51 protein-coding genes and 2 pseudogenes (1 of these 53 cut by a window edge) are annotated in these 56,935 nt (G+C 61.4%); 25 read left to right on the top strand and 28 right to left on the bottom strand.

The window, feature by feature from the left end; genetic code table 11:
• The 7 genes and pseudogenes from guaD to LY631_RS13375 all read right to left on the bottom strand — a co-directional run.
• Window positions 1–1,004 carry the 5' portion of a guanine deaminase gene (guaD, locus tag LY631_RS13405; protein ID WP_274425972.1) on the bottom strand. The gene continues 301 nt to the left of window position 1, outside the view, so the window shows 1,004 of its 1,305 coding nt (coding positions 1–1,004); it begins with the start codon at window positions 1,002–1,004; the stop codon falls past the left edge of the window.
• Between the two features lie 13 nt (window positions 1,005–1,017).
• Window positions 1,018–2,235: a urate hydroxylase PuuD gene (locus LY631_RS13400; RefSeq protein WP_274425970.1), complete on the bottom strand. Its 1,218-nt coding sequence runs from the start codon at window positions 2,233–2,235 to the stop codon at window positions 1,018–1,020.
• Between the two features lie 165 nt (window positions 2,236–2,400).
• Window positions 2,401–2,983: pseudogene (locus tag LY631_RS13395) on the bottom strand (hypothetical protein); the annotation flags it as partial.
• An 83-nt stretch (window positions 2,984–3,066) separates the two neighbouring features.
• Complete coding sequence (locus LY631_RS13390; RefSeq protein ID WP_274425967.1) at window positions 3,067–3,921, bottom strand: alpha/beta fold hydrolase; 855 nt, start codon at window positions 3,919–3,921, stop codon at window positions 3,067–3,069.
• Between the two features lie 128 nt (window positions 3,922–4,049).
• The gene (gene xdhC, locus LY631_RS13385) at window positions 4,050–4,853 is read right to left on the bottom strand and encodes a xanthine dehydrogenase accessory protein XdhC (protein ID WP_274425966.1); all 804 of its coding nucleotides are present in this window, start codon (window positions 4,851–4,853) and stop codon (window positions 4,050–4,052) included.
• Entirely contained in the window at window positions 4,854–5,906 is a 1,053-nt protein-coding gene (locus LY631_RS13380; RefSeq protein WP_274425964.1) for a CobW family GTP-binding protein, read from the bottom strand.
• 72 nt (window positions 5,907–5,978) lie between these two features.
• Window positions 5,979–6,722 (bottom strand): creatininase family protein, encoded by a 744-nt coding sequence (locus LY631_RS13375; protein WP_274425963.1) that lies wholly within the window; start codon window positions 6,720–6,722, stop codon window positions 5,979–5,981.
• A 197-nt stretch (window positions 6,723–6,919) separates the two neighbouring features.
• On the opposite strand from LY631_RS13375, the gene LY631_RS13370 reads away from it, so the two are divergent.
• Complete coding sequence (locus tag LY631_RS13370; protein ID WP_274425962.1) at window positions 6,920–7,387, top strand: MarR family winged helix-turn-helix transcriptional regulator; 468 nt, start codon at window positions 6,920–6,922, stop codon at window positions 7,385–7,387.
• Window positions 7,388–7,480: 93 nt separating this feature from the next.
• Here the strand turns inward: LY631_RS13370 and xdhB are convergent, their stop codons facing one another.
• From xdhB to uraH, 3 genes are read right to left on the bottom strand one after another with little or no spacing between them, the layout of a single operon-like run.
• Window positions 7,481–9,829, bottom strand: a complete 2,349-nt coding sequence (gene xdhB, locus LY631_RS13365) for a xanthine dehydrogenase molybdopterin binding subunit (RefSeq protein WP_274425961.1) — start codon at window positions 9,827–9,829, stop codon at window positions 7,481–7,483.
• Window positions 9,826–11,313, bottom strand: a complete 1,488-nt coding sequence (xdhA, locus tag LY631_RS13360; RefSeq protein ID WP_274425960.1) for a xanthine dehydrogenase small subunit — start codon at window positions 11,311–11,313, stop codon at window positions 9,826–9,828. The genes xdhB and xdhA overlap by 4 nt, the downstream gene beginning before the upstream one ends.
• Window positions 11,314–11,319: 6 nt before the next feature.
• Complete coding sequence (uraH, locus tag LY631_RS13355) at window positions 11,320–11,685, bottom strand: hydroxyisourate hydrolase (protein WP_274425959.1); 366 nt, start codon at window positions 11,683–11,685, stop codon at window positions 11,320–11,322.
• A gap of 163 nt (window positions 11,686–11,848) precedes the next feature.
• On the opposite strand from uraH, the gene puuE reads away from it, so the two are divergent.
• Genes puuE through LY631_RS13335 form a run of 4 tightly spaced genes read left to right on the top strand, consistent with a single transcriptional unit; the run spans window position 11,849 to window position 15,217 of the window.
• Entirely contained in the window at window positions 11,849–13,294 is a 1,446-nt protein-coding gene (gene puuE / locus LY631_RS13350) for an allantoinase PuuE (protein WP_274425958.1), read from the top strand.
• Complete coding sequence (locus LY631_RS13345) at window positions 13,291–14,127, top strand: bifunctional allantoicase/(S)-ureidoglycine aminohydrolase (RefSeq protein WP_274425957.1); 837 nt, start codon at window positions 13,291–13,293, stop codon at window positions 14,125–14,127. Before puuE ends, LY631_RS13345 begins: the two co-directional genes overlap by 4 nt.
• Window positions 14,124–14,624, top strand: coding sequence for an ureidoglycolate lyase (locus LY631_RS13340; RefSeq protein ID WP_274425956.1), 501 nt, complete (start codon window positions 14,124–14,126; stop codon window positions 14,622–14,624). The genes LY631_RS13345 and LY631_RS13340 overlap by 4 nt, the downstream gene beginning before the upstream one ends.
• Window positions 14,621–15,217 (top strand): nucleoside deaminase, encoded by a 597-nt coding sequence (locus LY631_RS13335; RefSeq protein WP_274425955.1) that lies wholly within the window; start codon window positions 14,621–14,623, stop codon window positions 15,215–15,217. Before LY631_RS13340 ends, LY631_RS13335 begins: the two co-directional genes overlap by 4 nt.
• Before the next feature lie 188 nt (window positions 15,218–15,405).
• Here LY631_RS13335 and LY631_RS13330 read toward each other — a convergent pair whose 3' ends face one another.
• The 3 genes from LY631_RS13330 to LY631_RS13320 form a co-directional block, all read right to left on the bottom strand.
• Window positions 15,406–15,624 (bottom strand): hypothetical protein, encoded by a 219-nt coding sequence (locus tag LY631_RS13330; protein WP_274425953.1) that lies wholly within the window; start codon window positions 15,622–15,624, stop codon window positions 15,406–15,408.
• 14 nt (window positions 15,625–15,638) lie between these two features.
• Window positions 15,639–16,283, bottom strand: coding sequence for an acyl-homoserine-lactone synthase (locus tag LY631_RS13325; RefSeq protein ID WP_274425952.1), 645 nt, complete (start codon window positions 16,281–16,283; stop codon window positions 15,639–15,641).
• Between the two features lie 110 nt (window positions 16,284–16,393).
• The gene (locus LY631_RS13320) at window positions 16,394–17,131 is read right to left on the bottom strand and encodes a LuxR family transcriptional regulator (RefSeq protein ID WP_274425951.1); all 738 of its coding nucleotides are present in this window, start codon (window positions 17,129–17,131) and stop codon (window positions 16,394–16,396) included.
• A 124-nt stretch (window positions 17,132–17,255) separates the two neighbouring features.
• Here LY631_RS13320 and LY631_RS13315 point away from each other — a divergent pair, with 124 nt between their 5' ends.
• Complete coding sequence (locus tag LY631_RS13315; protein WP_274425950.1) at window positions 17,256–17,495, top strand: hypothetical protein; 240 nt, start codon at window positions 17,256–17,258, stop codon at window positions 17,493–17,495.
• 22 nt (window positions 17,496–17,517) lie between these two features.
• Here the strand turns inward: LY631_RS13315 and pcaF are convergent, their stop codons facing one another.
• The 3 genes and pseudogenes from pcaF to LY631_RS13300 form a co-directional block, all read right to left on the bottom strand.
• Entirely contained in the window at window positions 17,518–18,723 is a 1,206-nt protein-coding gene (pcaF, locus tag LY631_RS13310) for a 3-oxoadipyl-CoA thiolase (protein WP_274425949.1), read from the bottom strand.
• Window positions 18,724–18,741: 18 nt separating this feature from the next.
• Window positions 18,742–19,513, bottom strand: a pseudogene (locus LY631_RS13305) (CoA-transferase subunit beta).
• A complete protein-coding gene (locus tag LY631_RS13300; RefSeq protein WP_274425948.1) occupies window positions 19,510–20,367 on the bottom strand; it encodes a CoA transferase subunit A in 858 nt (285 codons plus the stop codon). Before LY631_RS13300 ends, LY631_RS13305 begins: the two are co-directional and overlap by 4 nt.
• Before the next feature lie 58 nt (window positions 20,368–20,425).
• Between LY631_RS13300 and LY631_RS13295 the strand changes: the two genes are divergently transcribed.
• Entirely contained in the window at window positions 20,426–21,223 is a 798-nt protein-coding gene (locus LY631_RS13295; RefSeq protein ID WP_274425946.1) for an IclR family transcriptional regulator domain-containing protein, read from the top strand.
• 2 nt (window positions 21,224–21,225) lie between these two features.
• Here LY631_RS13295 and LY631_RS13290 read toward each other — a convergent pair whose 3' ends face one another.
• The 7 genes from LY631_RS13290 to LY631_RS13260 all read right to left on the bottom strand — a co-directional run bounded on the left by LY631_RS13290 (window position 21,226) and on the right by LY631_RS13260 (window position 29,436).
• Complete coding sequence (locus LY631_RS13290; protein WP_274425944.1) at window positions 21,226–21,447, bottom strand: hypothetical protein; 222 nt, start codon at window positions 21,445–21,447, stop codon at window positions 21,226–21,228.
• A 106-nt stretch (window positions 21,448–21,553) separates the two neighbouring features.
• Window positions 21,554–22,465: a LysR substrate-binding domain-containing protein gene (locus LY631_RS13285; protein ID WP_274425943.1), complete on the bottom strand. Its 912-nt coding sequence runs from the start codon at window positions 22,463–22,465 to the stop codon at window positions 21,554–21,556.
• Window positions 22,466–22,949: 484 nt separating this feature from the next.
• On the bottom strand, window positions 22,950–24,752 hold the full coding sequence (recQ, locus tag LY631_RS13280) for a DNA helicase RecQ (protein ID WP_274425942.1): 1,803 nt from the start codon (window positions 24,750–24,752) through the stop codon (window positions 22,950–22,952).
• A 216-nt stretch (window positions 24,753–24,968) separates the two neighbouring features.
• A complete protein-coding gene (locus LY631_RS13275) occupies window positions 24,969–26,501 on the bottom strand; it encodes a UxaA family hydrolase (RefSeq protein ID WP_274425941.1) in 1,533 nt (510 codons plus the stop codon).
• A 45-nt stretch (window positions 26,502–26,546) separates the two neighbouring features.
• Window positions 26,547–27,827, bottom strand: a complete 1,281-nt coding sequence (locus LY631_RS13270) for a TRAP transporter large permease (RefSeq protein ID WP_274425940.1) — start codon at window positions 27,825–27,827, stop codon at window positions 26,547–26,549.
• Window positions 27,828–27,831: 4 nt separating this feature from the next.
• The gene (locus tag LY631_RS13265) at window positions 27,832–28,389 is read right to left on the bottom strand and encodes a TRAP transporter small permease (RefSeq protein WP_274425938.1); all 558 of its coding nucleotides are present in this window, start codon (window positions 28,387–28,389) and stop codon (window positions 27,832–27,834) included.
• 66 nt (window positions 28,390–28,455) lie between these two features.
• Complete coding sequence (locus LY631_RS13260) at window positions 28,456–29,436, bottom strand: sialic acid TRAP transporter substrate-binding protein SiaP (RefSeq protein ID WP_274425936.1); 981 nt, start codon at window positions 29,434–29,436, stop codon at window positions 28,456–28,458.
• 166 nt (window positions 29,437–29,602) lie between these two features.
• Between LY631_RS13260 and LY631_RS13255 the strand changes: the two genes are divergently transcribed.
• A complete protein-coding gene (locus tag LY631_RS13255) occupies window positions 29,603–30,310 on the top strand; it encodes a GntR family transcriptional regulator (RefSeq protein WP_274425935.1) in 708 nt (235 codons plus the stop codon).
• 222 nt (window positions 30,311–30,532) lie between these two features.
• Here LY631_RS13255 and xylA read toward each other — a convergent pair whose 3' ends face one another.
• Both xylA and xylB read right to left on the bottom strand, forming a co-directional pair.
• The gene (gene xylA, locus LY631_RS13250; RefSeq protein WP_274425934.1) at window positions 30,533–31,843 is read right to left on the bottom strand and encodes a xylose isomerase; all 1,311 of its coding nucleotides are present in this window, start codon (window positions 31,841–31,843) and stop codon (window positions 30,533–30,535) included.
• Window positions 31,840–33,294 (bottom strand): xylulokinase, encoded by a 1,455-nt coding sequence (gene xylB, locus LY631_RS13245; protein WP_274425932.1) that lies wholly within the window; start codon window positions 33,292–33,294, stop codon window positions 31,840–31,842. The genes xylA and xylB overlap by 4 nt, the downstream gene beginning before the upstream one ends.
• A 261-nt stretch (window positions 33,295–33,555) precedes the next feature.
• Here xylB and LY631_RS13240 point away from each other — a divergent pair, with 261 nt between their 5' ends.
• Window positions 33,556–34,527, top strand: coding sequence for a 2-hydroxyacid dehydrogenase (locus LY631_RS13240; RefSeq protein ID WP_274425931.1), 972 nt, complete (start codon window positions 33,556–33,558; stop codon window positions 34,525–34,527).
• A 271-nt stretch (window positions 34,528–34,798) separates the two neighbouring features.
• Window positions 34,799–35,197: a hypothetical protein gene (locus LY631_RS13235; RefSeq protein WP_274425930.1), complete on the top strand. Its 399-nt coding sequence runs from the start codon at window positions 34,799–34,801 to the stop codon at window positions 35,195–35,197.
• Between the two features lie 13 nt (window positions 35,198–35,210).
• Here LY631_RS13235 and LY631_RS13230 read toward each other — a convergent pair whose 3' ends face one another.
• Window positions 35,211–35,975: a gamma-glutamyl-gamma-aminobutyrate hydrolase family protein gene (locus LY631_RS13230; protein WP_274425929.1), complete on the bottom strand. Its 765-nt coding sequence runs from the start codon at window positions 35,973–35,975 to the stop codon at window positions 35,211–35,213.
• A gap of 207 nt (window positions 35,976–36,182) precedes the next feature.
• Here LY631_RS13230 and LY631_RS13225 point away from each other — a divergent pair, with 207 nt between their 5' ends.
• Entirely contained in the window at window positions 36,183–37,277 is a 1,095-nt protein-coding gene (locus LY631_RS13225) for a TRAP transporter substrate-binding protein (RefSeq protein ID WP_274425928.1), read from the top strand.
• 66 nt (window positions 37,278–37,343) lie between these two features.
• On the opposite strand, the gene LY631_RS13220 is transcribed toward LY631_RS13225, so the two are convergent.
• Complete coding sequence (locus LY631_RS13220; protein WP_274425927.1) at window positions 37,344–38,735, bottom strand: TRAP transporter large permease; 1,392 nt, start codon at window positions 38,733–38,735, stop codon at window positions 37,344–37,346.
• Window positions 38,735–39,307: a TRAP transporter small permease subunit gene (locus LY631_RS13215; RefSeq protein ID WP_274425926.1), complete on the bottom strand. Its 573-nt coding sequence runs from the start codon at window positions 39,305–39,307 to the stop codon at window positions 38,735–38,737. Before LY631_RS13215 ends, LY631_RS13220 begins: the two co-directional genes overlap by 1 nt.
• A gap of 541 nt (window positions 39,308–39,848) precedes the next feature.
• Between LY631_RS13215 and LY631_RS13210 the strand changes: the two genes are divergently transcribed.
• From LY631_RS13210 to LY631_RS13145, 14 genes are all read left to right on the top strand, one after another.
• Window positions 39,849–43,322, top strand: coding sequence for an indolepyruvate ferredoxin oxidoreductase family protein (locus LY631_RS13210; RefSeq protein WP_274425925.1), 3,474 nt, complete (start codon window positions 39,849–39,851; stop codon window positions 43,320–43,322).
• 107 nt (window positions 43,323–43,429) lie between these two features.
• Window positions 43,430–45,724, top strand: coding sequence for a putative bifunctional diguanylate cyclase/phosphodiesterase (locus LY631_RS13205; RefSeq protein ID WP_274425924.1), 2,295 nt, complete (start codon window positions 43,430–43,432; stop codon window positions 45,722–45,724).
• A 178-nt stretch (window positions 45,725–45,902) separates the two neighbouring features.
• Window positions 45,903–46,667 (top strand): N-acyl amino acid synthase FeeM domain-containing protein, encoded by a 765-nt coding sequence (locus LY631_RS13200; protein WP_274425923.1) that lies wholly within the window; start codon window positions 45,903–45,905, stop codon window positions 46,665–46,667.
• An 89-nt stretch (window positions 46,668–46,756) separates the two neighbouring features.
• Complete coding sequence (locus LY631_RS13195; RefSeq protein ID WP_274425921.1) at window positions 46,757–47,431, top strand: Crp/Fnr family transcriptional regulator; 675 nt, start codon at window positions 46,757–46,759, stop codon at window positions 47,429–47,431.
• Between the two features lie 177 nt (window positions 47,432–47,608).
• Window positions 47,609–49,582, top strand: a complete 1,974-nt coding sequence (locus tag LY631_RS13190) for an AMP-binding protein (protein WP_274425920.1) — start codon at window positions 47,609–47,611, stop codon at window positions 49,580–49,582.
• Window positions 49,579–50,403, top strand: coding sequence for an ABC transporter ATP-binding protein (locus LY631_RS13185; protein ID WP_274425919.1), 825 nt, complete (start codon window positions 49,579–49,581; stop codon window positions 50,401–50,403). Before LY631_RS13190 ends, LY631_RS13185 begins: the two co-directional genes overlap by 4 nt.
• 27 nt (window positions 50,404–50,430) lie before the next feature.
• Window positions 50,431–50,574, top strand: a complete 144-nt coding sequence (locus LY631_RS13180; RefSeq protein WP_274425917.1) for a DUF3096 domain-containing protein — start codon at window positions 50,431–50,433, stop codon at window positions 50,572–50,574.
• A 30-nt stretch (window positions 50,575–50,604) separates the two neighbouring features.
• Entirely contained in the window at window positions 50,605–51,564 is a 960-nt protein-coding gene (locus LY631_RS13175) for a branched-chain amino acid ABC transporter permease (protein ID WP_274425916.1), read from the top strand.
• A 13-nt stretch (window positions 51,565–51,577) separates the two neighbouring features.
• The gene (locus LY631_RS13170) at window positions 51,578–51,718 is read left to right on the top strand and encodes a hypothetical protein (protein WP_274425915.1); all 141 of its coding nucleotides are present in this window, start codon (window positions 51,578–51,580) and stop codon (window positions 51,716–51,718) included.
• Between the two features lie 3 nt (window positions 51,719–51,721).
• Window positions 51,722–52,798, top strand: a complete 1,077-nt coding sequence (locus LY631_RS13165) for a branched-chain amino acid ABC transporter permease (RefSeq protein WP_274425914.1) — start codon at window positions 51,722–51,724, stop codon at window positions 52,796–52,798.
• Window positions 52,799–52,862: 64 nt separating this feature from the next.
• Window positions 52,863–54,173: an ABC transporter substrate-binding protein gene (locus LY631_RS13160; RefSeq protein WP_274425913.1), complete on the top strand. Its 1,311-nt coding sequence runs from the start codon at window positions 52,863–52,865 to the stop codon at window positions 54,171–54,173.
• A gap of 75 nt (window positions 54,174–54,248) precedes the next feature.
• The gene (locus LY631_RS13155) at window positions 54,249–55,088 is read left to right on the top strand and encodes an ABC transporter ATP-binding protein (protein ID WP_274425912.1); all 840 of its coding nucleotides are present in this window, start codon (window positions 54,249–54,251) and stop codon (window positions 55,086–55,088) included.
• 111 nt (window positions 55,089–55,199) lie between these two features.
• Window positions 55,200–55,427 carry an aa3-type cytochrome c oxidase subunit IV gene (locus tag LY631_RS13150; protein ID WP_274425911.1) on the top strand — a complete coding sequence of 76 codons (228 nt, stop codon included), beginning with the start codon at window positions 55,200–55,202 and terminating at the stop codon, window positions 55,425–55,427.
• Between the two features lie 63 nt (window positions 55,428–55,490).
• Window positions 55,491–56,897 (top strand): Re/Si-specific NAD(P)(+) transhydrogenase subunit alpha, encoded by a 1,407-nt coding sequence (locus tag LY631_RS13145; protein ID WP_274425910.1) that lies wholly within the window; start codon window positions 55,491–55,493, stop codon window positions 56,895–56,897.
• The last annotated feature ends 38 nt before the right edge of the window (window positions 56,898–56,935 follow it).

The raw sequence follows: 56,935 nt of genomic DNA, 5'->3' as shown, positions 1-56,935 counted from the left end.
ATGGTGCGCAGCATGGAATAATTCGTGCCGCCGCCGACATCCGTCGCGGTGGCGATGCGCAACGGCTTTTCGCGCCGGCGATAGCGCAGGTAATCGAAGAGGCCGGAGCCCAGGAACAGATTGGAGGTGGGGCAGAAGACGGCCACGGAGCCGGAATCCGACAGCGCATCCGCCTCGCGTTCGGACAGATGAATGCAATGGCCGAAGAGGCTTTTCATCCCCAAGAGGCCGTATCGTTCATAAATGCCGGTGTAATCGGGCGCGTCTGGATAAAGATCCCGGGAGAGCGCGATCTCTGCATGATTCTCGGATAGATGGGTCTGGAAATGCAGATCCGGATGTTCCCGCACCAGTGCCTGCACCATCTCCATCTGTTGGGGGGTCGAGGTGATTGCGAAGCGGGGGGTGACCGCGTAGTGGAGGCGGTCCTTTCCGTGCCACTTTGATATCAGCGCCTTCGTGTCGTCATAGCTCGATTGCGGCGTGTCGGTGAGCGCCTGCGGCGCGTTGCGGTCCATCATCATCTTGCCGGTGACAATGCACATGCCGCGCTTTTCCGCCTCGGCGAAGAGGGCATCGGCGGATTGCGGATGCACCGTGCAGTAGACCGCCGCCGTGGTGGTGCCATGGCGCGCCAGTTCATCGAGATACGCGCCGGCGATACGCGCAGCGTGGGCGCTGTCGCCGAATTCGCTTTCTGCGGGAAAGGTATAGTTGTTGAGCCAGTCGAGAAGCTCTGTCCCGTAGCTGGCGATCACCTGCATCTGCGGGAAATGCGCATGGGCGTCGATGAAACCCGGCATGAGGAGATGCGGGCGATGATCGACGATCTCGGCACCTTCGGCGTTGCGGGCGACATCGGCATAAGCGCCGGAGGCGATGATCATGCCGGCTTCCACCAGCACTGCGCCATCTTCCTCGTAGGCGTAGGAGGCGTGATCGTCGGCGGCCAATGGCTCCGACTGGAACGTGAGGAGCCGGGCACGGATGAGAGTCTTGGTCATACGTCTTCGTCTTTCAACGCGCTTCCTCGAACCAGGTTACGAGCAGCCGGCGCTCGCTCTCCGTCATGCCGGAGACATTGCCCGGCGGCATGGCGTGGCTGCGCCCCGATTGCAGGTAAATTTCGCGGGCACGTGCAGCAATCGCGGCATCCGAGTCCAGCAAAACATTCTTCGGCGGGGTCTGCACCCCATCATATCCCGGTTCTGCGGCGTGGCACATGGTGCAGCGTCCCATCACGGCGTCGCGGACGGCCGGGAAGTGCGCAGATGCGATGAACCGTTCCTCCGCTGCCGAGAGCCTTTCCTGGCCGGTAAGAACCGTCGGCACGGTGGAAAGCCACATGATGATAACGAAAAGGATGGCGGACAACGCCCAGGTCCAGTGCGGATTGCCCTTTCGCGCGTGCATCGTGTTGAAGTAGTGCCGGATGAGCACGCCGATGATAAAGATGAGCGATGCGATCACCCAGTTGAACTGTGTGCCGAAAGCCAGCGGATAGTGGTTCGACAGCATCAGGAAGATTACCGGCAGGGTGAGATAGTTGTTGTGCAGCGAGCGCTGCTTGGCCTGGGCACCCAGCTTGGGGTTGGGCGTTTTGCCAGCCTTCAGATCGGCCACCACGATCTTCTGGTTGGGAATGATGATAAGGAAGACATTCGCGGTCATGATCGTGGCAGTAAATGCGCCGAGATGCAGGAAGGCCGCACGGCCGGTGAAGAGCTGCGTGTAGCCCCAGCTCATCGCCACGAGGACGGCATAGAGCACCAGCATCAGCGCCGTATCGTTCTTGCCGAGCGGTGACTTGCACAGCAGGTCGTAGAGCAGCCAGCCAAGCCCGATCGAGGCGATCGAGATCAGGATGGCGGCGGGTTCTGAAACGTCCAGTACATTGCGGTCGATCAGATAAAGGTCGGCTCCGGCGTAATAGATGATGGCTAGAAGCGCGAAGCCGGAAGCCCAAGTCGAATAGGATTCCCACTTGAACCAGGTGAGATGCTCCGGCAGCGAGGGCGGGGCGACCAGATATTTCTGGATATGGTAGAAGCCACCGCCATGGACCTGCCATTCTTCGCCATGCACGCCCTCGGGCATCATTCCCGGGCGTTTCACCAGCCCTAGATCGAGCGCGATGAAATAAAAGGATGAGCCGATCCAGGCGATGGCCGTGATCACATGCAGCCAGCGCACGCCATAGCTCAGCCAGTCCCACATCAGTGCAAAGTCGTTCATGCCCGTTCCCCACATACGGCCGACGGCCTGCCTCCAGCGGCTGATCGCAACGATCAGCCATTACACAGCTTTCGACATCCTTAGGCCGCACTGATGCATTCTGCGCGCCGGCCGTTCGGGGCAAGTTCTATCCCTTCTGAGAAGCGGATGTCGGATTACCTTACGTGCTGTCCCCGCGGGAGATTGCTCCCCGGGCAGCTTTCCGAAACAGCAAGGCCGATACAAGCCACAGCGCGACAAAAAGCGTATTTATGCCGAGTATTTCCAGCGGCGGGCTTGCGGGATAACCCATCCGGGCAATCGCCGCAATCATCGTGACCAACGCCTGAGCGAGCGCGGTGGCGAACAAAGCACGCGCCATACCGTCCGGCTGGAAACGAGCGAGAACGGCGGCAATGATCCCGACCGCGAGCACTCCGCCAAACATCAGGTTGGCGGGGTTGTCCTCCGACCCGATGATGCCAACGGCGGCATTAATCCAGATGAGGAGGAATGTGGCCGCGAGTGCAACGCCGACGCCGGCTCGATACGCGTTGTTGTTGGTCATTCTCACTGCCAGCTCAAAGGCGGCACCAGTGCCGACGATCAGGGCACTGGCGAAAACGAAGTCGGTTTTGGTCCAGTTGACTTCATCGGTGAGTTGCATTGCGACCAGGGGCAGCAGCAGTAAGAGCGCTGCCGCGGTCCAGCCTGCGATTCTCCAATGGCTCCCGCGCCCTCGGCCGCCGTCGCTCATGGTTCCTGCCATTGCCTTGCCTTCATACAATCCGGCCTTCATCCTAGCACAGGGACAGGTGGTCGGCATGAGCAATTCTGAGACGACGATCAGTGCTAACCGGCGCGACCGAGGAAGTCGACCAGAAGTGCGGCAATTTCTTCGGGCCGTTCTTCAGGCGCGAAGTGACCGCAGTTTTCGACAATGTGCAGTTCACTTCCAGAAATGGCGCGGTTCAGCTTTTGTGCCCAGTCAACAACCTGCCAGGTGTCGTTCGCGCCCCAGATCAGCTGGACTGGCACTTGTCCCAGCACATCCAGGCGGTCGGCAATTTCCATCGTATGTTTCGGGTCGTAGTGGGCGACCTGATGTCGAAACAGGCTCGCCTGACCGACCGGGCCGCTGATGAAATCCAGATAAAGCTGGAGTGCTTCGGAATCGAAGTTTGCTTCGTGGCTGTGGGTCGAGAGCAACCAGTTTTTGAAATTGGCCCGGTGTTCTGCGTCCGGTTTCTTGATCAGCTTCTCCAGGCCCTCGCTCATCTGCTGACGTGTGCGCTTGGACGGATAGCTGTCATAGCTTACAACATCGATCATCGTGAGGGACTTGAGGCGCTCTATAGATTGAACCCCAAACCGTTGCGCGACGCCTCCGCCGATGTCGTGGGCGGCCAGATGGAAGGTGTTCAACTGCCAGAGGTCCAGCAGGCCCTCAAGAATGCTCACTTGCCCTGTTATCGACGTATCGGTCGACTCGCTCCAGGGACGCTCGGAAAGTCCATATCCAAGCAAGTCAAACACGTGTGCTTTGAATCCTGCCTTGACCAGAACAGGAACGATATTCCGCCAGATATAAGACGAGGAGGGTGTGCCGTGCAAAAGGACCACCGGTGTCCCCTCGCCATGAACGCCATAGGCGATGCGGTTCCCGCGAATAATTGCATTCTGGTCTACGAGAGGTGCCAAGATCATCACTCCAGTCAGGTCGACAATGGCAGGAAGTTTGTCTCACACAAAATGAATTTCATTGGCGCCAAGTTTCGCAATTTTTCATGCGAAGTTTTCGCGAGCCTGTCACTAAGAACCGATCAGTCTTGGCTTTAAGGCACAACTGCCCGCATCACTTCCGCGGCCGTCATGGCAGCGATGACGGCGGGACGTTTGTCGCGCAGGTCTTCGCCGCCGATGGGGGTGACGAGGCGGGAAAGGCGGGCTTCATCGCCGCCGTTTTTCAGATACCAGCTCCTGAAAGTCGCCTTCTTGGTCTTGGAGCCGATCATCCCGACATAGGCCGCATCGTCGCGCCCGAGCGCCTCGGAAACGATCAGATAGTCGAGCGCGTGGTCGTGGGTGAGAACGACGAAGGCTGAGTGGGGCGGCGCTCGTCTCACTGCCTCTTCGGGCATGGCGGAAAGCCGCTTTTCGACCGACTCGGGAAACCCCTCCAGCGTCTCGGCCCGCGTCTCCACCACTATTGTACGGACGGGAAGGAGCGCCAACGCGGCAGCAAGCGAATGCCCCACATGCCCGCCACCGAAGAGGTAGACATGCGGCCGGGCGGCGTCCTCAGCCTCTGCCTGGCGTAGCAGTTCCGCGCGTTGCTCCCGACCGGCGATGGAGATGTCGAGGCCGACGCGCCCGCCACAGCACTGGCCGATGTCCGGACCGAGGGGGATGTCCAGCGCGCCGCTCACCTCGTTTTCCGCGATCAGTTCTCGCGCCCTGGCAATGGCCAGGAATTCGAGCTGGCCGCCGCCGATCGTGCCAAAAATCGCATCCGGCGAGACCAGCATCCAGGTGCCGGCCTCGCGCGGCGTCGAGCCCCTTGCTTCAGTGACGGTGACGAGTGCCGCCGCCGGTGACCGCTCGAGGAAATCGGTCAGGGCCTCGGCGAGCGGAGGCATCTATGCCTGACAGGCTTCAAAAGTGCGCTTCAGCCGCTCGGCGTCCAGATCGCGCCCGATGAAGACGATCCGGCTTTCGCGCGCTTCATTGTCCTTCCAGGGGCGCTGGTGATCGCCCTCGACGATCATGTGAATGCCCTGGATGACATACCGGTCCGGATCGTCCGCCAGCGCAATGATGCCCTTGAGGCGCAGAATGTTTGGCCCGTCCATCTGGGTCGTTTTCTGGATCCAGGGAAAGAACTTCTTCGGGTCCATCTGGCTGGCGCGCAGCGAGATAGAGGTGACACCTGCATCGTGGATCGGCGAGGCCGCGCCGTGCCCATGGCCATGATGATCATGGTCGTGATGGTGGTGATCGTGGTCGCAGTCGGGGCCGCAGACGTGATCCGGATGTTCGTGATCGAGAAAATGCGGGTCGTTGTCGATCGCGCGCTGGAGATCGAAGGCGCCGCGGTCGAGGACTTCCGAAAGCGCCACCCCCGCGCGCTTGGTCTTGTGAATGCGGGCTGAGGGGTTGATGGCGCGGATCGCGGCTTCAACTTCCGCGATTTCCTCTTCGCTCACGAGATCGGACTTGTTGAGCACGACCACGTCGGCAAAGGCGATCTGGTCTTCCGCTTCCTTGGAGTCCTTCAGGCGAAGCGGCAGATGCTTGGCGTCGACCAGCGCCACCACCGCATCGAGCCTGGTCTTGGACCGCACATCGTCATCCATGAAGAAGGTCTGCGCGACGGGCGCGGGGTCGGCCAAACCGGTGGTCTCCACGACGATGGCGTCGAAGCGGCCCGGCCGGCGCGTCAGGCCCTCCACGGTGCGGATGAGATCGCCGCGCACGGTGCAGCACACGCAGCCATTGTTCATCTCATAGATTTCCTCGTCGGATTCGACGATGAGGTCGTTGTCGATCCCGATTTCACCGAACTCGTTGACGATCACGGCATAGCGCTTTCCGTGATCCTCCGAGAGGATGCGGTTCAGGAGCGTGGTCTTGCCGGAACCGAGATAGCCGGTCAGCACCGTGACCGGGATTTGGTTTTGCTGTTCAGACATGCGGGTCTCTCAGGAGGTTTGAATCTGTTCCGTCCCATATAAGGGTTCACGAGCCGTGGTGCACGTCCCCTGTCAGTGATCGAAAAGAGCAAGATCGAACCGCTCCACATCGTGGAGCAATTCGAGGAGAGCGGAGACCGCGTGATCAAGAATGCGCTCGCCGGCTTCAGCGCTCGCGGCTGCCGCATTACCGGCAACCCCTTCCGTGGAAAGATCGCGCATCATCCAGCCGAAGGCATGCCGGCCATAGGCACGCAGATGTGTGAAGTCCCGCTCGAAATCCTCCTGTCGGGAGGAGAAATCGCGCGCTTGTTCGAATTCTACGAGATCGGGGCGGAGAGCCAGCATGACCGCCGTCTCGATCAGGCCGCCGTGAATGCCGAGGGCTCTTTCTTGCGGTGAGACAACGTCTTCCGGATAGCCGAAACGTGTCCAGCTTGTCGCGACCGCAAGCATCTTGCAGCGCACGCGGAGCTCCGTGGCCACGATTGTCATCAACGGCGAATTGCCGCCATGAGCATTCAGCATGACGAGTTTTCGGACACCGCGCCGGCTGAGCTCCTCGCCGATGCCGATCCAGCGCCTCGCCGCTTCCTCGTAGCCCAGGCTCTGTGTGCGGGGGTCGTCGGAATGCTCGATGGAATAGCCGACCTTCTCGACGGGCAGCACCTCGACGTGGATACTCCCGCGCAGCCGCTCCGCCGTACGCGCCGCCACCGCCTCCGCGATGATCCAGTCCGTCTCCGGCGGCAGATGCGGGCCGTGCTGTTCCGTGGCGCCGAGCGGCAGGATGGCGATGGGTTGGTCCCTCAGCATCACTCTCCGTGTCACACGGTTGATAAGCCGGTTTGGCATTTCACGTCTATAAAATCTGTGAAGCCGGCGAAACGCTATCGCGGCAGAAGCGTTACGGCAAGCGCCCAGTGGTTGTCCGGCTCGTTTGCCTAACTATCTTCTATATTGGGAGGGACCGGTCGTGAAGGGGCCGGAAGCGGGCACAGGAGACGCGGAATATGGCCAGGATCTCCAAAGGTTTGATCTTAGGACGGCTGCAATCGGCAGCGCGTCTTTCACGCACCGCGCTGGCCGAACGACTCATGAGCCAGGGTCTCTATGCCGGGCAGGACAAGATTATGCTCGCCCTTGGTGAGGAGAACGGACAGACGCCGAGCCAGCTTGCGCAGAAGCTGGGGGTGCGCCCGCCCACGGTGACAAAGACCATCAACCGGCTGGCGGCGCAAGGTTTTTTGGAAAAGCGCGGCTCGGAGACGGATGCGCGCCGCGCGCATGTGTTTCTCACCGACAGCGGTGCGGAGGCGCTCCGCTCCATCGAGCGCTCCGTACGCAGAACCGAAAAGCAGGCGCTGAACTCCCTCGACAAGAAGGAGCAGAAGACCCTCGCGAAGCTTCTGGCACGTATCGAGGCCAATCTTGCTCGCGACGGCCGCAGCGAGGATAACGATGCGGCGGAGGAGGTTTAGCTTTACAGTTACGTTTACCTTCGCGGCCCCTTGGTGCCGGATACCACCGGGGATTAGCCCCCGGACACTTCCTCGGCCATCATGCGCAAGGACTCACCCCGCTTTAGCTGACGCTGCCCTCAGCCGCTCCACCGCCATCAGAACGCACTCAGGCGTGGCGGGTGCATTGAGCCGTGGGGAGATCTTGTGGTCGGCCACGCTTGCCACCGCATCCGACAGGGCGTGCAGCACCGACATGGCGAGCATGAAAGGCGGCTCGCCGACGGCCTTGGAGCGGTGGATGGTAGGCTCGGCATTCTCCGCCCAATCGGCAAGCGCGACCTTGAAGATTTTCGGGCGGTCAGAGGCCAGCGGAATCTTATAGGTGGAGGGGGCGTGGGTCCTGAGTTGCCCCTTCTCGTCCCAGACGAGTTCCTCGGTCGTCAGCCAACCCATGCCCTGGATGAAACCGCCCTCTATCTGGCCCAAATCGACGGCGCGATTCAAGGACTTGCCGGTCTCGTGCAGGATATCGACGCGCTCCACCATGTACTCGCCGGTGAGCGTGTCGATGGAAACCTCCGCGCAGGCCGCGCCATAGGCAAAATAGTAGAAGGGCCTACCTTTTCCAGCATCGCGGTCCCAGTGGATCTTGGGCGTCTTGTAGAACCCGGCCGCCGAAAGCTGGACGCGGGCCATATAGGCCTGCTTGATGAGATCGGGGAAGTCGATTTCCTGGTTCCCGACACGCACGCGCCCCGGCAGAAATTCAATCTGCTCCTTGGGCACGCCATAGTAATCGGCGGCGAAATCGATCAGGCGGTTCTTGATCTGACGCGCGCCATTTTGCGCAGCCATGCCGTTGAGGTCCGAGCCGGAGGAAGCGGCGGTGGCCGAGGTGTTCGGCACCTTGCCGGTCGTTGTGGCGGTGATTTTCACCTGATCGATATCGATCTGGAGTTCCTCCGCCACGACCTGAGCCACCTTGGTGTAGAGGCCCTGGCCCATCTCCGTGCCGCCATGGTTCAGGTGCACGGAGCCGTCCGTATAAACGTGAACCAGCGCGCCTGCCTGGTTGAATTGCGTGGCGGTAAAAGAGATACCGAACTTCACCGGTGTGAGCGCGATGCCGCGCTTGATGATTTCGCTGCTGGCATTGAAATTTGCAATCGCGCGCCGCCGCGTGGCATAGTCCGCGCTCTTCTCAAGCTCGGCTACGACGCGGTGGACAACATTGTCTTCGACCGTCTGATGGTAGGGCGTGACGTTGCGCTCCGTCTCGCCGTAGAAATTTCGTTTGCGGATCTCCAGCGGATCCTTGCCGAGGGCGAAGGCGACCTCGTCGATGATGCGCTCCGCGCCGAGCATGCCCTGCGGGCCGCCGAAGCCGCGGAAGGCGGTGTTGGACACCGTGTTTGTGTAAAGCGGTGCGGAGACCGCGTGGACAGCGGGATAAAAATAGGTGTTGTCGCAGTGGAAGAGGGCGCGGTCGGTGACCGCCCCCGAGAGATCGGCCGACAATCCACAGCGGGCGGCGTATCTGAGATCGACGCCGAGGATCCGGCCTTCGTCGTCAAAGCCCACTTCGTAATCGATCAGGAAATCGTGCCGCTTGCCCGTGGCGATCATGTCGTCGTCGCGGTCGGGGCGCAGCTTGACCGGGCGGCCGGTGTGCTTGGCGGCGATGGCGGAGATGGCGGCGAAGACGTTTGCCTGCGTCTCCTTGCCGCCGAAACCTCCGCCCATGCGGCGCACCTCGATGGTGACGGCGTGGGAGGAAATGCCGAGCGCGTGGGCCACCATGTGCTGCACCTCGCTCGGGTGTTGGGTGGAGGAATAGACGGTCACGTCCATGTCCTCGCCCGGGATGGCGAACGCGATCTGGCCTTCCAGATAGAAATGGTCCTGCCCGCCAACGCGCATCTGACCCTTGATGCGGCGCGGAGCTTGCGCAATGGCCGCCTCAGCATCGCCGCGCGATAGTGTCAGCGGCTTTGTGACCAGCCGGGGCGTTTCCGGGTCGGCTTCGGCGATGTCGATGAGGGCCGGCTTTTCCTCGTAGTCGACCGTTGCCAGCTTGCAGGCGCGGCGCGCCGCCTCGCGGGTTTCGGCGATGACGGCGAACATGGGCTGGCCGTGGAACTCGACGACGTCGCTGGCGAAGATCGGCTCGTCGTGCAGGCCGGCGGGGCTGATGTCGTTTTCCCCGGGAATGTCGTTCTCGGTCAGCAATGCCACCACACCCGGCGCCTCTTCGACTTCGGAAAGGTCCATCTTGCGGATCGTGCCGTGGGCGATGGTGGAAAGCCCGAGATAGGCGTGCAGGGTGCCGGCAGGCTCCGGCATGTCGTCGATATAGACGGCCTCGCCGGTGACATGTTTGTGAGCGGAGTCGTGCTGGCGGTCGGCGCCGACGCCGCCGGTAATGGTTGCCTTCAGATCGCGCGCTTCGTGTCGGGTCATGCGGCAGCGCCCTCGGAATTGCGCGTGATCTCCAGCGGGCCGGGATAGCCCGATGTCTCCAGAAAAAGCCGCCGCAGCAGGTTCTTTGCCGCCAGCATGCGGTAGTTGGCGGAGGCGCGCATGTCGGTGATCGCCGTGAAATCCCGTTCATAGGCGAGCAGCGCCTGCTCGACCGTTTCAGCCGTCCATGGTTTCCCGATAAGCGCTTCTTCGACGGCGAGTGCCCGTTTCGGCGTCGGCGCCATGCCACCATAGGCGATGCGGGCGGCGGCAACGCGTCCGTCCTCGATCTTAATCGCGAACGCGCCCAGCGCTGCGGTGATATCCTCGTCGCGGCGCTTCGAGATCTTCCAGGCGGCAAAGTGCGTGCCGGAATCGGGCAGGGGCACATGCACGTTCTCGACGAATTCGCCGGGCTGGCGGTCCTGCTGGCCATAGTCGATGAAAAACTCTTCAAGCGGGATGGTGCGCCGCTCGGACCCCTTGCGCAGGGTGATCGTGGCGCCGAGCGCGATCAACGGCGGCGGCATATCGCCGATGGGCGAGCCGTTGGCGACGTTGCCGCCGATGGTGCCCATATTGCGGATCTGATCGCCGCCGATGCGGTCGATCAGGCGCCCAAGGGCGGGGACGCGGCCTGAGAGAGCGGAAAAGGCTTCGGAGTAGCTGACGCCCGCACCGATGGTAAGTGTGCCCTTCTGCTCTGAGACGGTGCGAAGTTCGTCCAGCCCGCCGATGAAGACCACTGGCGCGATCTGGCGCAGGAATTTCGCCACCCACAGGCCGACATCGGTGCTGCCGGCCACGATGGTCGCATTGGGCTCCGCCTCCAGAACGGTGGCCAGATCGACAACGTTTGCGGGGATGACGAGGCGCTGCCGATCCTCACCGATCACCACCCGTGCGCCGTCCTCCAGTGCCTTCAGCTCTGCGATCACCGAATAGCGTTCGGCGGCGAGCGGATCTTCCCTGGCATCGCCGTAGGAGGAGATGGCGCGGGCGGCGCGGATGATTGGCTCATAACCCGTGCAGCGGCAGAGATTGCCCTGCAGCGCCTTTTCGATGGCTGCATCCGAGGGGCTCGGATCGCGCATCCACTGCGCATAGAGGGACATGACGAAACCGGGCGTGCAGAAGCCGCACTGCGAGCCGTGATAGTCCACCATGGCTTGCTGTACGGGATGCAGGCTGCCGTCCGGGCGCTTCAGATGCTCGACGGTGACGACATGGCAGCCGTCGAGCGAGCCCAGAAAGCGGATGCAGGCGGTGACGCCCTCATAGACGAGCTTTTCCCCGGTGAGCCGGCCGACGAGGACGGTGCAGGCGCCGCAATCGCCTTCCGCACAACCTTCCTTGGTGCCCATCAGGCGGCGGTCGAGCCGCAGAAAGTCAAGCAGCGTACGCTCCGGCGGGACATCCGAGAGCGCGACCTTGCGGCCGTTGAGCAGGAAGCGGATTTCGTTGCGCACCTTCGGCGTGGTCACGATGGGCTAGCTCCCCCGGTAGGTCGAGTACCCGTAGGGCGAGACGAGCAGGGGCACATGATAATGCGCGTGCTCGGCCATCCCGAAGCGGATCGGGACCCGGTCGAGGAAGGCGGGCGCGGGGATCGCCACATTGTTGGCGCGCAGATATGCGCCCACCTGAAAAATCAGCTCATACTCGCCGAGGGCGAAGGCGCTGCCTTCCAGCAGCGGTTCGTCGCAACGGCCGTCGGCATTGGTCTTCACGGTTTTCAGAAGCGTGCGGTTCTCGCCGCCGATCCGGTAAAGCGCAATCTCCATACCGGCAGCCGGGCGGCCCGCCGCGGTGTCCAGGATATGGGTCGTCAGCCAACCTTCGCTTTTCCGGTCCATACAGCCTCCCTTCCTAGTCATACTTAGCCTTATTGTGCGGCAAATCCATGAGTTGCATAAGGGGGTATCCTCCGGAAGGGTGGAAAAAGACGTTCAAATTTTTCATGGGTATTTGCTGTGTACCTTCGATTATCCTTGAAAACCGACGCTCGAGAGTGAGGGAATGGAAAGGGTGACGCGCTACTGCCGCAACATGCGGGGCTACGGTCCCAACCCGCCGGACCCGAGGTGGCCGGGCGGCGCCCATGTGGCCGTGCAATTCGTCGTCAATTACGAGGAGGGCGGCGAGAACTGCATTCTGCATGGCGACGAGGCTTCGGAAGCCTTTCTCTCGGAGATCGTTGGGGCCGTGCCCTGGCCTGGAACGCGGCACTGGAACATGGAGTCGATCTATGAATACGGCGCGCGCGCCGGCTTCTGGCGGCTTCACCGCATGTTCACAGCGGCGCAGGTGCCGGTGACGGTTTTCGGCGTGGCAAGCGCACTCGCCCGCTCGCCGGAGCAGGTCGCGGCCATGAAGGAAGCGGGTTGGGAAATCGCCAGTCACGGGCTGAAGTGGATCGACTACCGCGCGCATTCCGAAGAAGACGAGCGTCGCGAACTGGTGGAGGCAATCAGGCTTCACACGGAGGTCGTCGGCGAGCGGCCGAAAGGGCTCTACCTCGGGCGTACCTCGGTCAATACGGTTAAGCTCGCGACTGAGCAGGGCGGCTTCGACTGGATCTCCGATACCTACGATGACGACCTGCCCTACTGGCTCGATCATGACGGCCAGGGCAACCCGACGCAGCCGCAACTCGTCATTCCCTATACACTGGATGCCAACGACATGCGCTTTGCGACCGCGCAGGGCTTCAATTCCGGCGACCAGTTCTATGCCTATCTGAAGGATGCTTTCGATACGCTCTATGAGGAGGGCAGGGCAGGACGGCCCGCCATGATGAGCGTGGGGCTGCACTGCCGGCTCGTGGGCAGGCCGGGCAGGGCGGCGGCGCTGAAGCGCTTCATCGAATACGTGAAAAGCCATGAGAAGGTCTGGCTGCCGCGCCGGGTCGACATCGCCCGCCATTGGATGGAGCAACACTCCTACCAGGCGCCCGGCCTGCGCCCCAGCCGGATGAGCGAGAGCGAGTTCGTGGGGCGCTTCGGCTCCATCTTCGAGCATTCGCCCTGGATCGCCGAGCGCGCGTTCCGGCTTGAACTCGGCCCGGCGCACGACAGTGCCGCGGGCCTGCACAACGCGCTGGCGCGGGCTTTTCGCTCGGCGAGCGAGGAGGAACGGCTTGGGGTTTTGAAGGCGCATCCGGATCTTGCAGGCAAGCTCGCGGCGGCCAAGCGGCTGACGGCGGAATCGGCCCGCGAACAGGCCTCCGCTGGCCTCGACGCGCTGACGGATGAGGAGCGCGCCCGCTTCACCGCTCTCAATACGCGTTATGTGGAAAAGTTCGGCTTTCCCTTCATCATCGCCGTCAAGGACCATACCAGGAACGGCATTCTGAAGGCGTTCGAAACCCGCATCGAAAACAGCCGCGATGACGAGTTCGCCACGGCCTGTCGGCAAGTCGAGCGCATCGCCTATCTCAGGCTCAAGGATATTCTGCCGTCATGACCGGAAGCTATTACGCACCCACAGGCGGCCATCCGCCGCAAACCGACCTGCTCACCGGGCGGGCGGTCTTTACCGAAGCCTATGCCGTCATTCCGAAGGGTGTGATGCGGGACATCGTGACGAGCTACCTGCCCTTCTGGGACAAGACGCGGCTCTGGGTGCTCGCCCGTCCGCTTTCCGGTTTTGCCGAGACTTTCTCGCAATACATCATGGAAGTGCAGCCGGGCGGCGGCAGCGAGAAGCCGGAACCCGACAGCCAGGCCGAAGCGGTGCTTTTTGTGGTGGATGGCGAGCTGACGGTGGAACTGGACGGCGAGACGCATCGGATGCAGCCGGGCGGCTATGCCTTCCTGCCGCCGGCGAGCCGCTGGACGGCGCGCAACGAGGGCACCGCACCTGTGCGCTTCCACTGGATCCGCAAGGCCTATGAGGCGGTTAAGGGCGTGTCCGTTCCGGAAGCCTTTTTCACGAACGAAAAGGACATCGCACCGACGCCCATGCCCAGTACGGAAGGCAAGTGGTCGACCACCCGCTTCGTCGACCCGGAGGATGTGCGCCATGATATGCATGTGACGATCGTCACCTTCGAGCCGGGCGCGGCGATCCCCTTTGCCGAGACGCATGTTATGGAACATGGCCTCTATGTTCTTGAAGGTAAGGCGGTTTATCGCCTTAACCGGGACTGGGTTGAGGTCGAGGCAGGCGACTTCATGTGGCTGCGCGCCTTCTGCCCCCAGGCCTGCTATGCGGGCGGGCCGGGCAAATTTCGCTACCTGCTCTATAAAGATGTAAACCGACATGCCGGGCTGCGGCCGCTCGGCAGGTTGCCATGACCCGCATTACCGCCCGACCTCTCACCCGCGAAGCCTTCGCCCCCTTTGGGGATGTGATCGAGACGCTGGGTGCGGAAAGTTTTCTCATCAATGACGGAAAATGCCGCCGCTTTCACGATCTGGCGAAAGTCGAGGCGGCGGGCGGGAACGCGCGCGTGCTCATCAACATCTTCCGCGGGCAACCCTATTCCTTTCCGCATCAACTGAAGATGGTCGAGCGGCATCCCTTCGGCAGCCAAGCCTTCATGCCGCTCGCGCCGAGGACGTTTCTTGTTGCGGTCTGCCCGGATGAGGCGGGAAAACCCGGCATGCCTCAGGCCTTCATCACGCGGCCGGGGCAGGGTGTGAATTACGCACGCAATACCTGGCACGCGGTGCTGACGCCGATCGGTGAAGAACAGGATTTTCTTGTGATCGATCGCGGCGGCGAGGAAAACAATCTGGAAGAGTATTTTTTCAACGAACCCTACGAAATCCATCTGCCGGAGCAGTCATGAAACATGATGCCGTCTTTCTCGACCGCCTGCTCGATGTGATCGAGCATGACATAGTGCCGAAGACGAGGGCCGGCGTCGAGGCCGGAAACAAGCTGTTCGGCGCAGCGATCCTGAAGAAAAGCGACCTGTCGCCGGTGGTGATCGAGACCAACAACGAGATGGAGAACCCGCTCTGGCATGGCGAAGTGCATGCACTGAAGCGCTTATACGAGTTGCCGAAAGAGGTCAGGCCGGACACGAAGGACTGCATATTCCTGTCCACGCATGAGCCCTGCTCGCTATGTCTCTCGGCCATCACATGGACCGGCTTTGACAATTTCTATTATCTCTTCAGCCATGAGGATTCGCGCGATTCATTCGCGATCCCCTACGATCTGAATATCCTGAAAGAAGTCTTCACCCTCGATCCCGGCGGCTACAACGCCGAGAACGCCTATTGGAGAAGCTTTTCCATCCGAAAGCTTGTCGATGGCTTGCCGAAACCGGATCGCGAGCGGCTGACGGCGCGTATCACGAAACTGTCCGGGGTTTATGATGTGCTTTCCAAAACCTATCAGAGGGACAAGGCAAACAATTCAGTCCCTTTCAAATAGCGCGAGATAAGAGCGGGTTGGACCCGGCAAGCACTGTCACCACCAAAGCCGGAGCCCAACAACCCTGCGCTCCTTATCCTCAACGCAAGGCTCAGGGACAGCAAATACTTCAGAGTTGATGACGTCGAAAAACGGCCAGCTTCAACTCACCGCACCAGGTAAAAAAGCCCCCGGCAAATACCGGGGTCTCAGGAATGCAGGCGCATACGGTCTTGCCGTGTAGGATTTTCCTCCTGACCTTCCCGCGCGGCATAAACTGCCATTCCGATCAGGTGCTTGAAGAGCTCGATGTCGATCTCTCCTTTCATCGTCACGCTAAGCCGAGCTGCCTCTCGAAGATGCATGACGATCAGGTCCCGCGTTTGAATCTCCGTCGCACGATCGGATTTTGTTTCGTGTCGGCTCATGAAAGACCTTTCATTCAGGCCGCGAGAATTTGCGGGATTTCAGGCGTGTTGAAGACCGGCCCTCTAACTCCCAGTTTTTCGCGCATTTGATGCACGACGCGCTCGGAAACTTCAAAAGCGCCGCAGCAGACCGGGTATCGCCCGTAACCGTCTGATCGGCCCAGTTCCTCGCCGATGGCTCCCGCCCGGTCGTAAACCCGCTTCAGGGGCGGCTCGTAGTTCGAGACGATCGTGTGGATACCGCTTCTCAAACCGCACTCGGCCGAGGCCAGCATGATCAGGCCAAAAGCCTTCCAGGTCGGGACATGCGGAAAGTCCTCCTTCAGATTCCCGGGATGGACGCAGGTCCGCGTCGCTTCCCAAATACCCGGCGCGGAAAGTGCCGCTGCGTCGGGAAAAGTATTTGAGAATACGTCGTAAAGCAGCGTCGGGCCGGTCGTTGGCATTAGCCGCATCGTTCCATAGAGCTTGGTTCCCTCGGGATTGTGCCATGTCAGATAGACGGGACCGAGATCATCATAGGCATCCCGCTCGTGATCTCCATCGACGGGAACGTCCCATTTCAGCGCATCGTGGAATGTCTTCTTGCGCAGGCGGTATATCTGGTCAAGAATACCGCTCCATTTATCATACTGGTGTGGTTCAATTGCGGTAAACAATTTTGCCTCCGCTGTTGTTTCAAGCAGAGATATTGTTACCCATTAGAGGTACGCAAGAAATGCCTCATCTGCGTACCTTCATATATACGTGTGAATATTTGTCGGTAATTTTAGGGTGGAGTGATGATGCGCAGTTGCATTGCCTTCGCGACCGCCTGGGACAATGTAGAGCAGTCAAGCTTGTACCGGACAGAGCGAAGATAAGCCCGGACGGTATGTTCTGAAAGATGAAGAATCATCGAAATCGTTGGCGCATCCTTGCCTTGTGCGGTCCAGGACAGGCATTCGATCTCGCGATGGCTCAAGTGGGGGAAATGGTGAAGTTCCCCATAGAGCTCGTACATCGCTTTGCGATGGATTGCATGGCCCGCTTCTGCCAGTTCCGTCCCGTGGCGCTGAATAAACGCTCGCCATTCCAGTTCGGGCCGGGAGGAAGTCACCGACAGGATCGACCGCCGCGCCTCGCGGTCAACGACCGGAATCGTATATCCGGTCGTTCCCACATCGTACCTCTCTGCATCTAGAAACAATTCCCGCGCCTCGGGTGTCAGTTCCAGATCACTCCAGTGGAATGGGAGGCGGCGCGCAAAACCCTGTTGCACCACCGGGTCGATGGCGACGTATCCTTGTACGAGATAGCGCTTCACCCACTCGGCAGGGTAGGTGGTCTTGATATAGGGCTCTTCCACCCGTGCCGACATGTTCTTCGCGACATGGAACGTAACATGGTCCATGCGATAGGCCAGCTTGAGGGCGAATACTGCAGTTTCTACCGACGCAGCCGCCCTGACAGCATCAAGTGCTGGCAAAAACTCGCTATTCTCACGCCCCTGGGTGCCCAGACTCATAACTTCCCCGAGTTAGGTTTTACCCTAACAATGGGACAGTTAGGAAAAAATGCAAGTTGATCAATATATGTTAGAACACGCGTGGTGAAGCGGGCATCGAAAGCGCTGTAGGGGCGGGATCTGGATGTTTGAAAAGTGGAACTTCGCCGGTGTTCTGGACTTTGACAAAGAGCGTCTCGAGCGGCGGGATCTGATCGAGGAAGCCAAACACGCTTTGATCGATGCCTACAAAGATCTTGCACCCGCCGAGGCTCTGTTTCGCGCAACGATGAGCGAAAGGCTCGATGCGCCGCGAGAGGCGCGCTTCTGGGTCGATGTCTATATCAGTATGCGCCAGGCGCCTGCGGAAGAGTTTGAAGAATAGGGTTGGCAAGGGGCTTTCCTCTTTAGACCCGCTCCAGCGCGATGGCGATGCCTTGGCCGACGCCGATGCACATGGTGGCGAGTGCCCGTTTTGCGTCACGCTCTTTAAGCTCCAGCGCGGCCGTGCCGGAGATGCGCGCACCCGACATGCCGAGCGGATGGCCGAGCGCGATGGCCCCGCCATTGGGGTTCACATGCGCGGCGTCCTCGGGAATGCCGAGCTCGCGCAGAACGGCAATCCCTTGCGAGGCAAAGGCTTCATTCAGCTCGATCACGTCAAAATCGGACGGTTTTAGCCCGAGCCGAGCACAGAGCTTCTTCGTGGCCGGGGCCGGGCCCATGCCCATGACGCGCGGGGGAACGCCGGCCGTTGCACCACCCAGAATGCGAGCGATGGGCGTCAGACCGTACTTCTTTGCGGCTTCCTCGGAGGCGATGATGAGGGCGGCAGCGCCGTCATTGACGCCCGAGGCGTTGCCCGCGGTCACCGTGCCGCCCTCGCGGAAGGGGGTGGGCAGCTTGGCAAGCTTTTCCACGCTCGTGCCGGGGCGGGGATGCTCGTCCTTGTCCACGACAATCGGATCGCCCTTGCGCTGCGGGATCGTGACCGACACGATTTCCCTGGCGAGCCGGCCATTCTCCTGCGCGGCAACGGCCTTTTCCTGGCTGCGTGCACCGAAGGCATCCTGGTCGGCGCGGCTGATCTCGTAATCTTCGGCGACGTTCTCGCCCGTCTCGGGCATGGAATCGATGCCGTACTGCTTCTTCATCAGCGGATTGACGAAACGCCAGCCGATGGTGGTGTCATAAATCTCCGCATTGCGCGAAAAGGCCGTCTCGGCCTTGGGCATCACAAAGGGAGCGCGGCTCATGGATTCGACGCCGCCGGCGATCATCAGATCGGCTTCACCCGCCTTGATGGCGCGGGCGGCTGAGGTCACCGCGTCCATGCCGGAGCCGCAGAGGCGATTGATCGTGGCGCCGGTGACCTCGACGGGCAGGCCGGCCAGGAGAGCCGCCATGCGGGCAACGTTTCGGTTGTCCTCGCCTGCCTGGTTGGCGCAGCCATAGATGACGTCATCGACGGCCGCCCAATCCACGGCGGAATGGCGCTCCATCAGGGTCTTGAGCGGGATCGCGGCCAGATCGTCGGCCCGGACGGAGGACAGGGCGCCACCGAAGCGGCCGATGGGCGTGCGGACATAGTCGCAGATGAAGGCGTCAGCCATGATTTCCTCCGGTGGTCGTCACTTGCGTTGGTGCGCGGCGTCGGTCCGCGCCTTGAGATCGCGCAGGGTGGATAGTTCGAGCTCGGACGGCGGCGGAGTTTCCTCCAGCTTGTCGGCGAATTTCACTTCCCAGCCGCAGGTTTCCTGCACCATGTCCCGCGTCACGCCGTGATGCATCGAGACGACGGTGAACTCCTTCGTCTCGGGGTCGGGCCGCCAGATGGCGAGGTCGGTGATCAGCAGCGTCGGCCCCTTGGTCTCGATGCCGAGCCGCTTGCGGTGGTCACCGCCTTCGCCATGGCCGAAGGAGGTGAAGAAGTCGATCTTCTCCACCATGCCGCGCTTGGACTGGGCCATGGTGATATAGACTTCATGCGAAGACGAGGCGATCTCCGGAGCGCCACCGCCGCCAGGCAGGCGCACTTTCGGTTTATGATAGTCGCCGATCACAGTGGTGTTGATGTTACCGTACTTGTCGAGTTGGGCGGCGCCCAGGAAGCCAATGGTGACGCGCCCCCCCCTGGAGCCAATAGCGGAACATCTCGGGCACGGAGACGGTGGTCAGCGCTGTATCGCACAGTTCGCCGTCACCGATCGACAGCGGCAGCACGTCGGGCGCGGTGCCGATCGTCCCGGACTCATAGATCAGGGTGATGTCCGGCGCATGCGTCAGGCGGGCGACATTGCAGGCGGCGGACGGCGCGCCGATGCCGACGAAGCATACATCCTCGTTGGTCAGCGCCCGCGAGGCCGCGATGGTCATCATTTCATTGGGCGTAACGTCGCTCATTTCGCCACCTTCAGCTTTGCGACCCGGGCGGCGAAGTCCACGGGCTTCGCGTTGATCACGTTTTCCTCCATCCACGCCTGGAACCTGTCGCGGTCGGCGGAGACCTCTTCCCATTCGAGGTAGGAGGCGTTGTCGCGGTCGTAATAGCCGTGCGTGTAGGAGGGATGGGCGCCGCCGGGCACTTCGGCGATAGCGGTCACGGTCCAATGCGGCAGCACGCAAAGATTGGGATGGATGTCGGAGAAGTCGTCGACAATTTCTTCCACGGTCACGACCGCGCGTTTTGCCGCCAGCACCGCCTCCTTCTGGATGCCCACAATGCCTTCGATCAGCACATTGCCCTTCTTGTCCGCCTTCTGCGCGTGGATGAAGGTGACATCCGGGCGGACGGCCAGGACCGCGGCCAATTCCTCGCCGGTAAAGGGGCAGGTGATCGCTTTGATGTTTGGATTGACTTCCGGCAGGCCGGCGCCGCGATAGCCGCGGAAGATGGCGCAGGGCAGGCCAGCCGCGCCTGCCTCGTAAGCATTGGCCATGGCCGCGTGGGAATGCTCCTCAACTTCAATCGCGTGCGGCCACTCGTTTTCCACGGCATCGCGCAGGCGGCGCAGCAGACCGACACCGGGATTGCCCGCGTAGGAGAAGACGAGCTTCTTCGCCAGCCCCATTCCGATCATCTGATCGTAAACCACATCCGGCGTCATGCGGATGAGCGTTAAATCCTTGAGATCCTGCCGGATTGCCTCGTGGGCGGCGGCAGTAGGGATCAGATGCGTGAAACCCTCGAATGCCGCCGTATCGCCGTCTTTCAGGTTTTCCCGCACCGCCTGTTCCAGCGGCATGAAGCGCGCCATAATCGCCCTCCGAATGTTCGTATTGCGAACATATGTTTTATATGCGATACAGGAATAGATGAGCAGCGAGAGCGAGTCAATGCAGGGCGAGGGGGCCGGTCCGCGCGATCTGGTCGGATCGCTGGCCAAGGGGCTGGGCGTGGTGGAGATTCTGGCCCGGGCGCCCTCCGGTCTTCGCCTGACGGAAGTGGCGGAAGAGGCCGGGCTGACCCGCGCCGGTGCGCGGCGCCTGCTTCTGACGCTCGTCGCGGAAGGTTATGCCCGGCAGGAGGGGCGCACGTTTCTCCTATCCGCGAAGCTCCTGTCGCTCAATCGGGCGTGGCTCGGCGGTTCGTCGCTCTGGGCGCATGCGGAGCCCATCCTGCGCGAGGTTTCGCAAACGCTGGGAGAATCCTGCTCGGCCGCCATTCTGGACGGGCAGGATGTGGTGTATGTCGCGCGGGTGGCCGGCCGGCGGATTATGTCCGTATCGCTTTCGGTCGGCACGCGCCTGCCGGCCTATTGCACATCGATGGGGCGGGTGCTTCTGTCAGACTTGGATGATGCCGAGCTCACCCGTTTTCTGGACCAGGCGCCGATTCGCGCCAACACACCCAAGACCGTTACGGACAGGCAGGCGCTGGCGGCCAGCATCGCTGAGGTTCGGCGGGCAGGTTACGCCATCGTCGACGAGGAACTGGAGCTCGGCTTGCGTTCGATTGCCGTTCCCGTGCACGCGCGGGGTGGGCGGATCGTCGCGGCGATCAACGTTCCCACCCAGTCGGCGCGGGTTTCGGCTTCCAAGATGCGCAGCCTCATGTTGCCCGCGCTGCGGCAGGCGGCTGCCAAGCTCGAGGACTTTCTCGTTCTGAACTAGGCTCATGCCGCGCTCCTCGTTTTCTTGTCCGGCTGATCTTCGAGCACTTTCCGCATTCGGCGGGCAAGCCTTTCCTGCAGGCGCGCATGCAGAGCCTTTTTCCACGTGTCGTCTGGATCGCTGTCCGAGCGCGGCATCGACATGAGGGCGTCGATTACGGATTCCGTGTCGTCATGCGCCAGGAGCGCATCGATTTCCGCTTCAATCCGATCTTCCACGTCCATCACATGCCTCCGTTTTCACGCAGGCCCGCTATTTGGATGGTGATCCTGTCAGATTGAAGGCGGCCCGATGAAGTTTTGGCGACATGTTGATGAAAGTGTTGGCCTGCTAAGGCGAATTTAAATCAATGGCGGGTACGTCCTTGCCGATCTCCTCCAGCAGCCATTTGCGAAATGCGGCGATCTTGGGCGCATTGCGCCGGGCCTCTGGATAGGCGAGCCAGTATGCCTTTCCGTCGGTGCAGACGAGATCGAAGGGCTGGATGAGGCGGCCCGTTTCAAGCTCCGATTTGTAAAAAGCCGGGGTCAGAATAGCGACTCCCCTGCCGGCGATCGCCGCGCGCCCTTCCAACGTCTGTGAGCCCATGCTGTTATAAGGCTGATCTCTCAGCCCGTCCGGTGAGACACCGGCCTCCGTCAGCCATTGCCCCCACCAGGGATCGTCCTTGCCGATAATCGGCAGCTTCAACAAATCCGCCGGTTCTTTCACGCCACCAATGCTGGCGGCAAGTTCAGGCGACAGCATCGGTGTGAAATTGATTCGCATCAGCATGTGCGCCTGAACGCCGGGCCACTGGCCGTTTCCACCGCGGATCGCAACGTCCATTTCTTCGCGAGCGAAATCGACGAGGCGCGGCGAAAGATCGAGGCGTACTGCGAGCGAGGGATGCTCGACCTGAAAGGAACCCAGGCGCTGCGCAAGCCAATCCGTGGCGAAGGTGGCGACGGTCGTGATCGAGAGCACGCCTTGTGCACCGGTTCGCGCGGTGGCGAAGGCCTCCCGGATCGTCTCGAAAGCCTCCGTGACCGGCGGCGCGAGGCGTTGGCCGACTTCCGTGAGAATCACCTGCCGCGGGCGCCGCAGGAACAGCGGAGCGCCCAACCGGTCTTCCAGCACCTTTACCTGGTAGCTCACGGCCGCCTGGGTCATGCCGAGCTCGGCCGCCGCCTTGGTGAAGCTCAGATGGCGCGCGGCAGCCTCGAACACGCGGACCGCGGATAGAGGTGGAAGCTCCGACATAAGTTCTCCTTATGCATGCCGATCGACATTCAATTGGCAATTAGCCCATTCAGGTAGCAAATTGAAATTAGAAACATCAACACAAGTGAACCGAAGGCAGCTGACCATGTTTGCGCTGCACAGGACATTGCGTGCCTCGAACCCAGCAGCTTGGCTCTTGCGCGCTGTTGCACGCCTTCTCGCGATTCGATTCACGCGGAAGGCGCCCCGGCTCGATCCGCGCACCCTTTCCGATTACCTCAAGCGTGATATCGGAATCCTCGACGGGCGCGCCCGCTCGCGAGCGCGCAACTTCGTAGACCCCGAGTAACCCACCAAAGGAATGCATCTACCGCTGCTGAGCAAGATGAATTGGGTTGGCGGAAGGCGAGGGTGAATTCTTGACCTTCTGTAGGGGCTCGGAAGGCGCCCGCGCGACGTTCGAGGCCGGCTCTGCAAGTGCCGCCGTGCCGTTCACGCGAGCGAGGTCGTTTGCCGTCCTGTTCTACCCCGAGTGCTCGGCGATCACCGCCAGAAAGGCGGGGCCGTAGCGCTCCAGCTTGCTTTCTCCGACGCCTGGAACGCGTGTCATCTGCGTGCGTGACGCGGGGCGGGCGGCAGCCAGCTCGATCAGCGTTTTGTCGTGGAAGATAACGTAGGGCGGCAGGTTCTGCGTTCGGGCGATCTCCAGGCGCTTCTCGCGCAATGCCTCGAACAGCGCCCGATCAGCTTCGGGCAGGACGGTTGCGGCCTGTTTGGGAGACACCTTTCCATGCGCGGCGCGGGGCGCTCGCGGTACGCGCAGCATGAGCGTCGGCTTTTCGCGCAGGAATTGGCGGCCGGCCTCCGATATCGACAGCCCGCCATGGCCGGCCAGATCGACATCGACCAGGCGCTGGGCAATCAACTGGCGCAGGATTGCCCGCCAGGTGCGATTGTCGTGTTCCTTGCCGATACCATAGGTGGAGATTCGGTCGTGACCGAAGCGGGAAATGCGCTCGTCCGTGGCGCCCAGAAGGACATTGACGATATAGGCCTGGCCGAAGCGCTCGCCGGTCCTGTAAATGCACGACAGCGCCTTTTGCGCGGCGATTGTCCCGTCGAAAAGCTGCGGCGGCTCGGCACAAGTATCGCAATTGCCGCAAGGCTCGCAATGATCGCCAAAATAGGCCAGCAGCGCCTGCCGGCGGCAGCCCGCCGTCTCGGAGAGCCCGAGGAGTGAATCGAGCTTTTGCCGCTCCGTGCGCTTGCGCTGCTCGGGCGCGTCCGATTCTTCGATGAAGCGGCTGCGCAACGCGATGTCCTCATAGCCATAGAGCATCAGGGCCTCCGAAGGCAGGCCGTCGCGCCCGGCGCGGCCGGTCTCCTGATAATAGGCCTCGATGCTGCCGGGCAGATCGATATGGGCCACGAAACGGACATCTGGCTTGTCGATGCCCATGCCGAAGGCAATGGTGGCGACCATGACCACGGCCTCCTCGCGCTGGAAGCGCGTCTGGTTTGTCTCGCGATCCGCCTTGTCCATACCGCCGTGATAGGGGAGCGCGTTGTAGCCTTGCTCGCACAGCCAGGCGGCTGTCTCCTCCGTCCTGCGCTTCGACAGGCAGTAGACGATGCCACTTTCGCCCTCATGGCTTTCCAGAAAACGCTTCAATTGCCGGCGCGGATTCTCCTTCTCCTCGATAGCGTAGCGGATGTTGGGGCGGTCGAAGCCGGCGATGAAGGCATCGCTTTCGGCGATCTCGAGATGCGTCAGGATCTCCGCGCGCGTCGGCGCGTCGGCGGTGGCCGTCAGCGCCATGCGCGGTGTGTCGGGAAACTGCGCGGCAAGCGCATCGAGCTGGCGGTAGGAGGGGCGGAAATCGTGACCCCATTGAGATAGGCAATGCGCCTCGTCGACGGCGATCAGCGACAGCGGGGCTTGGCCGAGCCGCTCCATGACGCCGGATCTGAGCAGCGTCTCCGGCGCGACGTAGAGGAGGTCGAGCGCGCCGTTGAAGATGTCTTGCCACAGCGCGCGGCGCTCGTCGGCTGGCAAATCCGAATTGAGCGCGGCAGCCTTGACCCCCGCCTGACGCAAAGCCGCCACCTGATCGGCCATCAGCGCGATCAGCGGCGAGACGACGAGACCCATGCCGGGTCGGGCCAGCGCAGGGATCTGGTAGCACAGCGACTTGCCGCCGCCCGTCGGCATCAGGACAAACGCGTTGTTGCCGGCCATCACATGATGGACGACTTCCGCCTGACGTCCGCGAAAGGCATTGTAGCCGTAGACGGTTTTCAGGATATGCGCGGGATCGGCGGTCACGGGCGGCCTGTGGAAGAATCAGAATGACGCTCCCTCATACCAGCTTGGCCGCTGCGCGCCAGGGCCCCGACGTTGCAATCCCGTACATCTTCATCGGGAGTTTCGCGCCTTCACGACATGCCATCACGGCACGACCACCGTCGCCTTATAGGGTTTATCCAGGACGGTGACGGGCGGCATTTCCGGCCCGCTTTGGATGCGAAGAGACCGCGGGAGTTACATCACCGCACCGATCTGCCAGGGCACGAACTCGTTGTCGCCGTAGCCGAGCTCTTCGGATTTCGTGCGCTTGCCGGAAGCCACGGCAAGCACTTCCTCGAAGATATGCCGACCCTTATCCGTCAGGCTTGCGCCTTCCAGGACGTCCCCGCAGTTGATGTCCATGTCCTCGCTCATGCGCTCATACATGGCGGAATTGGTGGCGAGTTTGATGGAGGGGGAGGGCTTGCAGCCATAGGCCGAGCCGCGTCCGGTGGTGAAGCAGACCACATTGCAGCCGCCGGCCACCTGTCCCGTCACGGAGACCGGATCGTAGCCCGGCGTGTCCATGAAGACGAAGCCCTTTTCCCGGATCAGCTCGGCATACTCATAGACGGCGGTAAGCGGGGTCGACCCGCCCTTGGCGGCCGCGCCGAGGGATTTTTCCAGAATGGTGGTCAGGCCGCCCTGCTTGTTTCCGGGCGAGGGATTGTTGTTCATCTCGCCCTTGTTGCGGGCGGTGTAATCCTCCCACCAGCGGATACGCTCGACGAGCTTTTCACCCGCCTCGCGGCTGATGGCACGGGCGGTCAGAAGGTGCTCGGCGCCGTAGATCTCCGGTGTTTCGGCGAGCACCGCCGTGCCGCCGTTTTTCACCAGCATGTCGGCGGCCACACCGAGCGCCGGGTTGGCGGTGATGCCGGAATAGCCGTCCGAGCCGCCGCATTGCAGCGCGAGCGTGATTTCGGAGGCGGGCACGGTTTCGCGCTTGTGTGCACTGACCGCCGGCAGCATTTCGCGCAGGCGGTCCAATCCCGCCTCGATGGCGCGGCGCGTGCCCCCTGTCTCCTGGATCGTCATCGTGCGGAAGGTTTCGCTCTCCTCAACCCCGTAAAGCTCCTTCAGCCGGGCAATCTGGAAGACCTCGCAGCCGAGCCCCACCATCAGCACGCCGCCGAGATTGGGATGCGCGGCATAGCCCCATTGCGTGCGTTTCAAAAGATCGAAGCCCTCGCCGGAGCCGGCCATGCCGCAGCCCGTTCCGTGGGTGAAGGAAACCACGCCGTCGATATTCCGATATTCGTCAAGCATCCCTGAGCGATTTGCTGCCTCGGCGATGAAGCGGGCGACGGACGCCGAGCAGTTCACGCTGGTCAGAATGCCGATGTAATTGCGGGTGCCGATCCGACCATTCGCACGACGGTAGCCCTGAAAGGTCGCCTGTTCCTCGACGGGCAGAATATTGACCGCGCGGGCGTCTTCGCAGAAGCGATAGTCGCGCTCGAAATCGCCCATGGCCAGATTATGCTCGTGCACCCATTCGCCGGGTTTGATCGCCCTGCTTGCGAAACCGATGATCTGACCAAACTTGCGCACCGGTTCGCCCGGCGCGATCGGCTCCAGCGCAACCTTGTGACCGAAGGGAATGCGGCTTGATGCCGTAATGCGCTCGGCAAGCAGCGCGCCGTCGGAAATCGCGCGTACGGCGACGGCGGTGTTGTCGTCCTGGCTGAGGCGCAGGATCGGCGGTTGCCCGTTGATTTCAGTCATGGAAAAATCTCCGGCAGCCTGCCGGCCGCCTCTGGTTAGGGGTCTTTAGCGGTAAATAAGCGTTGGCAGCCACATGGTCATCGCCGGGACGAAGGTGACCAAGAGCAGGACGAGCACGAGCGGTACGAGGAACGGCATCGTTGCTGCCATACAACGCTCGAACGGCACTTTCGAGACGCGTGAGAGCACGTAAAGCACCATGCCCACCGGCGGGGTCAAAAGGCCGATCATCAGGTTGAGCACCATGATAACGCCGAAATGCACCGGATCGACGCCCATCTGCATGGCGATGGGCAGAAGCACCGGCACCAGGATCGTGATCGCAGCCACCGTCTCCATGAAGCAGCCGACGATGAGCAGGATAAGGTTGATCAACAGGAGGACGATGATCGGGTTCTCGGACACCGTCAGAATGAGCGAGGCGAAGTGCTCCGGCACGCGGTTCGATGTCAGGATCCAGGCGAAGATGGATGCCGCGGCGACGATGAAGAGCACCGAGGCCGTCGTCTCGATCGTGTCGAAGGAGACGCGCAAAAAGCGCTTCAGCGAGAGCGAACGGTAGACGAAGAGGCCAAGGAACAGCGCCCAGGCGCAGGCAGCAATAGCTGCTTCCGTTGGCGTGAAGATGCCGGTGAGGATGCCGCCGACGATGATGACCGGGGTCAAGAGCGACAGGAAGGCACGGCGGAAGGTTATCCAGAGGATCGAGAACTTGAACGACTGGTCGCGCGGGTAGCCCCGCTTATAGGCGTACCAGGTCACGAGCGCCATCAGCGAAACGGCCATCAGAACGCCGGGGATGAGGCCGGCGGCGAAAAGCTGGCCGATCGAGGCGCCGGCAATGACGCCGTAGATCACCATGGGCAGCGAGGGCGGGATGATCGGGCCAATGGTCGAGGAAGCCGCGGTCACGCCGACGGAGAAGCCCGGATCGTATTTCGCGTCGCGCATCGCCTTGATTTCCACAGCGCCCAGGCCGCCTGCATCGGCCACGGCCGCACCGGACATACCGGCGAAGATAACCGAGGCGCCGATGTTCACGTGACCGAGCCCGCCGCGCATCCAGCCGACGATGGCCTTGGCAAAGTCGAAAATTCGCTCGGTGATTCCGGACGTGTTCATCAGGTTGCCGGCGAGGATGAAGAAGGGAACGGCCAGGAGCGGGAAGGAATCGACGCCGTTCACCATGCGGTGAATGACGACGACGTCTGGAATGCGCCCGTCCAGGAAAATGAAAATCGCCGAGGCGCCGGCAAGCGCGATGCCCACCGGGATGCCCATGATGATCATGGCGAAGAGAAGGATGAAAAGCAGCGTTAGCAGCATGGGATCACACCGAGCCGGGTTGACTGAGAGACTCGGGGTCTATGAGCCGGCTCGTGCCGGTCCTCAGATGTTTGAAAAGAACGCTTATCGCGTAAACGGTCATGGCGACGAAGCAAGCCGCGACGATCCAGTAGACAATAGACTTCGGCAGATCGATGGATACCATCATCTGCTGTGTTCGTTGCGCCATCTGCGAGCATAGCCAGGCCGTCACCCCGTAGAAGGCGATGGCGACGCCGTCGACGAATATCTGCAGCGCGAAGCGGAGCGGGCGCGGCAGGTAGCGATAGAAAACCTCCACGGCGATGTGGCTTTCCTTGCGCACCACCATGACAGTCCCGAGGAAGGTGACGCCGATCAGGAGAAAGCGCGCGATCTCCTCCGTCCATCCGAGCGAATCGTTCAGTACGTAGCGCGTGAAGAACTGCAGGAAGACGACGAAGGCCAGCACCCAGAACACGCCGAGCACCAGATAATCATCGATCTGAATGTCGGAGAGGTCTTCTTCTTCCGTGACGGGGGAAAGCGGCAGCTCTGTGCCGCGATGCTCATGTTCGGGCATCGGAGTCCTCGGGAAAAAGCCGCGCCGCCGGAGAGAGAACGGCGCGGCAAGCCGGACGGAGGTCGGTTATTCGATCGCCTGAAGCCGGTCGTAGACGTCCTGATCCCAGGTGGCGTCTTCGCCGTTGTGCAGCTTCATGGTCACTTCACGGAAGGGCGTGCGATCGACCTCGTTGACGGTCACGTCCTGATCGCGGAACCATTGAACCAGTTCTTCTTCCGCCTCGATCACCTGTTGGGTGGCGCACTCCGCCGTCTCGTCGAGTACGCTCTCGAAGGCGTCCTTGTCTTCATCGCTCAGCGAATTCCAGACCGGCCCGCCGACGATGGTCAGCAGCGCGTCGGTAATGTGGCCGGTCAGCGTAATCTGGTCCTGCACTTCGTAGAACTTCTTGGCCTCGATTGTCGGCAGCGGGTTTTCCTGCGCATCGACGGTGCCTTGCTGCAGGGCAAGATAGACCTCCGCAAAGGCGATGGGCGTGGGATTGGCGTTCACTGCTTTGGGGAACATCATGTAGAGCGGCGCATTCGGCACGCGGATCTTCAGCCCTTGCATGTCCTCCGGCGTGTTGATCTCCTTGTTGGAGGTCACGTGACGTTCGCCGTAGTAGGTGAGCGAGGTGATGTGATTGCCGGAAGCCTCTTCGTATCCGCCAGCCAGTTCCTCGAAGAGATCCGAGTTGCGGAACTTGTCCCAATGTTCGTAGTCGCGGAACATGTAGGGCGCGCCGCCGATGGCGACCGGACCATAAGAGCGGCCGGCGAAAAGCTGGCCGGTGTAGATGATGTCCACCGTGCCGAGACCCAGCCCCTCATTGATATCGACTTCCTTGCCGAGCGAAGATGCGGGGAACACCTCGATGGAGTAGCGCTCGTCCGTCGCCTCCATGAGCTTGTCCGATGCTTCCACGGCGCAGGTGTGGTAGGGCTCACTGTCTTCATAGACATGCGCCCATTTCAACACGGTTTGGGCACTGGCCGGCAATGCCAGAAGCGACACACCGGCGAAGGCGGCAGCGGTGAGCGAGTACGTGATCGTTTTCTTCATTTGAAGGTTCCTCCCGTTCAAAAGGCGGCCATTTGCGCGAAAGCGCCGCAATCCGGTTCAGATACCGTCTGGAGGGCCTCCCATCCTCCAGCGCCGATCCACTTTAATGGAACGGCTTAGCAGCTTCGCGATTTTCAAGCCGATGAAACTCTACTAACATGTTAGCATGACATCAAGCATTGATATTTCCCCCGCCAGGCCGGGCAGGAGAACCGGGGCGACCGAACACATAGCCAATGCCTTGCGCCAGGCCATCGTGCATCTTGAGTTGCGGCCGGGCGCACCGCTGGACAAGGCGGAATTGACGGCGCGCTTCGGCGTTTCGCGCTTTCCGATTTCGGAGGCGCTCAACCGGCTGAAGAGCGAAGGGCTTGTGGATATCCGTCCGCAAAGCGGCTCCAGTGTGTCGCTCATCCGGCTTGCGGATGCGCAGGAGAATCTGTTCATGCGCCGCGCGCTGGAGGCGGAGGTCGCGGATGTTCTGGCGCGGCGTTCTGACCCGGCGCTGATCGCGGAATTGCGGCGCAATCTGCGTTATCAGAAGGCGGCTATGGATGCGGGTGACCGCGAGGGTTTTCACGAACTCGATCTGGCGATGCACGACCTGATGGTCAGCGCGCTTTCCTATCCGCGCCTGCGCGCCATTTGTGAAAGTGTGCGGCTGTCGCTCGACCGGGCGCGGCGGCTCTTAAGCTCGCCCCGGCGTCACGCGGTCACCTATGAAGAGCATGTCGTGATCATCGATGCATTGGAGGCGGGCGAGCCGGAACGGGCGCGCGCGGCAATCGCAGCGCATATAGACGCTGTTCTCGCAGAGTTGCACAGCTTCGCGGAAATCCATCCGGACGTGTTCGCCGATATCGCAAAGCGGTGAGGCACAGCGTGAGGTGCATTACCGAAAGCGCTGCCGCGCTCCGTAACCGCCCCGGCACGAAGGGTCTAGCCCTGGTGTGACGAGAGGAGGCGCTTAAAGGCAATCGCCAAACCTTGGCGATTAGCCAGACCCATCTCCACCGTCACCATACCAGGACGTGACCTGACATCATGCCGGAGCGGCAACGAAGCACTCCAACGCTTGCGAAGGGCCGCCCCGCCCTCACACGTAGCGGTTGACGATGTTTTCGAGCTTTTCCTGTTTGCCGGAGCGGGGCTGCGGTTCGATGTTCTCGCGCTTGACGCGCTCGGCGATCTCTTCGAGCGAGCGCTCGCCCTTGAGCATCGCCTGCGCTTCCGGGTCGTTCCAGCCGGCGTAACGCTCTTCCAGCGGGGCGGAGAGTGCCTTGTCCTCGATCATGCGAGCGGCGGCCTTCAGCCCGCGGGCGCAAGTGTCCATCCCGCCGACATGTGCCGCGATCAGGTCTTCCGGATCGATGGACTGGCGGCGCAGCTTGGCATCGAAATTGGTGCCCCCGGTGGTGAACCCGCCGGCTTGGAGAACATAGTAATAGGCGAGTGCGGCTTCCGGCGTGTTGTTGGGGAACTGGTCCGTATCCCAGCCCGACTGATAGTCGTTCCGGTTCATGTCAATGGAGCCGAGAATGCCGAGCGCGGCGGCGAGCGCCAGTTCGTGCTCGAAAGCATGACCGGCGAGCACGGCGTGCCCAGCCTCGATGTTGACCTTCACCTCGTGTTCCAGACCGTGGCGCTTGAGGAAGCCGTAGACCGTGGCAACGTCATAGTCGTACTGGTGCTTTGTCGGCTCCTGCGGCTTGGGCTCCAACAGAATGGTGCCTTCGAACCCTATCTTGTGCTTGTGCTCGACGACCAGGTTCAGGAAACGTCCGAGTTGGTCAAGCTCCCGCCCCATATCGGTGTTGAGCAGGGTCTCGTAGCCCTCGCGTCCGCCCCACAGCACGTAATTCTGGCCGCCCAGACGCTTGGTGGCCTCCATGCAGGCTTTCACCGTCGCACCCGCATAGGCAAAGACGTCCGGGTCCGGATTGGTGGCCGCGCCGGCCATATAGCGGCGGTTGGAGAAGAGGTTGGCCGTGCCCCAGAGCAGCTTCGGGCCGCCCTTTTCCATCTTCTCCTCGAAATAGTCCGCGATCTCGTTGAGCCGGGAAACGCTCTCCGCATGGGTGTCGCCCTCGGGGCGGACGTCATGGTCGTGGAAGGTGAAGAAGGGCGCGCCCAGGATCTCGAACATTTCGAAAGCGACGTCGGCCTTGAGCCTGGCAAGCTCCATCGTATCGCCGAACCAGGGACGCTCGAAGGTCTGCCCGCCAAAGGGGTCGTTCCCCGGCCACACGAAGTTGTGCCAATAGCAGACGGCGAAGCGCAGATGATCCTCCAGCCGCTTGCCGAGGACGACCTCATCCGGATTGTAGTGACGGAAGGCGAGGGGATTATCGCTTTCCGGCCCCTCGTAGCGGATGGGCTTTATGTCCCCGAAAAATCCTGTACTCACGATGAAACTCCTCGTATTGCCGGGTAAAGGTCGCGATAGCGGCGGTAGGCCTCGTCGAAGGCGCTGGCGAGGGCCGCTTCGGGTTCGATGGTCGCGGATGTCTCTGGCGGTGTGCAGACCGCGAGCGGGTCGGCTTTCTCCGCCGCGATGAGGCCGAGACGAGCCGCGCCGAATGCGGCACCAAAATCGCCTTCCGCGGGAATGTCGACGGGCAGGTTCAGTGTCGTGGCGATTGTCTTGAGCCAATATGAGGAGCGGGAGCCGCCGCCGATGGCGGTTACGCGGGAAAGCTCGGTCCCAGCGGCCTTGAGCGCTTCCAGGCTGTCGCGGAAGGCGAAGGCCACCCCCTCCACCACCGCGCGGGTAAGGGCGGCGCGGTCGGTCTGGTGCGCAAGGCCCGTGAAGCTGCCGCGGATCACTGCGTCATTGTGTGGCGTGCGTTCGCCGGAGAGATAGGGCAGGAAAATGACGTCCGAGGGAGACTGAAGCTCCTCCCCCAACTCGCCGGTCAGCTCACTTGCCTCGCTGCCGGTAATGCCGGCCAGCCAGTTGAGCGAGTCGGTGGCCGAGAGGATTACGCCCATCTGATGCCAGGTGCGGGGAAGCGCATGGCAGAACGTGTGCACCGCGCTTTCGGGATTGGGAAGATAGGCGCCGTTGGCGGCAAAAAGCACGCCCGAGGTGCCGATGGAGACGAAGGCCGCACCGGGTTTCACCGTGCCCGCACCGCAGGCCGAGGCCGCGTTGTCGCCGGCCCCGCCAGCGACCGTCACGCCGGAACTCATGCCCCATTTCCCGGCGAGATCGGAACGCAGCGTACCGGCCGGTTCCGTGCCCTCGACAAGACGCGGCATCTGGCTTTCTTCGAGATCGGTCGCAGCCAGCAGCTCGTCCGACCAGCGGCGGTGTTCGACATCCAGCCAAGCGGTGCCGGCGGAATCGGACATTTCGGAAATATGCTCGCCAGTGAGCCAGAGGCGCAGATAATCCTTGGGCAGGAGCACCTTCGCCACTTTGGAAAAGATTGCAGGTTCGTTGTTTCGCACCCAGTTCAGCTTCGGCGCGGTGAAGCCGGGAAAGACGATGTTCCCCGTGATCCGATGAAAGCGCGGGTCGGCGTCGAGGATGACCGCCTCGGCATGGCTGCGCGTATCGTTCCACAGGATGCAGGGGCGCAGTGGCGTATCGGATGCGTCGAGCAGCGTCGCGCCGTGCATCTGCCCGGAAAGGCCAATGCCTTTGACCGCGGCAAGCGCCTTGCCGTGGGAGGTCTTGAGTGCGGAGACTGCTTCCTCGGCAGCGCGGATCCAGTCCTTCGGATCCTGCTCAGACCAGCCGGAATGAGGGCGGGAAACCCTCAGCGAGGCGGTTGCCGAAGCGACGATCCCCTGATCGCCATCAAGCAGCAGAGCCTTTACCCCGGAGGTGCCGAGATCGAACCCGAGATACATGCTTTCCTCCCGCTTCGCATGGCCGGCACATCGCGTCCGGTGATTTTTTTCGAGTCCCGAATAATTTACACAAGACCTGCGATGAAGCAACGGGGTGAAGGCCGTTTTTAAGTGGCGCGGGGCACCAACGATGCGCCTGCGATGGTGCCAACGCGGTCTTCATTCAAGTCCCCGTGCAGCACTTTACGGAACGGTCTTCCCGGTGCATGTTCCTTCTGCTTGGCCCGGCGGGGCCGGACGAACCACAGGGGAACGGTATCGATGAATCAGAACGCGGACATTGCAATCCTAGTACCGGGCAAGCTGCACGCTCATGCTGTCAAGCGCATCGGGGAGCGGTTTCGCCTGCTGGAAGTCGATCGCGCCGTCCCGGAAAACCTGACTGACGAAATGAAGCGCTCCGTCGTCGGGATCGCTTCTTCAAGCGTCATCGATGCGAACTTTATCGACGCACTCCCCAATCTGCAGATTATCGCCAATTTCGGCGTCGGCTATGACGCTGTGGATGCCGCTCATGCCGCATCGCGGGGCATCATGGTCACCAACACGCCCGATGTGCTGACCGAGGAGGTCGCCGACACGGCGATTGGTCTGCTGATCAACACCGTGCGTGAGTTACCAAAGGCGGAGAATTATCTTCGCGAAGGGCGCTGGAAAGGCGAGGGGGCTTATCCGCTAACCAGGGCATCTCTGCGTGGGCGCAGTGTCGGCATCTTCGGTATGGGGCGAATCGGGCTGGCGATCGCACGTCGGATCGAGGCATTCGGCCTGCCGGTCAGCTACTACAACCGGCGCAAGCGCGACGATGTCGCGTATGAATATCAATCCTCGCTCCTGTCTCTGGCCGAGGCCGTCGACACGCTGATCTGCGTCGCCCCCGGAGGCGCTGCCACGGAGAAGGCGGTGAACGGTGAGGTGCTGAATGCGCTCGGGCCGAACGGCATATTCATCAATGTCGGGCGCGGGACTGCGGTGGACGAGGACGCGCTTGCCGCTGCCCTTCGCGACGGCACCATTCTGGCGGCCGGTCTCGACGTGTTCGCCGACGAGCCAAACGTGCCGGCGGCTTTGCTTGCCTGCGAAAACACCTGTCTTCTGCCCCATGTGGCCTCGGCTTCCGTCCATACGCGACAGGCCATGGCCGATCTGGTGGTCGATAATCTCATATCCTGGTTTTCGAACGGGAAACCTCTGACGCCGGTGCCAGAAACCCTGACTGTCCAGGGGTCTTAGCACTACAGTGCAAGCCGGCAATCGGATAGTCAGCGCCCGGACATCTCTCGACCAGGGGGAGGCCCAATGTCTTGCCTATTCTGCAGCGCTCGAAGATTGACGGAAGCAATAATGACAGCTGATTCCCTTCGGTATGGGAAAGTGTCAGGCAGGACAGGAAGGGGCGTGAAGGGTCGCGACAGTAAAAACGAGTAAGTTCCGCCTCATTCTCGTCAATCAATTTTTGTTTAACCTTTGCCCAGGATGATCGTCACACCCGAAAGATAAGACGATGAAGCTGTTACTTTCCTTATTAATCGTTCTCGGCACTGCCGGCGCTGTTGCGCTTGTCCATGAAGGCGAGCCCGAGGAAACGCTCACGACCGCCGCCATCGAAAAGGCCAAGGATGCAGAGTATTTCCAGATGCGCATCCCCGGCCGGGATGGAAGCTGTAAGCTGATCAAGCGCGGCCCCGTTGACGCCTCGCAATCTCAATTGGAACTCGGCGAAAACTGCTCCGCTTTGATGCCGCGCCTCGCCGAGGCCCGATACTGGCGGGAAAGGGATGCCGGGGACGTGACCCTGTTGGCCGATGACGGGCGTACGATCGTCGAGTTTTTCCCGGGAGACGGCGTTGCCTACGAGTCCTACTCTCCCGAAACTCCCCTCATTGCGCTGACCGCGCAGTAACAAACGGCGGACGTTATTCCGCCGCGATGAGCCGCGCGGCGGCGTGGTTGCGGACGGCCTCGCCGAATGCCTTGAAGATGCGATTCGACGGCTCGTCGTCGTGCGCCCAATACTCCGGGTGCCACTGGACACCGACTGCAAAGGCTTTCGCGCCGGCTACGGATACGGCTTCAACGACGCCGTCCGGGGCGACGGCTTCCGCCCGGAGGTTGGGAGCAAGCCGGTCAATGCCCTGCCGATGTACGGAGTTCACCTCGATGTGCCCGGTCCCGAGAATGTCGGCCAGGCATGTGTCGGGCGCGATCTTGACCGCGTGACGTATGGCGAAGCGCTCGTCCTGTGAGGGGCTTTCGGGGGCGCGGTGATCGAGCGCGCCTTCCCGCTCCTGAATTTCGGCGGCAATGCTTCCGTTGAGCGCGGCGTTCAGTTCCTGCAAGCCGCGGCAGATCGCAAGCAGCGGCACGCCTTTCTCGAGCGCCTTGCGAATCAACGGCAGTGTCGTGTCATCGCGGCGTTCGTCATACGGTCCGTTCTTCTCGCTCGCCTCGCCGCCATAGTGCGACGGATGGACGTTCGACTTCGCGCCGGTCAGCAACACGCCATCGACCGAGGAGAGGAGCGAATCGAGGTCAAGTCGCTCGCCGAAGGACGGCACGAGCACGGGGAAAACGCCGGCGACCGTGACGGCCGCGTCAAGATACTGATCAGGCGTTGCGTGCCAGCTGTAATTCTCGAAATCCTTAACATCCGTCGAAACGGCAACCAGCGGCTGATCCATGAGGTTCTCCAGTTTCCAATGGACCTAATCTAAGGTCGTTGCCACTCCCTTTCCATCCGCGGTGCATGTTTACCAGACCTGTATCGCTTTCCGATGAAAACTGGACTTGCCGTTTCGCGCATGTATTGATACGCGCCGGCGTCGGGTGGGCAGGTTTGCATGTGCCCGATCTACGTTCATAATCAGTCTGAAAATGGGAGGTACTCCATGGATCGTCGCTCATTCATAAAGAAGGCCGGCTTGGCTGGCGCCGGCGCAGGCGCCGCGGCGCTGGCAACGCCCGCCATCGCCCAAGGCAACCAGACCTGGCGCATGGTCACAACCTGGCCTAAGAATTTTCCCGGGCTCGGAGTTGGCGCGCAGCGCTTGGCCGATCGCATCACAGCGGCTACCGACGGCCGTCTGACAATCCAGGTTTACAGCGCGGGTGAGCTGGTGCCGCCGCTTCAGTCGCTTGATGCCGTTATCGACGGTTCGGCCGAGATGAGTCACGGCGCAGCTTACTACTGGCAGAACAAGAGCCAGGGCCTCAGCTTCTTTACCGGTGTGCCCTACGGCATGACCTCGCGTGAGCTGACCGCCTGGGTGCGCTACATGGGCGGTCAGGAGGTCTGGGACGAGATTTATGACCAGTTCGGCGTTCAGGGCTTCCTTTCCGGTGACACCGGCACTCAGGCCGGCGGCTGGTTCCGCGAGGAACTGACCGGGCTCGATTCGATCCAGGGGCTGCGCTTCCGTACGCCGGGCCTCGGCGGGCAGGTCTGGGAGAAGCTTGGCGCCTCCGTAACCAACATGGCGGCAGGCGAGATTTTCCAGGCTCTTCAGTCCGGTACGCTGGATGCAGCCGAATTCGTCGGCCCGTACAACGACCTGGCGCTTGGCTTCTATCAAGTGGCCAAAAATTACTACTTCCCGAGTTTTGTGGAGCCGGGGCTGGCGACCGAATTGGTGGTCAGCAAATCCAAGTACCAGGAGCTGCCCTCTGATCTTCAGGCAATCATCCGTGATGTCTGCCAGGCCGAGTACGACGCCGTTGCCGCCGACTTCGCGGCCAACGACCCGCGTGCACTCGACACACTCGTCAACGAGCACGGCGTCAACGTGCTGGAATTCCCGGAGGAGATCGAGCAAGCCGGTGCCGAGGCAGCCAAGGAAATTCTCGAAGGGTTGCTGGATTCCGACGATCCGCTGACGAAGAAAACGGCGGAAAGTTTCCAGTCGGCGTTGGCGATCGTGCGTCAGAAGACGGAAGGCACGGACGCGCTGTTCATCCGTGCGCGCGAGAGATACTTCGAACTCTGATCGGATACTTCAGGCGGAATACAGGCCCGGGCATTCTTGCCCGGGCTTTTCGTCCCGCCGTAGCCGTCAGCGATAAATCATGTCCGGCAGCCAGGTAGCGATGCCGGGCACGAGGAACATGATCGCGATGGCGACGACCTGCAGCGCGACGAAGGGGATAGCGCCCCGGTAGATCGTGGAGGTCGCAATGCTGCCCGGAGCCACGCCGCGCAGATAGAACAGGGCGAAGCCGAAGGGCGGCGTCAGGAAACTTGTCTGCAGGTTGACGCCGACCAGAACGCCCAGCCAGACCGGATCGACATCCAGCGCCAGAAGCACTGGCGCGGTGATCGGGATCACGATGAAGATGATCTCGAACGTGTCCAGGATGAAGCCCAGCAAGAACATGGTGAGCATCACCATCGCGATGGCCGTCAGCGTGCCGCCCGGCAAGCTGGTCAGAAATTCATGCACAAGAGTGTCGCCGCCCATCAGCCGAAACACGATGGAGAATACCGACGCTCCGAACAGGATGATGAAGACCATGCAGGTGATCGTGGCCGTCGCTACGACCGTTTCGTGGAGCACACGGAGGGAAAGACGCCAGCGCAGCGCCGCCAGGACAAGCGCGCCGACCGCACCGACGGAAGCGGCCTCGGTCGGCGTGGCGATGCCGCCGAGGATCGATCCAAGAACCGCCACGATGAGAAGCAACGGCGGCAACATGGCCGTCGCTATTTCACCGAGCAAGGCCTTCTTGTCTTCGGGTGCGACGGGGGTTGCCGGGCAACTCTCCGGCTGCGTGAGCGCCTTGAAGAGCATCCATATGAGATAAAGACCCACCAGCAAGATGCCGGGCAGCAGTGCGCCGGCGAAGAGGTCGCCCACCGAGACGGGGGTGGGGGCAAAGTTGCCCTTCTCCATCTGCACCTGGGCGTTGATGCCCGAGAGCATATCGCCCATGAAGATCAGAACCGTGGATGGCGGCACGATCTGCCCCAGGGTGCCGGAGGCGCAGATCACTCCGGTAGCGAGCTTCGGGTCGTAGCTGGCGCGCAGCATGGCTGGAAGCGAGATCAGCCCCATTGTAACCACGGTCGCTCCGACGACACCCGTGGAGGCGGCCAGGAGCGCGCCGACGATGATCACGGACATGCCCAGGCCGCCACGCAGATTGCCGAACAGCTTGCCCATGGTCAGAAGCAGCTGCTCGGCGATTTTCGAGCGCTCGAGAACTACACCCATGAAGATGAAGAGCGGGACGGCGACCAGCACCTCGTTCGTCATGTAGCCGATGTAGCGGTTGGCCAAGCTGCTGAGGTTGGACGGGTCGAAGGCGCCGAACCACAGGCCGACGAGACCGAACATGAGGGAAACACCGGCAAGCGTAAAGGCGACCGGGAAGCCCAGCAGCAGGAAACCGATAATGCCGAAGAACATGAGCCCGGCGAGGATCTCGCCGATCAAAACCGGATCCATCAGACGGAGGCCTCCGTGCCGGATGGCTCTTGGCGCTCATACCGCAGTCTTTCCGGCAGAAGCTCCTCATTGCCGGTCAGCACCAGGATCGAGCGCAAGGCCATGGCGATGCCCTGCATGGCAATGAGCACAGCAAAACCGAGAATGAATGTCTTCAGGATGAACAAGGCCGGCATCCCGCCGACATTGGAGGAGCCTTCCTGGATGCGCCAGGAGCGGGCGACGAAGGGCCAGGCATAGACGAAAGTCACCCAGCAGAAGGGCAGCAGAAAGGCGACGACGCCGAAGAGGTCGACCATCGCCTTTCGGCGAGCACTCGCCGGGCGGTAGAAGATGTCGACGCGCACATGATCGTTGCGCAGAAGCGCGAAACCCGCCACGGCGGTGAACATCGCCCCGTTCAGCCAGATATAGAGATCCCGCATCCAAAGAATGCTGAAGGAGAAGACATAGCGCTGCACCACCACCGTGAAACAAACAACGACAATGCCCAGCGCCAGCCAGGAAAAGAGATTGCCTATAAACCAATTGATGGCGCTGATGGCGCGGACGACGAAAGCGATCGCTCGCACAGGTTCATTCCTCCCAGCGGTGTGGACCGACCCGCAAAAGCCATGCCGACTTCATCTGGTCTTCCGCCCCTCGTCTTTTCTCCCGGCGAATCATCCGGGTACGTTTCCTTCTTATTCTCTTTGGCCGCCGGTTCTGCACGGCGCGGCGGGTTTTAGCAGCTTTATCGGGAGGGAAAAAGCGACCGTACACAGTTTTTCGCATTTTCGCACGACAGCCGACAAACCGCCGCTTTAGCTCATGGTCGAGGCATCTCCCGCGTGAACAGTACGACCATATTCGTGCGCGACGGCGCTTCTCTCGCTAACAAAATGTCTTATATGGACGAAGGTACGAGGCGCTCTTGCTCATTTCTCTCTTCACATCGTTTTCGTTTGACGCGGCCTGTTCCCGGGAGAAAACTATCCTGCAACGCTTGGACGAAAACGCCGGTTCAGGTGCCGTGTTGAGCGCAGAGGATACGGGTACCCGCATCCCGGACTCGCCGCCCGCCCGGTGCCGCGGAAACGGCATTTCGCCGGTGTTGGCGAGGAGGTTACGGCCATGACGCTTCATGAGGTTTCGCTCGGCGACAAGTACGATCTCGCCAAGAAGCGAATCTTCGTTTCCGGTTCGCAAGCCATCGTGCGCATGCTTCTGATGCAGCGCGAGCGAGACCGGCGGGCCGGTCTCGATACGGCCGGCTTCATTTCCGGCTATCGCGGCTCTCCGGTCGGCGGCCTGGACCTGCAGATCTGGAAAGCCCACGATCGGCTCTCCCGGGACAACATCGTTTTTCAGCCCGGCTTGAACGAGGAACTTGCGGCCACCGCCTGCTGGGGCTCTCAGCAAACGGAGCTTCTGGGCGAGGGCAAGCACGACGGTGTATTCGCGCTCTGGTACGGCAAGGGGCCGGGCGTGGATCGCACCAGCGATGTGTTCCGCCATGCCAACCTCGCCGGTTCGTCGAAACACGGCGGCGTGTTGGCGCTGATGGGCGACGATCACGCGGCCGAATCCTCCACCGTGGCGCACGCCAGCGAATTCGCTTTCGTCGACACGATGATCCCCATCCTCAACCCCGCTGGCGTCCAGGAATTGATCGATTACGGGCTTTACGGCTATGCCCTTTCCCGTTTCGCGGGCACCTGGGCCGCGATCAAGTGCGTCAAGGACAACATCGAATCCACGGCCTCGGTCGATGTGGCGCTGGACCGGCTCAATATCGTGCTGCCAGAGGTCGATATGCCGCCCGGCGGGCTCAACATTCGCCATGAGGTGAACCAGCTCGGCCAGGAAGAGCGGCTGCACGACTTCAAGCGCGCCGCGGCCGCAGCCTTCGTGCGTGTAAACGGGCTCAACCGTATCGTCTATTCCGGCGGGCGCAATCCGAAGCTCGGCATCATCACCGTCGGCACCAGCTATCTCGACGTGCGCCAGGCGCTGGACGATCTCGGGATCGACGAGGAACGCGCTAAGGCGCTCGGCATACGGCTTTTCAAGGTGGCCTGCCCGTGGCCGCTCGACCTCGAGCATATCCGCGATTTCGCCCGCGGGCTCGAAATGGTGATGGTGGTGGAGGAAAAGCGCTCGCTGATCGAGGTGCAGGTCCGCGAGGACCTTTACGGCACTTCCATGCAGCCCACCGTGATCGGCAAGAAGAACGAGCGGGGCGAAAAGCTCTTCCCCATCAAGGGGTCGCTCGACCCGAATGAGATCGCCATTGCCATCGGCGAGCGGATCCTGAAAGTCATCGGGCCTTCGGAGGAGGTTTCGGCGCGAGTGGCGCGCCTGCGGCAGTATCAGGCCATGCTGGCCGATACCCAGGATGTCGCCACGCGCATGCCCTATTTCTGCTCGGGCTGCCCGCACAACACCTCCACGAGCCTGCCAGAGGGTTCCATCGCCGGCGGCGGCATTGGCTGCCATTTCATGGCGCTGTGGATGGACCGTGGCACCGTCGGCTTCACGGCCATGGGCGGCGAGGGCGCGCAGTGGATAGGTCAGGCGCCTTTTTCCAAGCGCGAACATTTCTTCCAGAACCTCGGCGACGGAACCTACAACCATTCCGGCTCTCTCGCGCTGCGCGCGGCCGTTGCCGCCGGCGCGAACATGACGTTCAAGATCCTCTACAACGATGCGGTCGCCATGACGGGCGGACAGCCCCACGAAGGCGGGCTGAGCATGGACATGATCGCCGACCAGGTGCGCGCGGAGGGTGTCAAGCGCATTGCCATCGTCAGCGACGAACCTGAGAAATATAAGGGCGAAGTGCAGTTTCCGGCCGGCGCGACCGTGCACCACCGGGACGATCTCGACCAGGTGCAGCGCGACCTGCGCGAGGTGAAGGGGGTCTCGGTTCTCCTTTACGACCAGACCTGCGCGGCGGAGAAGCGCCGCCGGCGCAAGCGCGGCACGTATCCCGATCCGGACAAGCGCGTTATCATCAACGAGCTCGTCTGCGAGGGCTGCGGCGATTGCGGCGTGAAATCCAATTGCGTGTCCGTGCAGCCGGTTGAAACGGAATTTGGGCGCAAGCGGCGCATTGATCAGTCGAGCTGCAACAAGGATTTTTCCTGTGTCAACGGCTTCTGCCCCTCATTCGTGACCGTACACGGCGCTAAGGCGAAGAAGCTGAAGGGTGTTGCGGGAAGCGAAGATCCGCTCGAGGGCGTACCGGAGCCGGAGCTCTTCCCGCTGCATAAGGGCTGGTCGGGCGTGGTCGACGGCATCGGCGGTACCGGTGTGGTGACAATCGGCGCCGTTCTCGGCATGGCGGCACATCTGGAAAACAAGGGTTCGGGCATCATCGATATGGCCGGTCTCGCCCAGAAGGGTGGGGCGGTTTTCTCCAACCTGCGGATTGCCCGCTCGCCGGCTGAGGTGAACTCAGTTCACGTGGCCGCCGGCAAGGCCGACCTGGTTCTGGGGTGCGATCTCGTCGTCTCCGGCGCACGCAAGGTCCTCTCCACCGTGCGTGAGGGGCATACGCTTTTCATCGCGAATACGGCGGAAGTGATGCCGGGCGATTTCGCGCGCTCGGCCGATTTCTCGCTGCCGATCGAGCGGCTCAGAAAGGCAATTCGCAACGCTGCTGGCGAGGAGAAGGCGCATTTCTTCGACGCGACGCAGGCGGCAACCGTGCTTTTCGGCAACTCCATAGGCGCCAACATGTTCATGCTCGGCATGGCGTATCAGAAAGGCGGGCTGCCGGTCTCGGCCGAGGCGGTCGAGAAGGCGATCGAGATGAACGGCCAGGCGGTACAGATGAACATCGACGCGTTCCGTTGGGGCCGCCGCGCCGCGCACGATCCGGGTTATGTTCGCGATGTGGTGGCGCGCTCGGCGCCGTCAGGCCGCGAGAAGCCGGCCGAGACGCTGGACGAAATCATTGCTCGCCGTGAATCTTTCCTGACGGGCTATCAAAATGCGGCCTATGCGCAACGCTACCGTGACCGCATAGAGGGACTGCGCCGCGTGGAGGACAAGGCCGTGCCGGGCTCGACGGCCGTCACCGAAGCGGCGGCGCGCAACCTGTTCAAGCTGATGGCCATCAAGGACGAATACGAGGTGGCGCGCCTTTACACGGACGGCTCTTTCCAGCGCCAGCTCGAAGCGGAGTTCGAGAACTACGACAAGCTCGAATTCCATCTCGCTCCGCCGATTTTTGCCAAGCGCGATGCACAGGGGCATTTGAAGAAGGCGCGTTACGGATCCTGGATGATGAAGGCCTTCTCAATGCTGGCGCGGCTGAAAGGCGTGCGCGGCACGGCGCTCGACATGTTCGGCTATTCGGAAGAGCGGCGCATGGAACGCCGGCTCCTGGCGCAGTATGAAGCTGACCTTGACAAAATCGAGAACACGCTCGCCCCCGGTCGGCTGGAGGCCGCCGCCGCGCTGGCCTCCGTTCCCGCGCTGATCCGTGGTTTCGGCCATGTGAAGGAGGCGAATGCCAAGAAGGCAGCTGAAGAACGCCAGCGGCTGCTCGCCCGTCTCGAAAAGACCGATCCCGACCCCCTTATGGAAGCGGCGGAGTGAGGTGGAGGCAGCCCATTTCCGGCGGAAACCGTTGGTCTGACTTTGAAATAATTCTTCCTTAAGGTGGATGCGCTTAGAAGTCTTCTTGCCCAGCAGGAAGAGTTGGTATGGCCAATCACGATAGCGACGTTCCGAAGGACGTCTACGTACAATTCGTCAGATCGCTGTTCGAGAGCAAGAATATACTGCTCGTCGGAGCACTGTGCCATGCCGTCGTTCCGCTCATGGCGTATGTTCGCACGCAACGGCCGATATTCGCTATCCTTTCAGTTGCACTGCTTGGCATCGGTATTTGGCGCTATCTTTGGGTTCGAAGCAGCCAGGCCCAACTTGATCTCCTGAACGACACTTCCGCTCGTAAATGGGAGAACAATTATATCTTCAAAGGCGCGGTTCAGGGCTTTTTTCTCGGAACCTTCGGCTTTGTCTCCATCTATTTGTACCCGGATCAATTTGTAGAGTTGGGCGCTGCCGCCGTTAACCTCGGTTCGCTTATTACCGTGGTGGGGCGCAACTACGGCTCGTCGCGCATGGTTTTTGTGTTCTCGACCACGCTGTTGGCGCCTATAGCTTTGGCTTTGATCCTGCGCGGGGACCTGGCGCATGTCTTTTTGGGCATCCTCACTATCCCGTTTATCTTCGTCATTATGAGAAGCGCCGATGAGGTGCGGAAGATCCTGGCACGCGCGGTAACGGAGCGCCGAAACGCTGATCAACTGGCACAGCGTTTTGACCGAGCTCTGAATACGATGTCACAGGGGCTCGTCATGTTCGGCCCGGCAGGACGGGTTGTCGTCGCCAACGCGCAAGCCGCGCAGGCTCTCGGCTTTCAGAATTCGGAGCAACCGCTGGGCCGCACTTTGAAGTCTTTGCTGATGCGTGGCGTTGCTGGCGGCCTGTTAAGCAGCAAAGATTTCAGGTATGCACAAGCCCAACTTACGCGCGCGCTCAGCAAAGGACAGGGGAAGAGAGTTCTGTTGCGGCTTACGGACGGGCGCCATCTGGAATTTTCCGCTCGAGAGGGAAAAGATGAGCTGGCAGTCGTCACCTTCGACGACGTGACCCAGAGAGTGGAGGCGGAGGAGAAAATCCGCCACATGGCACGCTACGATAGCCTCACGAACCTGCCCAATCGGGCCCACTTCCAGGAAATGGTGAAGGATCTGATGGCCGCGGGCGACCAGAACCGCCTCTGCGGTCTCGCTGTCGTGGACTTGGACGACTTCAAGAGCGTCAACGACACGCTAGGGCATCCGGTCGGGGACGGCCTTATCTACGCGGTTGCCGAACGTCTTGCGGAATTCGAAAGCGATAATGTGAAAGTCAGCCGCTTTGGCGGCGATGAGTTCACGGTCTTCTTCAATCGTGTGGAAGACGAGCGCGATTTTTATGTTCAGTTCGACGAGATTTTCTCTCGATTGCGGGGCAGTGTGGACATTGCCGGCCACATGTTGCCGACGCAGGCAAGCGGCGGTGCCGTTGTGACGCCGGCGCGTGACAGCGATGTCGATGCCATGATGGTGAAATCCGATCTTGCGCTGTACCGTGCCAAGGAGCAGGGTAAGAACGGCTGGCGGTTGTTCGAGGCGGAAATGGATCAGGCGTTCCGCGACCGCCAAACGCTAAAATCGGATCTACGCAGTGCCATTCGGGCGAATTCACTGCGTGTCGTCTACCAACCGATCGTAGACATAAAGTCGATGCGCATCTCCGGATGCGAGGCTCTCTGCCGCTGGAACCACCCCGAACTCGGCGCGATTTCACCGTCCGTTTTCATTCCCTTGGCGGAAGAAATGGGGATCGTATCAGAAATCAGCACTATTGTTCTTGAGGCCGCTTGCCGCGAATGCGTCCGTTGGCCCGAACACCTCGGCGTTTCGGTTAATCTCTCCGCCAAGGACTTTTATAATGGGAGCGTGGTCGACAAGGTTCGGGAAGCGCTGTCGAATGCGGGGCTTGCACCGCACAGGCTGGAGATCGAGGTTACGGAAACGGCCCTGCTGGACGACAGAACATCCACAAGCCAGTACATCGAGGAATTGAAGAAGGTTGGCGTACGGATCGCTCTTGACGACTTCGGCACCGGCTATTCGAGCCTCAGCTATCTCCACACCCTTCCTCTTGATCGAGTGAAGATCGACGGAAGCTTCCTGCGGGACATTGCGGGCGACGCACGTTCGCGTCAGTTGTTGATAGGCATCATTAATCTATCACGCAATCTCGGCCTGGCGGTGACGGTCGAAGGCGTCGAAACCTTCGAGCAGCTCAGGTTCCTGAGGGAATCGACGAAACCTGACCGGGTTCAGGGCTTTCTTTTCGGCTCCGCGCTCACCTCGACCGGCATCAAGACCATATCCGATATGGAGTGGTCTACCGATGAACGTTTCGTAGGCACAGGCTGAGTCTCGAAGCCGGCTCGATTTTTTCAGTATCGAGCCGGGCCGTTGCAAATGAGTTTTTGTGCCTCTGATTAACGTCCCGTTAACCTTAACAAAATGTAAACATTATTCCTTAAAATTTTAACTTCCTGGCGTCGTATCCGACGGTTATCCTCCTGAGCAACGTGCAGGGGGAATACTCATGATCGCTACTCGAACTGAAGTTTCGCGTAAGGATAGCCTCCAGGACGGCCTGTCTCCGTTTGATAGAAGTGTTCTGTCTCTTTTGGAGAAAACCGAGTACCGCTTTTGCGAAAGCGGTGAGGATCTGGAAGCGATTTATCGCCTGCGCTACGCATCCTACCTTGCGGCCGGAATGGTCCGCGAAGACGCAAGACGGATGGTCACCGACCGCTTTGACGACCTGCCCAACGCCTATCGATTTGGCGTGTTTCATGATGGGGCGTTGGTGAGCACCATCCGCCTACACTATGTGGATTCGAGCTACTCCACCTCGCCCAGCAACGAGGTCTTCGGTGATGTTTTGCAGCCTCGTATCGCGGCGGGTGAGACATTCATCGATCCCAGCCGCTTCGCGGCGGCTCCCGAGTGGTCACGTGCGCTGCGTGTCCTACCTTACGTCACGCTGCGCCTTGTCATACTGGCGTGCAAACACTTCCGACCGAGTTATTGCCTGACCGCGATCAAGGAAGAGCACACCGCATTCTACACGCGTATTTTCAATGCCGTTCCGGCCACGAGCGCGCGCACCTATCCGGGGCTGACAATTCCGGTCTACCTGCTGCAATCAACGTGCCGAGTGGATGAAGATTCGTTTTTTCAGCGTTTTCCCTACTTCCGTTCAACGGCCTTCGAGCGCCGCATGCTCTTCGACCGGCCGAAGCACGGTGAACTGGCGCCTTTGACCATCCTGCCAACGGCGAAATATCTCAAGAACGCGGCATGAACGCCGCAGTTCGGGATTTGCCGCCGGCTTGCCTTGTCCTCGGCGGGCGGCCATAACCGTTCCGGTGCATGCCGGAACGAAAAGCAGCCATGAGCATCAAGGACGAGATCGCCAGAGAGGCGCTTTGGGCCAGTGAGTTGACGCCCGAGGAAATGGAGCGGGCGCGGCATGGTCTGGTCGAGCGCGTTTATCCGAAGGGCAGCTATGTCTGCCATCGAGGCGACCGGCTCGACCACTGGACCGGCGTGCGCGAGGGGCTGGTCAAGATCAGCGCCATTTCGGCGGCCGGGAAAGCCATGACCTTTGCCGGCATGGCGGGCGGGAGCTGGTTCGGCGAGGGATCGGTGCTCAAGGACGAACCGCGCCAGTACGACGTCGTGGCCATTCGCGACACGCGCCTGGCGCTGATGCCGCGTTCGACCTTCATGTGGCTGTTCGAAAACAGCACCGGCTTCAACCGCTATCTCGTGCGCCAGCTCAACGAGCGCCTGGGTCAGTTCATCGCCAGCGTCGAATACGACCGCATCCTGGACCCGAAAGCGCGCGTGGCGCGCAATCTCTCCTGGTTCTTCAATCCGGTGCTGTGCCCGAATGTGAAAAACGAGATCGAGATCAGCCAGGAAGAGCTGGCGCTGCTCGCCGGCGTGTCGCGGCAGGTGGTCAACCGCGCGCTTCAGGGGCTTCAGGAAGAGGGGCTCCTGCGCGCCGAGCACGGGCGCATTACGGTTTTCAAGCCCGAGGCGCTCAGCCGGTACGACGTTTAAGATGGAATGCCCGCCGTGCGGCGGAAGACACAGCTCCGCCAGAATAAAGGCAAAACCCTGCTCTGTCTGTCAAGAGGCTGGTTGATTAGAGCGCGGGTTCGTGAAAACTTCCCTTTCAGGAGGCTCGCCTTGGGAGGGGTGAGCGCGTGGCGGGAGGCCGCGAAGGGAGGAGAACGCTTGGAGCAGGCACGTGTAGCGCCTGATACGCTAGCCAAATATCTGCTGCTGAACGCCGAGCGTTTTCGCGGCCGCCCGGCCATGCGCTATAAGGATTACGGCATCTGGCAAAGCTGGAGCTGGGACGAGCAGTTCGAGGAGGTGCGCGCATTCTCAATCGGGCTGCAGACGCTCGGCCTGAAGCGCGGCGACAGGATCGCCGTCATCGGTGCGAATCGGCCCCGGCTTTACTGGACCTTCGCCGCCGCGCAGGCGCTTGGGGCGGTGCCGGTGCCCGTCTACGCCGATTCGGTGGCGGAGGAGATGGCCTATGTGCTCGACCACGCGGAGGTAAAATTCGCCGTGGTGGAGGACCAGGAGCAGGTCGACAAGCTCATTTCGATTTCCGAGCAGGTATCGCACCTCGAGACGGTGATTTACGACGAGCCGCGCGGCCTGCGCGACTATGATCACACCAATCTGCATGCCTATCGTGATGTCCAGGCGGCGGGGCTGAAGCGCCTGGAGGAGAATGGAGCGGCGGAAGCGTGGCGCGCCGAGGTCGAAAAAGGCAAGGGTTCCGACCTTGGGGTGATGCTTTATACATCCGGCACCACCGGCAAGCCGAAGGGTGTCATGTTGTCCAATGACAATCTGGTGCGCTCGGCGGTGAACGGCAATGCGTTCGACCGGCTCACGGAGAAGGAGACGGTGATTGCCTACCTGCCGCTCGCCTGGGTGGGAGACCATCTGTTTTCCTATGCCCAGGCCTACACGGCAGGTTTCTGCGTAGCGTGCCCGGAACGTGCGGAAACCGTGAACGAGGACCGCCGCGAGATCGCGCCGACCTACGTATTCGCGCCGCCGCGCGTGTTCGAGGGGCTGCTGACCGCCATCATGGTGCGCATGGAGGATGCGAGCCGATTCAAGAAAGCGATGTTCGACTATTTCCTCGCTCATGCGCGCAAGGTTGGCGAGCCTATTCTCAATGGCGAGAAGGTCGGCCTCTGGGACCGGGTGAAATACGGTCTCGGCGAGTTTCTGGTTTATGGACCGCTGAAAAACCGGCTCGGCATGTCACGCATGCGTGTTGGCTACACGGCAGGCGAGGCGATCGGGCCGGAGCTTTTCAGCTTCTATCGCTCCATCGGACTCAATCTGAAGCAGCTTTACGGCCAGACGGAAGCGACCGTCTACATCACCGCCCAGCCGGACGGCGAAATCCGGCCCGATACGGTGGGCCTGCCGTCACCGGAGGTGGAAATCCGCATCGCGGATAACGGCGAGGTGCTCTACCGCTCGCCCGGTGTCTTCATCCGCTATTACAAGAATGAGGAAGCCACGCGCGAAACCAAGACGGAAGACGGCTGGGTGCATACGGGTGACGCCGGCTTCTTCGACGCGGACGGCCATTTGAAAATCATCGATCGTGCCAAGGATGTCGGCAAACTCGCCTCGGGCGCGCTGTTCGCGCCGAAATATATCGAGAACGCGCTCAAGTTCTTCCCCGACATTCAGGAGGCGGTGGCCTTCGGCCACGGGCGGGATTACTGCGCCGCGTTCGTCAACATCGATCTCGCTTCGGTGGGCAACTGGGCGGAGCGCAACAACCTCGCCTACGCCTCCTATCAGGAACTCGCGGGGCACCCCCGAATCTACGAAATCATTTCCGCGCATGTGGCGGAGGCGAACCGGCGCCTTGCGGCAGAACCCTTGATGGCAGCCTCGCAGATCCGCCGTTTTCTGGTTCTGCACAAGGAGCTCGACCCCGATGACGGCGAGCTGACACGCACGCAGAAGGTGCGGCGCAGTTTCATTGCCGAGCGCTATGGCGAACTGATTGAGGCGCTCTATGACGGTTCGACCGAGAAATATGTCGAGACCCAGGTCACGTACGAGGACGGCCGCAAGGGCATTCTGCGGGCGACCGTGCGCATTGTCGACGCTGAGGTCTACCCGGCCGAAACCGAGGAAATCCAGGAGGCGGCGGAATGAATTTGCATGCTGATCCTGCCGCCTTCGCCGAGCCCGACGACGGTATCGCGAAGGGTGCGGTGCTCCTGGAAATCCGCAATATTTCGCTCGCCTTCGGCGGGGTTAAGGCGCTCACCGATATTTCCTTCAATGTCCGTAAGGGGGAGATTCGCGCCATTATCGGGCCGAACGGCGCCGGCAAGACTTCCATGCTCAATGTCGTCAACGGCTTCTACACGCCGCAAAAGGGCTCGATCACCTTCCGCGGGCGGGAGCGCCGGGCCATGAAACCGCACCACGCGGTGGGGCAGGGGATCGCGCGTACCTTTCAGAATGTAGCTCTGTTTAAGGGCATGTCGACGCTTGACAACATCATGGCCGGCCGCTCGGTCATGATGAAGCGCAATATCCTCTGGCAGATGATCTGGCACGGCCCGGCGCTTAAGGAGGAGATCGCGCATCGGGAGGTGGTCGAGGAAATCATCGACTTTCTGGAGATTCAGCACATCCGGCACACGCCGGTGGGCAAGCTCCCGTACGGCCTGCAAAAGCGCGTGGAGCTCGGCCGTGCGCTCGCCATGGAGCCGAGCCTGCTTCTTCTGGATGAGCCAATGGCAGGCATGAACCTGGAAGAAAAGGAGGATATGAGCCGCTTCATTCTTGACGTGAATCAGCAAAGGGGAACAACCATTGCGCTTATCGAGCACGATATGGGCGTGGTCATGGATCTGTCGGATCGCGTGGTCGTTCTCGACTACGGCAAGATAATTGCCGACGGGGCGCCCGATCAGGTGAAGAATGACCAAGGGGTCATCGATGCTTATCTGGGCGTGCCGCATTAACCGAAGTAATTGAGAAAGGAAGACGGCATGTATGAATTTTCCCTTGCACCGCTGGTTTCGCTGATCGCCGGCATTCTCATTCTGATTATTCCGCGACTCCTGAGCTACATCGTCGCGTTTTATCTCATCATTATCGGCATTCTCGGGCTTTTCCCCGGGCTCGCCGGATAAGGCCGCCAAAAGAGGGAGGGAAATCGGGCCATGGACATTCTGAACACCATCTTCGTTCAGCCTTTCGCCGACATGGCGGCGGCGCCCGATTTCCTTCTTCAGGTGATCTGGGAGGGGCTTGTCGGCGGCGTGCTCTATGCGCTGATCGCGCTTGGCTTCGTGCTCATCTACAAGTCCTCGCGCATCTTCAACTTCGCGCAAGGCATCATGGTGGTGTTTGCCGCGCTTACTCTCGTAGGGCTCTACGAGATGGGCATACCGGCGCTACTGGCAGTTCCGCTGACGCTCGCGGTCATGTTCGCTCTGGCGGTCGTCGTGGAGCGCGTGGTGTTACGGCCGCTGGTCAACCAGCCCGACATCATCCTGTTCATGGCCACCATCGGGATCACGCTCTTTCTCGTCGGCCTTGGAGAAACGATCTTCGGCGGCGAAAACAAGGTGATGATCACTGCCGAGCTCGGCATTCCCACCGGCAGCATCATGCTGGAGCCGTTCGGCGGTTTCGTCTCGATCGAAGAGCGTGACCTTACGGCTGTTGTCGGCGCCGGCGTTCTGGTGGCATCGCTTCTCGTTTTCCTCAACCGGACGAAGATCGGCCGCGCAATCCGGGCATTGGGCGACGATCACCAGGCCGCGCTCTCAATCGGCATTTCCCTTTCCACGATCTGGGTCATTGTCTGGTTCATCGCCGGCATCATCGCGCTCGTTACCGGCATTGCGTGGGGCGCGCGCGCTGGCGTTTCCTTCGCGCTGGAGGTCATCGCCTACAAGGCGCTGCCGGTCTTGATGCTCGGCGGGCTGGAGAGTGTCACCGGCGCCATCGTTGGCGGGCTCGCCATAGGTGTTCTGGAGAAGCTCTTCGAAGTTTACTGGGGCCAGCCGCTTTTGGGCGGGAATACGGAAGCCTGGTTCGCCTATGTGTTGGCCCTCATCGTTCTCCTCTTCCGCCCGCAAGGCCTCTTCGGCGAACGCATTATCGAGCGGGTGTGAGGGGATGCTGAGAATGGCCGATATAATCCCTTCAGTCGTCGGCGTTTCCGCAAGAGCGCTGATTGAACGCGCCGTCGACAACCCCACCCGACCGCTTCGCGGCCACCTGCCCCTCAAGGGGGAGGGAAGCGCCCCACTCGACAAGGAAGGCTAGCGTATGCTCTATCGTACTGCAGGGCAGTTCAAGACCAGCTACGCGGAGGATCATGCGCTGTTTCCCGTGCGGCAGGATGCGATGCTGCTCGGGGTCATCCTGCTGTTCGCCTTCGTCATTTTGCCGCTGACAGCCAGTGCGTTCACCTTCCAGGCCCTGCTCATTCCGGTGCTGATCTACGCCCTGGCTGCGCTGGGACTCAATATCCTCACCGGCTATGCCGGCCAGCTTTCGCTCGGAACCGGCGCCTTCATGGGAGTCGGCGCCTATGCCTGCTACAAGCTCATCACCATCTTCCCGGAGTTGAACATCTTCCTGGCTATAGCGCTGTCGGGGTTTTTCTCCGCGGGAACCGGTGTTCTGTTCGGGCTGCCCTCGCTCAGGATCAAGGGCTTTTATCTGGCCATCGCCACGCTCGCCGCGCAGTTCTTCCTCGTCTGGCTGTTTCAAAAGTGGGGCTGGCTTTACAATTACAGCTCTTCCGGCGCCATTCAGGTGCCCAATATCGAGATGTTCGGCGTCACCGTCACCGGGCCGCGCGCGTCCGACCTCGTGCAATATTACTTCGTCCTGGTGGTTGTCTGCCTCGTGACGTGGCTGGCCATCAACATCACGCGCGGACGCATCGGACGGATGTGGAAGGCGGTGCGCGACATGGATATCGCCGCGGAACTCGTTGGCATCAACCTGATGCGGGCCAAGCTCACGGCTTTCTTCGTTTCATCCTATATCGTCGGGGTTTCCGGCGCGCTGTTCGTCTTCATGTGGCGGGGTGCGGCGGAGGCCAATCTGTTCGACATTTCGTTGTCGTTCCGCGTTCTGTTCATCGCCATCATTGGCGGGTTGGGCTCGATCCTGGGCAACTATCTGGGCGCGTTTTTGATCGTCGCGCTGCCGGTTGTCATCGGAGCGGTGCCTGCTGCGTTCGGTATTCCGATTTCGTCGTCGACGGTGGAGCATCTGAATGTGATGACGATCGGTGCGCTGATCATCGCGTTCCTGATCTTGGAGCCGCACGGGTTGGCGCGTCTGTGGGCTATTATCAGGGAAAAGCTGGTGTTGTGGCCCTTTCCGCACTGAGGAGTCGGGCTGCAGGGTTGAGGAGATGCCTCGAAAAGAGGCGCAAGAGGAGGAGAAAAAGAAGATGAAAACCATGCTCAAGGCAGCGTTGCTGGCGACGATTGCGGCCGGGCTTGCCGCCCCCGCCGTCGCTCAGGATGCCCTGCAGCTTCCGAACATGTCGTACCGCACCGGTCCGTTCGCCGCGACCGGAACGCCGCATATGAACGGTCAGCTCGATTACATGACGATGCTCAATGAGCGCGATGGCGGCATCAACGGTGTCCCTGTCGCGTTCGAGGAATGCGAAACGGGCTACAACACCGAAAAGGGTGTCGAGTGCTACGAGAAAACGAAATCGGAAGGCGCGCTGGTCACGCAGCCCTGGTCTACGGGCATCACGTTGCAGGTGCTGCCGCAGACCAATGTCGACGAGATCACCGTTTACGCCCCCGGCTATGGCTTCTCCGCCATGCAGGACGGCAAGGTCTTCCAATGGGCGTTCAATCCGCCGACGTCCTATTGGGACGGCGCGTCGATGATTGTGAACGCGCTCGGCGACGGCAATCCAGACAATCTGAACGGCCAGAAGATCGCGTTTCTTCACCTCGATCATCCTTATGGCAAGGAGCCGATCCCGCTGCTGGAACAGCTTGCGGAGAAACATGGCTTCACGCTGCTCCCGATTCCCGTCGGCTTGACGGAGATGCAGAACCAGTCGGCGCAATGGCTGCAGATCCGCCGCGAAAGGCCGGATTTCGTGGTGATGTGGGGCTGGGGTGCTATGAACGCCGGTGCGGTTACCGAAGCCGCGAAGACACGCTATCCGATGGACCAGTTCGTCAGCGTCTGGTGGGGCGCGCATGAGCCGGACCTGCGGCTTATCGGCGAGGAGGGGCAAGGCTTCCGCGCCTTGAGCTGGAACTTCCCGCGCTCGGATTCCCAGGTCATGCAGGACGTCAAGGAGTATGTCGTCGATGCGGGCAAGTCGCAGATCGATCAGGATAGCGGCGAGTTCGACAGCATGGCTTACCAGCGTGGCGTGCTCATGTCGGTCATTCTCGCCGAGGCGGTCAGGGTGGCGCAGGAACACGCGGACACGCCCGACATAAGCCGTGAAGATTTGCGCTGGGGCTTCGAAAACTTGAACCTGGACGAGGCCAGGCTGGAAGAGATCGGCGTTGAGGGCATGATGGCGCCATTCTCCACCAGCTGCGCGAACCACACAGGGAACGCCAGCGCCTGGATGGTGGAGTGGGACGGCGAGAAGTTCGTCAAGGTCTCCGACCTGTTGCCCGCCGACCGGGAGACGATCGATGCGCTCGTGGAAGAGCAAGCGGCCGCCTACGCGGAAGCGAACGCGCCCTGGCCGACAAACGAAGAGTGCGACCAGTAAGGCATTACACGTCGCCGGCCGGTGGAGACACGTTGCTCCCCGGCCGGGACGGCCATACAGCGCGAAGGAGTGACAATGGCCGCATCGACTGAAGCGGCGGCGCCGGAAGCCGCCCGGAAAATCCTCGAAGTCAACAATATCGAGGTCATCTACGACCGCGTCATTCTCGTCCTGAAAGGCGTTTCGCTTTCGGTCGTGCGCGGCGGCATCACCGCGCTGATGGGCGCCAACGGGGCCGGCAAGACGACAACGCTCAAGGCCGTCTCCAATCTTCTGCGCGGCGAACGCGGTGAGGTGACCAAGGGCAATATCATCTTTGACGGGGAAGAGGTCCAGAACACGTCGCCCAACGATCTCGTGCGCCGCGGCTGCATCCAGGTCATGGAGGGCCGTCACTGCTTCGCCCACCTTTCGGTCGAGGACAATCTGCTTTCCGGCGCCTTCACGCGCCGCGACGGCTCGGCGGCGGTCCGCGAGGATCTCGACCTCGTCTACTCCTATTTTCCGCGGCTGAGGGAGCGACGCAACAGCCAGGCGGGCTACACCTCCGGCGGCGAGCAGCAGATGACGGCCATCGGGCGGGCGCTGATGAGCCGGCCGAAAATGATTCTACTGGACGAGCCCTCCATGGGGCTTGCCCCGCAGCTTGTCGAGGAGATCTTCGAGATCGTCAAACGTCTCAACGAGGATCAGGGAGTCTCGTTTCTGCTCGCCGAGCAGAATACCAATATCGCGCTGCGCTATGCAACATATGGCTACATACTCGAATCGGGCCGTATCGTGCTGGACGGCGAAGCGGGCGCTTTACGCGAAAACGAGGACGTGAAGGAATTTTATCTCGGCGTTGGCGGCGAGGGGCGGCGCTCCTTCCGCAATGTCAAGCACTACAAGCGGCGCAAGCGCTGGCTGTCCTGATCTTGATCCCGATTTGAGGGTACCGGCTTTCCACTGCGGCTATGCGGCCCATTGCCCTTGGCGGCTGTTTTCGCTATTCCCTACGCGATTTCTTTCCCGAGGGGTTATGCGATGGCAGATGAAAAGCCGGATGAGCCGGTCGAAACGGGCGCGGAAATGGATTACGAGGAGCATCATCGCACCTACAATCTGTTTCTCGAGGTCTCCAAATATTCCAGTCTCGTGGTCATTGCCATTCTGATCGCGATGGCCTTCGGCTTCTTTACCGCCGCCGGCTTCATCTCCAGCACCATTCTTTTCATTCTCATCTGCGCAGTCGGCGTCTGGTTGCTTCGCTGACGTACAGGGGAGGCGCGGCGGGGCTCTCCTGTCGTGCGGAATTCCAACGACAAGGATCTGACGGTGGGACAAACAATCTTCGTACCCAGGGAGGTCGAGAACGAGCCGCGTGTCGCCATATCGCCTGATATGGTGAAGCGGTTTTCCGGTCTCGGTTTCGATCTCGTGGTCGAGAAGGATGCCGGAGCGGGCTCGCGCATTCCGGATGAGGACTTCAAGAATGCCGGGGCCAGGATCGGCAAGGCGACGGATGCCGCCAAAGCCGATATCGTTCTCAAGGTGCGCCGCCCGAATGGAGCAGAACTGAAGACCTATAAGAAGGGTGCGGTGGTGCTTGCCACCATGGACCCATACGGAAACGAGGCCGAGGTGACGGCCATGGGCAAGGCCGGCATTACGGCGTTCGCCATGGAGTTCATGCCGCGCATCACGCGTGCCCAGTCCATGGACGTGCTTTCCAGCCAGGCAAACCTGGCCGGCTATCGCGCGGTTATCGACGCGGCCGCCGAATATGACCGCGCACTGCCGATGATGATGACGGCGGCCGGTACGGTGCCCGCGGCCAAAGTCTTCGTGATGGGCGCAGGTGTCGCCGGCCTGCAAGCGATCGCCACGGCGCGCCGGCTGGGTGCTGTCGTAACGGCGACGGACGTTCGCGCCGCCGCCGGCGAGCAGGTTGCCTCACTGGGCGCCAAGTTCATCATGACCGAAGCGCTGAAGGATGCCTCCGGCGAGGGCGGCTATGCCCGCGAGCTGACCGAGGATGAGAAGAAGGCTCAAGGAGAGCTCGTCGCCGACCACATCTCCAAGCAGGACATCGTCATCACTACCGCGCTCATTCCTGGACGCCCGGCGCCGCGGCTCGTCTCCGCGGACATGGTGAAGTCCATGCGCCCTGGCTCGGTCATCGTCGATCTGGCGGTGGAGCGCGGCGGCAATGTAGAGGGCGCCAAGCCCGGCGAAGTCGCCACCACCGCCAACGGGGTCAAGATCCTCGGCCATCTCAATGTGCCGGGCCGCGTCTCCGCGTCCGCATCGCTGCTTTATGCGCGTAATCTCTACGCTTTCCTCGAGACGATGGTCGACAAGGAGAACAAGACGCTTGCCATCAACATGGAGGACGAGCTGGTCAAGGCGACCATGCTGACCCATGACGGCAAGGTCGTGCATCCGAACTTTGCCGATGCCGCGCCCAAGGCTGCATCTTCCGGCGGCGGGGCGGCCAAGAGCGGCCAGGCTGCGGCGAAAAAAGCCCCGACCAGCCGCAGGACGGCCTCGAAGACGGCTGCCAAGCCGGCATCGAGCAAGACCACTGCCAACCCGGCGGCGAGCAAAACCGCTGCTAGTTCGAGTTCCGGCAAAACTGCCGCCAAGCCGACACCGCAAAAGGCCGGCGATGGTGGTGCCGGAGCAAGCAAGGATACGGCGGCAGAAACGCCCGCCACGGATAAAACGGGGGGAAATAGCTGATGGAACCCACCGCTCTTGAACAGGCGCTTGAGCAGCTT

Source organism: Chelativorans sp. YIM 93263, assembly GCF_028767125.1.
In the GTDB taxonomy this organism is placed as follows: domain Bacteria; phylum Pseudomonadota; class Alphaproteobacteria; order Rhizobiales; family Rhizobiaceae; genus Chelativorans.
This window is presented reverse-complemented; position numbering and strand designations above follow the sequence as displayed.

Excerpts from the sequence above, each read along its gene's own strand:
- LY631_RS13210 (WP_274425925.1), top strand. The coding sequence starts at position 39,849 with ATGACGCTTCATGAGGTTTCGCTCGGCGACAAGTACGATCTCGCCAAG.
- pcaF (WP_274425949.1), bottom strand. The coding sequence starts at position 18,723 with ATGGCTGACGCCTTCATCTGCGACTATGTCCGCACGCCCATCGGCCGC.
- LY631_RS13230 (WP_274425929.1), bottom strand. The coding sequence starts at position 35,975 with ATGGATCAGCCGCTGGTTGCCGTTTCGACGGATGTTAAGGATTTCGAG.
- LY631_RS13270 (WP_274425940.1), bottom strand. The coding sequence starts at position 27,827 with ATGCTGCTAACGCTGCTTTTCATCCTTCTCTTCGCCATGATCATCATG.
- LY631_RS13285 (WP_274425943.1), bottom strand. The coding sequence starts at position 22,465 with ATGTCGGAGCTTCCACCTCTATCCGCGGTCCGCGTGTTCGAGGCTGCC.
- LY631_RS13295 (WP_274425946.1), top strand. The coding sequence starts at position 20,426 with ATGAGCAGCGAGAGCGAGTCAATGCAGGGCGAGGGGGCCGGTCCGCGC.
- LY631_RS13165 (WP_274425914.1), top strand. The coding sequence starts at position 51,722 with ATGCTCTATCGTACTGCAGGGCAGTTCAAGACCAGCTACGCGGAGGAT.
- LY631_RS13260 (WP_274425936.1), bottom strand. The coding sequence starts at position 29,436 with ATGAAGAAAACGATCACGTACTCGCTCACCGCTGCCGCCTTCGCCGGT.
- LY631_RS13330 (WP_274425953.1), bottom strand. The coding sequence starts at position 15,624 with ATGAGCCGACACGAAACAAAATCCGATCGTGCGACGGAGATTCAAACG.
- LY631_RS13370 (WP_274425962.1), top strand. The coding sequence starts at position 6,920 with ATGGCCAGGATCTCCAAAGGTTTGATCTTAGGACGGCTGCAATCGGCA.
- LY631_RS13340 (WP_274425956.1), top strand. The coding sequence starts at position 14,124 with ATGACCCGCATTACCGCCCGACCTCTCACCCGCGAAGCCTTCGCCCCC.
- LY631_RS13220 (WP_274425927.1), bottom strand. The coding sequence starts at position 38,735 with ATGGATCCGGTTTTGATCGGCGAGATCCTCGCCGGGCTCATGTTCTTC.
- LY631_RS13160 (WP_274425913.1), top strand. The coding sequence starts at position 52,863 with ATGAAAACCATGCTCAAGGCAGCGTTGCTGGCGACGATTGCGGCCGGG.
- LY631_RS13240 (WP_274425931.1), top strand. The coding sequence starts at position 33,556 with ATGAATCAGAACGCGGACATTGCAATCCTAGTACCGGGCAAGCTGCAC.
- LY631_RS13180 (WP_274425917.1), top strand. The coding sequence starts at position 50,431 with ATGTATGAATTTTCCCTTGCACCGCTGGTTTCGCTGATCGCCGGCATT.
- xylB (WP_274425932.1), bottom strand. The coding sequence starts at position 33,294 with ATGTATCTCGGGTTCGATCTCGGCACCTCCGGGGTAAAGGCTCTGCTG.
- LY631_RS13290 (WP_274425944.1), bottom strand. The coding sequence starts at position 21,447 with ATGGACGTGGAAGATCGGATTGAAGCGGAAATCGATGCGCTCCTGGCG.
- uraH (WP_274425959.1), bottom strand. The coding sequence starts at position 11,685 with ATGGACCGGAAAAGCGAAGGTTGGCTGACGACCCATATCCTGGACACC.
- LY631_RS13185 (WP_274425919.1), top strand. The coding sequence starts at position 49,579 with ATGAATTTGCATGCTGATCCTGCCGCCTTCGCCGAGCCCGACGACGGT.
- LY631_RS13170 (WP_274425915.1), top strand. The coding sequence starts at position 51,578 with ATGGCCGATATAATCCCTTCAGTCGTCGGCGTTTCCGCAAGAGCGCTG.
- LY631_RS13150 (WP_274425911.1), top strand. The coding sequence starts at position 55,200 with ATGGCAGATGAAAAGCCGGATGAGCCGGTCGAAACGGGCGCGGAAATG.
- LY631_RS13390 (WP_274425967.1), bottom strand. The coding sequence starts at position 3,921 with ATGATCTTGGCACCTCTCGTAGACCAGAATGCAATTATTCGCGGGAAC.
- LY631_RS13315 (WP_274425950.1), top strand. The coding sequence starts at position 17,256 with ATGTTTGAAAAGTGGAACTTCGCCGGTGTTCTGGACTTTGACAAAGAG.
- LY631_RS13205 (WP_274425924.1), top strand. The coding sequence starts at position 43,430 with ATGGCCAATCACGATAGCGACGTTCCGAAGGACGTCTACGTACAATTC.
- LY631_RS13300 (WP_274425948.1), bottom strand. The coding sequence starts at position 20,367 with ATGGCGCGCTTCATGCCGCTGGAACAGGCGGTGCGGGAAAACCTGAAA.
- LY631_RS13265 (WP_274425938.1), bottom strand. The coding sequence starts at position 28,389 with ATGCCCGAACATGAGCATCGCGGCACAGAGCTGCCGCTTTCCCCCGTC.
- LY631_RS13335 (WP_274425955.1), top strand. The coding sequence starts at position 14,621 with ATGAAACATGATGCCGTCTTTCTCGACCGCCTGCTCGATGTGATCGAG.
- LY631_RS13275 (WP_274425941.1), bottom strand. The coding sequence starts at position 26,501 with ATGACTGAAATCAACGGGCAACCGCCGATCCTGCGCCTCAGCCAGGAC.
- xdhB (WP_274425961.1), bottom strand. The coding sequence starts at position 9,829 with ATGACCCGACACGAAGCGCGCGATCTGAAGGCAACCATTACCGGCGGC.
- LY631_RS13200 (WP_274425923.1), top strand. The coding sequence starts at position 45,903 with ATGATCGCTACTCGAACTGAAGTTTCGCGTAAGGATAGCCTCCAGGAC.
- LY631_RS13195 (WP_274425921.1), top strand. The coding sequence starts at position 46,757 with ATGAGCATCAAGGACGAGATCGCCAGAGAGGCGCTTTGGGCCAGTGAG.
- LY631_RS13400 (WP_274425970.1), bottom strand. The coding sequence starts at position 2,235 with ATGAACGACTTTGCACTGATGTGGGACTGGCTGAGCTATGGCGTGCGC.
- LY631_RS13225 (WP_274425928.1), top strand. The coding sequence starts at position 36,183 with ATGGATCGTCGCTCATTCATAAAGAAGGCCGGCTTGGCTGGCGCCGGC.
- LY631_RS13175 (WP_274425916.1), top strand. The coding sequence starts at position 50,605 with ATGGACATTCTGAACACCATCTTCGTTCAGCCTTTCGCCGACATGGCG.
- LY631_RS13155 (WP_274425912.1), top strand. The coding sequence starts at position 54,249 with ATGGCCGCATCGACTGAAGCGGCGGCGCCGGAAGCCGCCCGGAAAATC.
- LY631_RS13375 (WP_274425963.1), bottom strand. The coding sequence starts at position 6,722 with ATGCTGAGGGACCAACCCATCGCCATCCTGCCGCTCGGCGCCACGGAA.
- LY631_RS13380 (WP_274425964.1), bottom strand. The coding sequence starts at position 5,906 with ATGTCTGAACAGCAAAACCAAATCCCGGTCACGGTGCTGACCGGCTAT.
- LY631_RS13255 (WP_274425935.1), top strand. The coding sequence starts at position 29,603 with ATGACATCAAGCATTGATATTTCCCCCGCCAGGCCGGGCAGGAGAACC.
- LY631_RS13320 (WP_274425951.1), bottom strand. The coding sequence starts at position 17,131 with ATGAGTCTGGGCACCCAGGGGCGTGAGAATAGCGAGTTTTTGCCAGCA.
- xdhC (WP_274425966.1), bottom strand. The coding sequence starts at position 4,853 with ATGCCTCCGCTCGCCGAGGCCCTGACCGATTTCCTCGAGCGGTCACCG.
- puuE (WP_274425958.1), top strand. The coding sequence starts at position 11,849 with ATGGAAAGGGTGACGCGCTACTGCCGCAACATGCGGGGCTACGGTCCC.
- LY631_RS13345 (WP_274425957.1), top strand. The coding sequence starts at position 13,291 with ATGACCGGAAGCTATTACGCACCCACAGGCGGCCATCCGCCGCAAACC.
- LY631_RS13235 (WP_274425930.1), top strand. The coding sequence starts at position 34,799 with ATGAAGCTGTTACTTTCCTTATTAATCGTTCTCGGCACTGCCGGCGCT.